At 38.8% G+C, this 57,671-nt stretch carries 53 protein-coding genes, 2 tRNA genes, 1 other RNA gene and 2 other annotated features (1 of these 58 running past the window's edge); of the genes, 17 read left to right on the top strand and 39 right to left on the bottom strand.

Translation table 11 applies throughout. The features are described 5' to 3' along the window. The 7 genes from MKY45_RS00280 to tnpB all read right to left on the bottom strand — a co-directional run. Positions 1-150, bottom strand: partial view of a YaaR family protein gene (locus tag MKY45_RS00280; RefSeq protein ID WP_193063797.1) — the beginning only. Its footprint begins 282 nt before the window's first position; 150 of the gene's 432 nt are visible here — the first part of the coding sequence; it begins with the start codon at positions 148-150; its stop codon lies off the left edge, out of view. Positions 151-209: 59 nt separating this feature from the next. Then, entirely contained in the window at positions 210-539 is a 330-nt protein-coding gene (locus tag MKY45_RS00275; RefSeq protein ID WP_040977662.1) for a cyclic-di-AMP receptor, read from the bottom strand. 25 nt (positions 540-564) lie between these two features. Then, positions 565-1,197, bottom strand: coding sequence for a dTMP kinase (gene tmk / locus MKY45_RS00270; RefSeq protein ID WP_256705458.1), 633 nt, complete (start codon positions 1,195-1,197; stop codon positions 565-567). Then, positions 1,197-2,618, bottom strand: coding sequence for an aminotransferase class I/II-fold pyridoxal phosphate-dependent enzyme (locus tag MKY45_RS00265; protein WP_341172366.1), 1,422 nt, complete (start codon positions 2,616-2,618; stop codon positions 1,197-1,199). Before MKY45_RS00265 ends, tmk begins: the two co-directional genes overlap by 1 nt. Positions 2,619-3,604: 986 nt before the next feature. Continuing rightward, positions 3,605-3,802 carry a sigma factor G inhibitor Gin gene (locus MKY45_RS00260; protein WP_042528592.1) on the bottom strand — a complete coding sequence of 66 codons (198 nt, stop codon included), beginning with the start codon at positions 3,800-3,802 and terminating at the stop codon, positions 3,605-3,607. A gap of 103 nt (positions 3,803-3,905) precedes the next feature. Further along, positions 3,906-4,169: a pro-sigmaK processing inhibitor BofA family protein gene (locus tag MKY45_RS00255; RefSeq protein ID WP_193063794.1), complete on the bottom strand. Its 264-nt coding sequence runs from the start codon at positions 4,167-4,169 to the stop codon at positions 3,906-3,908. Between the two features lie 228 nt (positions 4,170-4,397). Continuing rightward, positions 4,398-5,570, bottom strand: coding sequence for an IS200/IS605 family element RNA-guided endonuclease TnpB (gene tnpB / locus MKY45_RS00250; protein ID WP_341172365.1), 1,173 nt, complete (start codon positions 5,568-5,570; stop codon positions 4,398-4,400). A gap of 1,122 nt (positions 5,571-6,692) precedes the next feature. Between tnpB and MKY45_RS00245 the strand changes: the two genes are divergently transcribed. The 6 genes from MKY45_RS00245 (at position 6,693) to MKY45_RS00220 (ending at position 12,085) form a co-directional block, all read left to right on the top strand. Beyond that, a complete protein-coding gene (locus MKY45_RS00245) occupies positions 6,693-6,887 on the top strand; it encodes a hypothetical protein (RefSeq protein WP_341172364.1) in 195 nt (64 codons plus the stop codon). A gap of 282 nt (positions 6,888-7,169) precedes the next feature. Beyond that, a complete protein-coding gene (locus MKY45_RS00240; RefSeq protein WP_341172363.1) occupies positions 7,170-7,853 on the top strand; it encodes a response regulator transcription factor in 684 nt (227 codons plus the stop codon). An 11-nt stretch (positions 7,854-7,864) separates the two neighbouring features. Continuing rightward, positions 7,865-8,914 (top strand): sensor histidine kinase, encoded by a 1,050-nt coding sequence (locus MKY45_RS00235; protein WP_341172362.1) that lies wholly within the window; start codon positions 7,865-7,867, stop codon positions 8,912-8,914. 139 nt (positions 8,915-9,053) lie between these two features. Beyond that, complete coding sequence (locus MKY45_RS00230; protein WP_341172361.1) at positions 9,054-9,830, top strand: ABC transporter ATP-binding protein; 777 nt, start codon at positions 9,054-9,056, stop codon at positions 9,828-9,830. A 2-nt stretch (positions 9,831-9,832) separates the two neighbouring features. Next, entirely contained in the window at positions 9,833-11,755 is a 1,923-nt protein-coding gene (locus MKY45_RS00225) for an FtsX-like permease family protein (protein ID WP_341172360.1), read from the top strand. Between the two features lie 15 nt (positions 11,756-11,770). Continuing rightward, the gene (locus MKY45_RS00220; protein WP_341172359.1) at positions 11,771-12,085 is read left to right on the top strand and encodes a YxeA family protein; all 315 of its coding nucleotides are present in this window, start codon (positions 11,771-11,773) and stop codon (positions 12,083-12,085) included. Between the two features lie 551 nt (positions 12,086-12,636). Here the strand turns inward: MKY45_RS00220 and MKY45_RS00215 are convergent. The 5 genes from MKY45_RS00215 to MKY45_RS00195 form a co-directional block, all read right to left on the bottom strand. Next, complete coding sequence (locus MKY45_RS00215) at positions 12,637-13,740, bottom strand: serine hydrolase domain-containing protein (RefSeq protein WP_341172358.1); 1,104 nt, start codon at positions 13,738-13,740, stop codon at positions 12,637-12,639. A 212-nt stretch (positions 13,741-13,952) separates the two neighbouring features. Then, the gene (locus MKY45_RS00210; RefSeq protein ID WP_341172357.1) at positions 13,953-14,321 is read right to left on the bottom strand and encodes a response regulator; all 369 of its coding nucleotides are present in this window, start codon (positions 14,319-14,321) and stop codon (positions 13,953-13,955) included. A gap of 79 nt (positions 14,322-14,400) precedes the next feature. Next, positions 14,401-15,561: a sensor histidine kinase gene (locus MKY45_RS00205; protein ID WP_341172356.1), complete on the bottom strand. Its 1,161-nt coding sequence runs from the start codon at positions 15,559-15,561 to the stop codon at positions 14,401-14,403. A gap of 162 nt (positions 15,562-15,723) precedes the next feature. Beyond that, complete coding sequence (locus tag MKY45_RS00200) at positions 15,724-16,410, bottom strand: response regulator transcription factor (RefSeq protein WP_341172355.1); 687 nt, start codon at positions 16,408-16,410, stop codon at positions 15,724-15,726. Between the two features lie 359 nt (positions 16,411-16,769). Then, positions 16,770-16,961 (bottom strand): hypothetical protein, encoded by a 192-nt coding sequence (locus MKY45_RS00195; RefSeq protein WP_341172354.1) that lies wholly within the window; start codon positions 16,959-16,961, stop codon positions 16,770-16,772. Positions 16,962-17,810: 849 nt separating this feature from the next. Here MKY45_RS00195 and MKY45_RS00190 point away from each other — a divergent pair. Further along, complete coding sequence (locus MKY45_RS00190; protein WP_341172353.1) at positions 17,811-17,981, top strand: hypothetical protein; 171 nt, start codon at positions 17,811-17,813, stop codon at positions 17,979-17,981. A gap of 93 nt (positions 17,982-18,074) precedes the next feature. After that, entirely contained in the window at positions 18,075-19,910 is a 1,836-nt protein-coding gene (locus MKY45_RS00185; protein WP_341172352.1) for a recombinase family protein, read from the top strand. Positions 19,911-19,973: 63 nt separating this feature from the next. On the opposite strand, the gene MKY45_RS00180 is transcribed toward MKY45_RS00185, so the two are convergent. The 5 genes from MKY45_RS00180 to dnaX form a co-directional block, all read right to left on the bottom strand. Then, positions 19,974-20,276, bottom strand: a complete 303-nt coding sequence (locus MKY45_RS00180; RefSeq protein ID WP_341172351.1) for a DUF1648 domain-containing protein — start codon at positions 20,274-20,276, stop codon at positions 19,974-19,976. A 127-nt stretch (positions 20,277-20,403) separates the two neighbouring features. After that, complete coding sequence (locus MKY45_RS00175) at positions 20,404-20,616, bottom strand: YaaL family protein (protein WP_042528597.1); 213 nt, start codon at positions 20,614-20,616, stop codon at positions 20,404-20,406. 81 nt (positions 20,617-20,697) lie between these two features. Continuing rightward, entirely contained in the window at positions 20,698-21,294 is a 597-nt protein-coding gene (gene recR / locus MKY45_RS00170; protein WP_341172350.1) for a recombination mediator RecR, read from the bottom strand. A gap of 107 nt (positions 21,295-21,401) precedes the next feature. Further along, positions 21,402-21,716, bottom strand: coding sequence for a YbaB/EbfC family nucleoid-associated protein (locus tag MKY45_RS00165; RefSeq protein WP_042528599.1), 315 nt, complete (start codon positions 21,714-21,716; stop codon positions 21,402-21,404). A gap of 27 nt (positions 21,717-21,743) precedes the next feature. Then, positions 21,744-23,453 (bottom strand): DNA polymerase III subunit gamma/tau, encoded by a 1,710-nt coding sequence (gene dnaX, locus MKY45_RS00160; protein WP_256705456.1) that lies wholly within the window; start codon positions 23,451-23,453, stop codon positions 21,744-21,746. 257 nt (positions 23,454-23,710) lie between these two features. Here dnaX and MKY45_RS00155 point away from each other — a divergent pair, with 257 nt between their 5' ends. After that, positions 23,711-23,800, top strand: a complete 90-nt coding sequence (locus tag MKY45_RS00155; RefSeq protein WP_226894862.1) for a putative holin-like toxin — start codon at positions 23,711-23,713, stop codon at positions 23,798-23,800. Positions 23,801-24,043: 243 nt separating this feature from the next. On the opposite strand, the gene MKY45_RS00150 is transcribed toward MKY45_RS00155, so the two are convergent. The 3 genes from MKY45_RS00150 to tadA form a co-directional block, all read right to left on the bottom strand. After that, positions 24,044-25,069, bottom strand: coding sequence for an NADH:flavin oxidoreductase/NADH oxidase (locus MKY45_RS00150; protein ID WP_042528601.1), 1,026 nt, complete (start codon positions 25,067-25,069; stop codon positions 24,044-24,046). A 137-nt stretch (positions 25,070-25,206) separates the two neighbouring features. Continuing rightward, positions 25,207-25,472, bottom strand: an RNA gene (gene ffs / locus MKY45_RS00145) — signal recognition particle sRNA large type. A gap of 65 nt (positions 25,473-25,537) precedes the next feature. Further along, a complete protein-coding gene (gene tadA, locus MKY45_RS00140; protein WP_042528602.1) occupies positions 25,538-26,041 on the bottom strand; it encodes a tRNA adenosine(34) deaminase TadA in 504 nt (167 codons plus the stop codon). A gap of 91 nt (positions 26,042-26,132) precedes the next feature. On the opposite strand from tadA, the gene MKY45_RS00135 reads away from it, so the two are divergent. Both MKY45_RS00135 and MKY45_RS00130 read left to right on the top strand, forming a co-directional pair. Further along, on the top strand, positions 26,133-26,660 hold the full coding sequence (locus MKY45_RS00135) for an isochorismatase family cysteine hydrolase (RefSeq protein WP_042535603.1): 528 nt from the start codon (positions 26,133-26,135) through the stop codon (positions 26,658-26,660). Between the two features lie 60 nt (positions 26,661-26,720). Next, positions 26,721-28,013: a glycoside hydrolase family 18 protein gene (locus MKY45_RS00130; RefSeq protein ID WP_042528603.1), complete on the top strand. Its 1,293-nt coding sequence runs from the start codon at positions 26,721-26,723 to the stop codon at positions 28,011-28,013. An 80-nt stretch (positions 28,014-28,093) separates the two neighbouring features. On the opposite strand, the gene MKY45_RS00125 is transcribed toward MKY45_RS00130, so the two are convergent. The 4 genes from MKY45_RS00125 to MKY45_RS00110 all read right to left on the bottom strand — a co-directional run bounded on the left by MKY45_RS00125 (position 28,094) and on the right by MKY45_RS00110 (position 32,954). After that, positions 28,094-28,609, bottom strand: coding sequence for a type 1 glutamine amidotransferase domain-containing protein (locus MKY45_RS00125; RefSeq protein ID WP_341172349.1), 516 nt, complete (start codon positions 28,607-28,609; stop codon positions 28,094-28,096). A 257-nt stretch (positions 28,610-28,866) separates the two neighbouring features. Then, positions 28,867-30,582, bottom strand: a complete 1,716-nt coding sequence (acsA, locus tag MKY45_RS00120; RefSeq protein WP_332093961.1) for an acetate--CoA ligase — start codon at positions 30,580-30,582, stop codon at positions 28,867-28,869. A gap of 357 nt (positions 30,583-30,939) precedes the next feature. Then, complete coding sequence (locus MKY45_RS00115) at positions 30,940-32,178, bottom strand: dicarboxylate/amino acid:cation symporter (protein WP_341172348.1); 1,239 nt, start codon at positions 32,176-32,178, stop codon at positions 30,940-30,942. Positions 32,179-32,720: 542 nt separating this feature from the next. Beyond that, positions 32,721-32,954, bottom strand: coding sequence for a helix-turn-helix domain-containing protein (locus MKY45_RS00110; RefSeq protein WP_042528610.1), 234 nt, complete (start codon positions 32,952-32,954; stop codon positions 32,721-32,723). A 155-nt stretch (positions 32,955-33,109) separates the two neighbouring features. On the opposite strand from MKY45_RS00110, the gene MKY45_RS00105 reads away from it, so the two are divergent. Next, complete coding sequence (locus tag MKY45_RS00105) at positions 33,110-33,484, top strand: helix-turn-helix domain-containing protein (protein WP_042528612.1); 375 nt, start codon at positions 33,110-33,112, stop codon at positions 33,482-33,484. A 106-nt stretch (positions 33,485-33,590) separates the two neighbouring features. Further along, complete coding sequence (locus MKY45_RS00100; RefSeq protein WP_341172347.1) at positions 33,591-34,058, top strand: ImmA/IrrE family metallo-endopeptidase; 468 nt, start codon at positions 33,591-33,593, stop codon at positions 34,056-34,058. 101 nt (positions 34,059-34,159) lie between these two features. Here MKY45_RS00100 and MKY45_RS00095 read toward each other — a convergent pair whose 3' ends face one another. Further along, on the bottom strand, positions 34,160-35,077 hold the full coding sequence (locus MKY45_RS00095; RefSeq protein ID WP_332093964.1) for a DMT family transporter: 918 nt from the start codon (positions 35,075-35,077) through the stop codon (positions 34,160-34,162). Positions 35,078-35,723: 646 nt separating this feature from the next. Between MKY45_RS00095 and pflB the strand changes: the two genes are divergently transcribed. Then, the gene (gene pflB, locus MKY45_RS00090) at positions 35,724-37,979 is read left to right on the top strand and encodes a formate C-acetyltransferase (protein WP_341172346.1); all 2,256 of its coding nucleotides are present in this window, start codon (positions 35,724-35,726) and stop codon (positions 37,977-37,979) included. Between the two features lie 98 nt (positions 37,980-38,077). Further along, complete coding sequence (gene pflA / locus MKY45_RS00085; protein ID WP_042528620.1) at positions 38,078-38,818, top strand: pyruvate formate-lyase-activating protein; 741 nt, start codon at positions 38,078-38,080, stop codon at positions 38,816-38,818. A 333-nt stretch (positions 38,819-39,151) separates the two neighbouring features. Here pflA and MKY45_RS00080 read toward each other — a convergent pair. From MKY45_RS00080 to proC, 3 genes are all read right to left on the bottom strand, one after another. Next, a tRNA-Arg gene (locus MKY45_RS00080) sits at positions 39,152-39,224 on the bottom strand. 119 nt (positions 39,225-39,343) lie between these two features. After that, positions 39,344-39,631, bottom strand: a complete 288-nt coding sequence (locus MKY45_RS00075; RefSeq protein ID WP_042528622.1) for a TIGR04104 family putative zinc finger protein — start codon at positions 39,629-39,631, stop codon at positions 39,344-39,346. A gap of 40 nt (positions 39,632-39,671) precedes the next feature. Then, complete coding sequence (proC, locus tag MKY45_RS00070; protein WP_256705451.1) at positions 39,672-40,490, bottom strand: pyrroline-5-carboxylate reductase; 819 nt, start codon at positions 40,488-40,490, stop codon at positions 39,672-39,674. A 90-nt stretch (positions 40,491-40,580) separates the two neighbouring features. After that, positions 40,581-40,787: a binding site (T-box leader), on the bottom strand. A gap of 148 nt (positions 40,788-40,935) precedes the next feature. On the opposite strand from proC, the gene MKY45_RS00065 reads away from it, so the two are divergent. Continuing rightward, complete coding sequence (locus MKY45_RS00065; protein WP_332093966.1) at positions 40,936-41,682, top strand: GTP pyrophosphokinase; 747 nt, start codon at positions 40,936-40,938, stop codon at positions 41,680-41,682. Positions 41,683-41,758: 76 nt separating this feature from the next. On the opposite strand, the gene MKY45_RS00060 is transcribed toward MKY45_RS00065, so the two are convergent. The 4 genes from MKY45_RS00060 to guaB form a co-directional block, all read right to left on the bottom strand. Continuing rightward, a tRNA-Ser gene (locus MKY45_RS00060) sits at positions 41,759-41,851 on the bottom strand. A gap of 129 nt (positions 41,852-41,980) precedes the next feature. After that, on the bottom strand, positions 41,981-43,258 hold the full coding sequence (gene serS / locus MKY45_RS00055) for a serine--tRNA ligase (RefSeq protein ID WP_042528632.1): 1,278 nt from the start codon (positions 43,256-43,258) through the stop codon (positions 41,981-41,983). Positions 43,259-43,321: 63 nt separating this feature from the next. Continuing rightward, positions 43,322-43,557 (bottom strand) — a binding site (T-box leader). 67 nt (positions 43,558-43,624) lie between these two features. Next, complete coding sequence (locus tag MKY45_RS00050; protein WP_332093967.1) at positions 43,625-44,965, bottom strand: D-alanyl-D-alanine carboxypeptidase family protein; 1,341 nt, start codon at positions 44,963-44,965, stop codon at positions 43,625-43,627. Positions 44,966-45,149: 184 nt separating this feature from the next. After that, positions 45,150-46,622 (bottom strand): IMP dehydrogenase, encoded by a 1,473-nt coding sequence (gene guaB / locus MKY45_RS00045; protein WP_332093968.1) that lies wholly within the window; start codon positions 46,620-46,622, stop codon positions 45,150-45,152. 250 nt (positions 46,623-46,872) lie between these two features. On the opposite strand from guaB, the gene MKY45_RS00040 reads away from it, so the two are divergent. After that, a complete protein-coding gene (locus MKY45_RS00040; RefSeq protein ID WP_332093969.1) occupies positions 46,873-47,817 on the top strand; it encodes a YaaC family protein in 945 nt (314 codons plus the stop codon). 94 nt (positions 47,818-47,911) lie between these two features. On the opposite strand, the gene gyrA is transcribed toward MKY45_RS00040, so the two are convergent. The 7 genes from gyrA to dnaA all read right to left on the bottom strand — a co-directional run. Next, a complete protein-coding gene (gyrA, locus tag MKY45_RS00035; RefSeq protein WP_256705450.1) occupies positions 47,912-50,425 on the bottom strand; it encodes a DNA gyrase subunit A in 2,514 nt (837 codons plus the stop codon). Between the two features lie 211 nt (positions 50,426-50,636). Next, positions 50,637-52,562, bottom strand: coding sequence for a DNA topoisomerase (ATP-hydrolyzing) subunit B (gyrB, locus tag MKY45_RS00030; protein WP_193063774.1), 1,926 nt, complete (start codon positions 52,560-52,562; stop codon positions 50,637-50,639). A gap of 110 nt (positions 52,563-52,672) precedes the next feature. After that, positions 52,673-52,945, bottom strand: a complete 273-nt coding sequence (gene remB, locus MKY45_RS00025) for an extracellular matrix regulator RemB (protein ID WP_341172345.1) — start codon at positions 52,943-52,945, stop codon at positions 52,673-52,675. A 143-nt stretch (positions 52,946-53,088) separates the two neighbouring features. Next, a complete protein-coding gene (gene recF / locus MKY45_RS00020) occupies positions 53,089-54,210 on the bottom strand; it encodes a DNA replication/repair protein RecF (protein WP_341172344.1) in 1,122 nt (373 codons plus the stop codon). Between the two features lie 3 nt (positions 54,211-54,213). Next, complete coding sequence (gene yaaA / locus MKY45_RS00015) at positions 54,214-54,435, bottom strand: S4 domain-containing protein YaaA (protein WP_042535606.1); 222 nt, start codon at positions 54,433-54,435, stop codon at positions 54,214-54,216. A 385-nt stretch (positions 54,436-54,820) separates the two neighbouring features. Then, a complete protein-coding gene (gene dnaN / locus MKY45_RS00010; RefSeq protein WP_193063772.1) occupies positions 54,821-55,957 on the bottom strand; it encodes a DNA polymerase III subunit beta in 1,137 nt (378 codons plus the stop codon). A 370-nt stretch (positions 55,958-56,327) separates the two neighbouring features. Continuing rightward, the coding region (gene dnaA, locus MKY45_RS00005; protein ID WP_445667617.1) for a chromosomal replication initiator protein DnaA at positions 56,328-57,671 on the bottom strand (1,344 nt) is incomplete at its 5' end.

Here is a 57,671-nt window from a genome sequence, read left to right as displayed (position 1 = left end):
CGTAATCTGCTTCACCATTTGAGTAAATTCCTGGGTCTTCAGCTGTTCCGATTGGGATTGAACAAGGTTTTGAAAAGAGGCATTATTTGTCTGCGCCGGACGCTTTAAATTGCCATCTCTCGGTGTTACGATATCACTGGAAATCTTCATTGTTCTCCCCCTTCGGTTTAATCATATTACATAGCTTGTTTTTAAAACAGAATTCCTGTTTAGAATTGATAAAAGGACTCGATAGGCAAGATGAATACCGTAGCACCGCCGACTTCTACCTTCACTGGCTTTGGAATATACGAATCGGCATTTCCTCCCATCGGAGAAATTGGCGCCACCATCTGTTCACGATGCGAGCAATTATCACGAATAATTTCAAGCGCATCATTCACATACTCATCCTCACAGCCAATCATTAACGTGGTATTGCCTTCCTTTAAAAATCCGCCTGTTGTCGCTAATTTTGTTGTCTGGAATTTATTTTCACCTAATGCGTTTACTAAACGATTGGAATCTTTATCTTGAATGACCGTTATAATTAATTTCATGATTGACCAGCCCCTTTTGGCATATTTATTTATTAAATAAAGCTGTAATTCTTTCTAATACATCTTGATAGACCGCTTCAAGCGAACGATCAGCATCCACAGTTTGAAATCGCTCCGGAAAACGAGACCGGATCAGCTGATATCCTTCATAGACTTTCTCATGAAATTCAAGGGTTTCTAAATCCAAGCGATTTTTCTCTCTGTCTGCATTTGCTGATATACGCTCCAGTCCTTTTTTTGGAGAAATATCAAAGTAGAACGTTGTATCCGGCATACAATCCTCAATCACAAATTGATTAATCGCATATACCTCATCTACACCAATGCCTCTTGCATAGCCTTGATAAACCAGACTGCTGTCTACAAAACGATCGCATAATACAATTTTCCCTTGTTCTAATGCAGGAAAAACCTTTTCTACAAGATGCTGTCTTCTTGCTGCTGCATATAATAACGCTTCTGTTCTTTCTTCCATTTCCAGATGGAGAGGGTCATGGATAATTTCTCGAATCTTCTCGGAGATACGGATACCGCCTGGCTCTCTTGTCTTGATAACCTCTATCCCCCGAGCTGTCAGCTCTTCATAAACCTGATTTAGGATAGTGGTTTTGCCAGCTCCTTCGCCACCTTCAAATGTTATAAACAAACCAGTTGTCATCATCTTTCCCCTTTGTTCCTATATATGCGTATTCCTTCGTCCCTATGCTGTATTCGAACACCCTGCTCCACTAATTTTTCCAAATGTGCGATATGCATCTCTTGGATTCGTTCTCCTTTTAAGAGAAGCGGAATACCAGGCGGATAGGGAATCACTGCCTCAGCAGCTATCTCTCCTATGCTTTCCCTCATCGAGACCAGATACGTTGGATAATTATTCATTTCTTGATAAGACAAATCTAATTCTTGGACCTTTTCGGGAAAAAGATTTGTCCTCTCTATTGTAGCACGATTTACTGATTTTTTTAATGGATGCCCTATGGTTTTCAACCTTTTTTCCAGTGTATCTATTTCTTCCATCGGAGCAAGCCCGTGGACAAATAAAATTTGCTCATCCGTCGCAAGCTCCGGAAAAATTCCTGCTTTTTCGAGTAAGTTTACAACGGACTTTGTCGAAAAAGAATGTTTCACGTGGAACGTTAGCTTTAATGAATCGTCGGAAGGCATGAATTCCCAAAATGAAAAAGCGGAAAACAACTGCTTTACCTGTTCCACACTTTTTATCGTTTTGATTCGATCTTCTTTTGAAAAGTGTGCTAAAAAATGCCTTGCTATATCTAAAGAAGCCATAAGTATATAAGATGGACTGCTCGATTGGAAAATTTGTAAATAATGCGCAATTTGAGACGGATTGATACGGGAAGTCCCCAGATGTAAATACGAAGCCATCGTCATTGCGGGAGCCATTTTATGCGCAGAATGCACCACAGCATCTGCCCCCAGCTCTATCGCTGAAGCTGGAAAAGGGTCTCCTAAAGCAAAATGAACACCATGCGCTTCGTCTACTAGTACAGGGATATCAAATTCATGTGCCTTATCAATCATTGCTTTCAACGGATAAGTTTGACCAAAATAATCCGGGTAGGTAAGAACAATTGCTTTAGCATCGGGATGCTGCTCTATGGCGGATGCTATTGTTTCATAGCTTGGATTCGTAAATCGGCTAACCTGCTCCTCCCATTCCGGAGCTAAAAAAACAGGCTGTGCTCCTGCTAACTCTACGCCATTCATCACCGACTTATGACAATTACGCTGAATAAGAATCTTATCTTCCTGCTTACACGCTGCGAGAATCATCGCCAGATTGCCAGCTGTCGATCCGCCAACCAGAAAAAATGTATGCTGGGTCTGAAAAAAAGCTGCTGCTAAGCTTTCCGCTTCTGCAATAATGCCTGCAGGCGCATGCAAATCATCCATTCCGGTAATTTCGGTCACATCCCAGCGGAGCATCTGCTGAAAATTGTTATGATATGCAGGTGTAAAAACTTCTCCGTGCTTATGACCCGGTACATGGAAAGAGATTGGATTCCTTTTTGCAAATGCTTGTAAATGCTCTGCTAATGGCATACGCTGCTGCTCCATTTGTCTGCCTCATTTCTTTTTATATGTAAATAAACAAACCAATTCATTGAAATTGATTTGCTCATTATGGTGTTCTTCTTATTATACCAAGCAAGTGAAAGGGATGAAAAACATGGATACAAAAATGTACTATTATTCCGCTTTTTTCCCTTAACAGAAAAAAGCAATTTTCTATAATGAAACACTCAACTTTCGCACCTAAGAATAAGCATATATATCTTGCTATTTCAGGGTGAACATGTTCCCCCTTATCATGCTTGCATTTTGGTGGAATATCCGGCCTTGTTGGAATTGGTGATGGTGCATAGCTCCGCTCCAGCGAATGAAAGAAATAACATTCTAATGAGCTGGACGAAATAGCAGCTTTCGCCTGAATAACCAATTATGACAGCATGGATATGAAATACAGAGAATCGCTTCGATGCACAGAAAGTAATCTTGGCGGAACATGTTTCCATGCAGCATGAAAATATGTTCTATCGGATCAAATTTCTGTTTGGTAAGTTGTTTTTCACATATAGAACATCCTGCTAGCGAAGGCGGACCGTTTTGACTCCTGAGGGATCAGCACCATCTGAAGATCCACTTTTGCCAAGTGCTCTTCTTGGCAAAAGTTAGCTGAAGAGCGTGCCCCTAGGCAGACTAAGACCGCAACGTCCTGGGACTGCGATTACTCGCCCCATCGAAAACATTTGTACGTCGGAAAGCAAAATGGTCCGCCGCAGCCGTGCTTTACACTTCACCTTTTATTCTTTGTCAAGGGTGTTATCGAAGGAACGATCAACTCCTGTATCTATAGAAGCGAAATTACTTTTTAATGTGCGAAAGTTGAGTGAAACACTTTAACGAGCGTAGTGTATTTCCGCAGCCGGTCGCTAGGAGATAGAATCTTTCATTTAACTTATATAGTACGTACCTTTCTTCTATATCTATGCTAACAAAACAAAAAAGCCTTTGCATGCAAAGACTTGTAAAAGGGGATTATATTAAGAATGTAATGTTGATTGGTTGATATTTTTTAACTTTGAGAGATAGTATTGATATTTTTCTTCCCGCGGCTCCGTATGAATCATATTATGCTCACATTCCGAACATAAAAACATGGAATACAAATGAATACCGTTTTCCTTTGGTTCCTCACAAATTCCGCAATACTCATACTCTTGAACTTTTTGCTGCTTCATTTCTCCACCTCCGTTAAAACTAGTATCTCCTAATCTAACGGATGCTATACATAGATATTATTTTTTTAGATTTTTATTCAATCTTGAAAAAATAAACAGCGTCTCAAAGAATAAATAAATGGATCGCTGCAAGGGAACCGACTCCGAATATACCAAGAAATCCAGATACTAATACCGTAAATAGATTAATTGGAATATGCAGACCTACCGCCCCTCCAAATACATTTAAGAAAAAAAGCAGCAATGCACCTATCCCCAGCTTCATCGTTGCTTTCCCAATATGTTTCATTGGCTTTACCGGCGCACCTACAATAAATAAAAGAATAATTAATCCGACAATCGTTCCAATAAATAGTGTTGAATTCATTCCTCTCCCCACTTTCCTTCCATCGCTTTAACTTATTTCTATGATTTACCGGAAGCGATTAGAACAGGTTTTAAAAGCAGCAGGATAATTGACAACTTTCTAAGATTCATTAGCAGCTTCCTTCTTTAGACGAGAAGAACGTACATTGAACTACCCCCGCTTATCAACCTTCAAGGTTGATTGAAGTGGGGGATTCCTAAGAACACCAACCTATCGGTCAGTTATGGATTAGGCTAGCCCCGCAGTCCCTGCGGTTAATCGCAATGCTTCTTTACGAAGATTCCTGCTTGCGTTCTTATCTCTTTGGTGATGGCATTGACAGATATCACACGTCCATGCACGCAAAGCAAGTTTTTTAACGTCTTGGTTTTGGTGTCCACAATTGGAACACAGCTGACTGGATGGATAGTTTTTAGCGACCTTAACAATCTGCTTTCCATACCAGGCCGCTTTATATTCCAGCATTGTTCGGAACGTTGACCAGGATACTTCGCTAATCGCTTTCGCAAGATTTTGATTTTTTAACATGTTTTTCACAGATAAATCTTCTATTCCGATGATATCGTGGTTTTTGACTATCTCGGTGGAGATTTTATCTAACATGTCTTTTCTTTTATTAGTAATTTTCTCGTGAAGCCGGGCTACTTTTCTTTTTTGTTTCTGCCAATTTGCTGAGCCTACCTGCCTCCTAGACAGAATCACCTGCGCTTTTGCCAATTTTTCTTCTAATATCCGGAAAAACCTTGGATTTTCATACACCGTCCCATCGGAAAGGGTTGCAAAATCGGTTATTCCAACATCGATGCCTACAGAAGAACCTGTTTTTTCATAGTGCTTAACTTCCGTTTCAACCACAATCGAAACAAAGTACTTGCCTGAAGGATTGCGCCGGATCGTTGCATTGATAATACGTCCTTCCACTTCCCGACTTTTGGCAAAACGAACCAATCCGAGCTTAGGCAGTTTGATATGTTTATCCAATACAGCAATGTTTCTATTGACATGTTTCGTGGTATACGATTGAACAGGATTCTTTTTTGATTTAAAACGAGGTGCCTTATTCTGCTTCTTATAATAGCGCGTATAGGAATCATTCACATTTTCCACCGCTTTTTGAAGGGCAATGCTATCGACTTCTTTGAGGAAGGGATAGTTTTTCTTCAATTCTGGAACCGCTTTGATTGCCTTATTTTTATTGAAAAATTCGCCCTTCCAATTATTTTGAAGAAGCTGTCCGTTTTGTATCATTTCATTCACCGTATGCCAATAGTGGTCTTTTTCTTTTTGTTTTCCTGTAAAATAGTTGTAGACAAAGCGGAAGCAGCCGATTGTCTTATGGATGAAGGTGATTTGTTTTTTGTTCGGATAGATACGAAAACGAAATGCTTTTTTTACTTTCATAGCTTCTTACCTCCTCTTGTCTATTATATCAGAAGAAGGATGATTTTGGAACGTTTGTTCGACTCGGTGTTGGATAGTCGAGACGCCCTAAAGTAATCTTTTGTGCATAGGAGATTCATCTCCCCCTCACCTCTACGCGCTTGAAGAGGGATTTCTCTCATTTTTTTGATAAAGAAAGCAATCGTCCCTGCAAATAGAAGAATAATGAATACCAAAGACCACGTATTTATATAAGATGGAAGCCCTCTCGCAACACGAATATCATTCCATATAATAAAAGGGAAGAGAACAACATGTTGACATAAGAAAACAAGAAAAAAACTTATAAAATAAACATTCTAAGGCAGGATTCAAGTGAGAATTGTACAAAATATTAATTTTATAAAGGATGTCATTAAAATGTATATTTAATATTAGACAAAGAAACACGTAATAATTACATCAAAGCTACTTTTATGCTCGCACATGGCAGTGGGTTAAGCAAAGGTTCATTAAAGGCCGCCCAAGGCAGCGGTGTGCGAAGCGGAAACCGCTGTTTTGGGCGAAGCCTGCGTGGCTTTAGCCACGCTTTAACCCCCCGTATCTAACAGGGGGGTAGAAAAACATTAAAAAACAGAAAAAAAGAGCTTAAAACCCAATAGGAACAACGGTTTGGAGCAAATTATGAAAATGTCAACTTTCCCCCGTTAGTTGACATCCTTTTGATTTAGGTATTTTCACCCAAATTTTAGCAATTTAGAACAGAAGTGCATTTATACGTACCAAAACAATTTGTAAATATAACTATGATTCTTAATAAGACCTTCCCAGATAAACAGCAAAAAAACAACTAAATAATGAAACTGGTTGGACTAGATCGTTTATATCTAATTTGTCGGATATTCACAGCTATCAAAATAAAGTTTTTTTAAAAAAGTAGTATAGTAAAACAGTGATACGCTTTTCTTCTGGCAATGTACGCATCGCCCTGGCAAGTAATTTCGGAGTGATTTTCTTTCCAGCCACTTGAAAACTTTGTACTTCTTCTCCTTCATATTGCTTATCTAAGGTAAATAGTTGATTTTCTTCTTGTGGGGTGACATCAGAAAATGTCAGCTCTTGCGGGAACTGAAGCAGGAAGTCATGATGAAAAATGCAGCAAGAGAGGGACTTAGACAGAGAATTGAAGAAATGACAAAGTTTTTAAAGGAGCAACCGCAGCAACTTGAAACATATGATGATTTGCTTGCTAGGAGATTGATTGAAAAAATAACGATTCATGAAAGACAATTAACAATTGAATTTAAGTCAGGGATTGAGATCGCAAAGGGAATTTAATATTTATAATTGAAGAGTATATGTCGATAAAGGTGTGGGAAGTTGCTCCTTTAGAATTGACCAAAAATTTTAGTAGCTATAGTATATAAGTAAATGAAAGTAGATGCAAGTGTAGGTTTTCATAAACAGTCCACTCCCGCTTTTTGTTTACTTCATTAAAAGAATTCATTTTTTTACTTAAATAGTTTTTGTATATCATGTATACTAATATTGAAGTTTATAATTTATAATGTCTTCAATATGAATATAAGGTACTTTTGTGAATAGGAAGGAGATATCCAAATGAATATGAACATCTTTATTATTGAAGATGATCCTCTTCTATTAGAAGCTTTAAATGAGGGGTTAAGCCAATGGGCATATGAGGTAAGTTTTCCAAGTGATTTTTCTAATGTACTGGAAGACTTTGTAGCGCACAGGCCCCATCTAGTCATTATTGATATACAACTTCCTAAGTTTGATGGCTTTCACTGGTGTAGAGAGATACGTAAAGTGTCTAAAGTTCCTATTATTTTTCTTTCTTCAAGAGATCATGCCATGGATATGGTCATGGCCATGAATTTAGGAGCAGATGATTACATTCAGAAGCCATTTAATATGGATGTTCTTCTGGCAAAAGTACAGGCGCTTCTTCGCCGAACCTATACCTATGAAGAAGCATCCTTCGATATAATTGAATGGAATGAAGCAATTATTGATTTAAGGAGTGGAGGAATTCGTAAGGATGATAAAACTGTCGAACTTACAAAAAATGAATTTTTAATTCTCTCGGTGTTAGTCAAATCAAATAATAACATTATCTCCCGTCATGAATTGATGAAAATACTCTGGGACGATGATCAATTTATTAATGATAATACCCTAACAGCTAATATCACAAGACTACGACAAAAGCTTTTTGCACTTAATTTAGAAGAAGGAATTGTGACAAAAAAGGGACAAGGGTATATGGCCGTTACACTCTAGGAGGGTGCAAATTGTTTATCACTTATCTTATTTATAAAAAAAGTTGGATTGCTCTAATTATGCTGTTTCTTATACTTACTAATGTTTTAATTATATTTGATGGGGGGATTAATGTGGAGCCCTCTTCACTTATTTATTTAAATGGGTTGTATCTAATAATTTTTGCTGTTTTTTTTATTTGGAGATACCAAAAAGAGACCTCCTATTATAAATCCCTGCTTAGACTTTTTAGAGATTTGGACGATGATTGGTTTGAAAGTATTTCTCCTCCTCATGTCCATTTTCCAGACAGTATTGTATATACACTTTTACAAACAATCCATGAGTTTGAGCAAAACAAACGTCTCGAGGATCACTACTCTCAACAAATGGACCATAACGATCTTTCATCATGGGTTCATGAAATGAAAACTCCCCTTACAGCCATGAAGATTACCATTAATGCCCATCCTTCCAATGAATTAGCTCAAAGACTTGATTCAAATTGGTTAAAATTACACTTATTACTAGATAGACAGCTTTACATTTCACGATTAGATACCCTAGAAGCAGACCTATTGCCACAAAAACTAGAAGTCAACGCTCTGATAAGACAAGAGATTCGTGAGCTATCAACCTGGTGTATGGAAAAAAATATAGCCATTGATTTACTAGGTGATACCAGGTATACGTATACTGATAACAAGTGGTGTGGGTTTGTTATAAGACAGCTTTTAACCAATGCAATTAAGTACAGTCCAATAGATGGAAATATATTCATTAACATTGGCCTCTATGAAAATGAACTTGTTGCGGTAAAAATTAAAGATGAAGGGCCTGGTATTCAAGCACATGACCTGCCGCGTATATTTGATAAAGGCTTTACTGGAGAACAGGGAAGAATCCAACGCTCATCTACTGGAATGGGGCTTTACCTTGCAAAGGAAGTTAGCAAGAAGTTGAATATTCAACTTGAGGTTGATTCAGTTGTTGGTGAAGGCACATCTATTTCAATGATATTTACTAGTGAGAATCCATTTGAACGTATTAGGCGATCATATAAATCAGACATACTGAAGTAGTTAGGTTATTGAAAACCTAACTACTATTTATTTTATTAGGTGACAGAAATATCACATTCGCTTTCGTTTTATCACCTAAAGCTTACGACATAGATCCACAAACATACTACAATATACATATAACTTTATTGGAGTGGATATGATGAAAAAGCAAAATACATTGCAGACCGTTTTACTAGCTGAGGATGTACGTAAATCTTATGGCACAAAGGGAAATGCTCAAGAGGTCTTAAAAGGAATAAATCTTCGTGTTATAGAAGGTGAGTTTGTTGGTGTCATGGGTCCTTCGGGGTCTGGTAAGACAACACTACTCAACACCTTAGCCACAATTGATCGTGCCACAGCAGGAAATATTTTTATAAATGATCAAGAGATTTCAAAAATGAAAGATATCCAACTATCAAATATTAGGCGAAAGCATCTAGGCTTTATTTTTCAGGATTACAATTTGCTTGATACATTAACGGTAAAAGAAAACATATTGTTACCTGTTTCTCTAACAAAAATAAGTAAAGATGAGGCCGAAAAAGAGTTTAATGCTATTTCGGGGATGTTAGGAATCAAGCAGTTGGCCAATAAATACCCTTTCGAAATTTCAGGAGGTGAAAAGCAACGAACTTCTGCAGCGCGAGCGTTAATTCACTCACCTGCAATTGTTTTTGCTGATGAACCTACTGGAGCCCTTGACTCAAAAGCAGCTTCCAATTTATTAGAAAAGTTATGTGAGATTAATAAAAAACGCCAAGTCACTATAGTTATGGTTACTCATGACCCGTTGGCATCGAGCTATTGTAATCGGGTAATCTTTCTAAAGGATGGAAGAGTTTTCTCTGAATTGTATCAGGGAGAGAAAACGAGAGAATACTTCTTTAAGGATATTCTCGATATGCAAGCTGTTCTTGGAGGGGGTAGCTAGAAATGACTATAAAGAAATTAGTGACTCGCAGCATGCGAAAGAACATCAAAATGTATTATCTCTATTTTTTCTCGATGATTTTCAGTATAAGTTTGTATTTTATCTTTGCTACCCTGCAGAATGACCGAACTATTATGAATATGGCCAATGATAGTACCCTCTTCTCTACGGCCTTTCAAGTGGCTGGATTATTACTTATTTTCATTACCATTGTTTTTACGATGTACGCTACGAGCATCTTTATTAGAAGGCGTAGTCAAGAAATTGGATTGTATCAGTTAATTGGCTTGTCTAAGGCTTGGGTAGCTCGGGTACTAATCTTGGAACACACTATTCTTGGTTTAGGAGCTTTACTTATTGGAATGATCGTTGGAGCTTTGCTCTCGCGACTCTTTCTTTTACTGTTTATGAACCTGATAGGTCTTGAAGCTATGGCTGGCTTAACCTTATCCAGCCAAGCAGTCATCCAAACAATTGCAATTTTTACTTGCTTAATTGCTGTCACATCATTACAAATTATATTGACGGTTTATCGCAGAACACTAATACAATTGTTTAAAGCAAATAATCAAAATGATTACTTTGTCAAGCGTCCAACTATCCTTTCAAGCATTTTAGGGATAGCAGGATTAAGTTTAATAGGGTTTGGCTATTATGTGTCTACCTTGATTGTAGAGCATGCAGATTTGCTGATGTTTCTTATGTTAGTAGTCCTAGCTAGTACCATACTGGGAACCTATTTAGTCTTCCATACGACAATAAGCTGGATATTAAATGTTTTTCGAAAAAAGAAAAATGGGAATCTGGGCTTGTATAATAGCCTGTCGGTGGCCCCATTAATGCACAGAATGAAAGGTCACGCCAATTCCTTAACCTTAATCACTGTATTGTCTGCTGCAACCATTACGATGATTTCACTTTCATATTCCTTATACTATTCAACGGAAAAAGATGTGAGATTGGCTATGCCTTTTGACTTTGCAGTGGAAAATATGCAGGAGGAAGCCGCTATTATATCAAGTAGGTTAGAGGAGGAGCAAATTAGATTCGAACATTATCAAATAGAAGCCATGCGATTTAATGGCACATGGTTAGAGCAGGATTCAAGTGTAGATAATCGCCATAGAAGGTTTATGCTTTTTTCAGCAGAGCAAATGGACCAGGCTGGATTAGATGTTCAGATTCCCCAAGATGGTGAAGCAATCTACTATAATACACGAGCCATTATAGAGGGAATGGATACCTCACTTCCAAAAAAAGTGCAGTTTGCATCAAAACATCAAGCAAATTCACTAACAGTCTCCAAGTTTAGGCTTGAAAATGTGATGAATTACAGATTCTATGGCGAGCAATTACTTGTTTCTAATGAAACCTTCGAGAAAATGAGGGAAAGCATCCTAGAAGACGAGCACAAAGAACTGTTGATATTTGATGTGTTTCACTTACTAGATACTGAGAAATCAGATATGGCTTCTAACATCTTTCTAAGGAATGTGGATAGTGACTTATATATCACTGACTTCTATTCCACATACGAGGGATCCCGTCAAACCTTTGGTATACTTATTTTCATCGCCGGTATTTTAGGCTTTGTATTTATCCTTTCAACAGGAAGTATTTTGTACTTTAAACAAATGACAGAGGCTGAACAAGAAAAGAACCATTATCGAACCCTAAGGCAACTAGGATTTCGAGTAAATGATATTATGAAAGGGATCATTCGTAAACAGCTCTTTGTTTATTTAATTCCTCTGGGAATTGGGTTAATTCATGCTGCTTTTGCTCTTAACGTAGGTTCTGTTCTCATGGCTGCAAGCATGGTCATCCCAATCATTATTAGTATGGCAGCATATATTGTCATCTATCTGATGTTTGCCGTGTTTACCATTCAATATTATAAAAGCATTGTCACAAATGCTCTATAGAAAGGAAGAAAAGTTATGAAAAAGGTCTTAATATCCTGTATTGTTGTAGTCGTTGTTTTTGGTAGCCTATATTTCTTCTTTCGCGAGCCATTCGATCGTTTTAATCCATTGCTTGAACAAGAATATGTCTATATTGAGATCCAAAATGAACCTGCAGATGATAACGGAAGATATAAATATAAGGAGGAGGGTGTCACTGAAAAAGGAGAGACTAAACAAGTGGTATTTACGACCAGTACTAGACTTGAGGAAGGTACACTCTTGAAAGTACTCGCCAAAGGTGCATACACACAAGAATATAAATTTATAAAGGAGATTGAAATGCCATAAAACCCAAGTTAATAGTCTTCGTAAATGGTACAAATGGTGGATATGTTCCCGCATACGACCATTTCACTAAAAATCGCAATTACATCAATTCTATCAACTCGTCCCATGTGGAGTTAGTGACGTTGCTGTCTAGGGTGGAATAAAAATAGCTAAAGCATTGATATAATAAGGTTTTTCAGTGATTTAAGAAGTTCTGAATCCTAGAAACACCTTATTTTTATTTGGTTGGAAATGAAGCGGAATTTTAGCTAGAAGTAGGGTTGAGTTGATAGAATGGCTTTTGGGTGGGGGAGTTGACAGAAAGAATGATATCTATTCATTTTTATTCACCACATATGATTAAGGATGTGCTTGTGAAGCAAGAGTAAAAGGAAAACAACCGAAGGGTCTAAGACTCTTCGGTTGTATCTTAAATTAGTATTTGTTGCTCCACAATCGCGTCCGATTGTTTAAGACTGCCGCCATAATATTTAATAACTCCTATGGCTGATAACTGTGTTGAAACAGTATGATGGGGTTATGCGGTACATCGCTATCGGCAGAAAACAAAATTATTCTTTCACAATATAATCTATGACACTTTCTGATAGTTTTTGTACAGGAAATTGATCGCTGTTAGCAAAAATAACTATCCCGAATCCCTCGCTTGGATTAAGTGAGGCATAAGATGCCATTCCTGGATAACCGCCAGCATGTTCAATAACCTTAGAATCATTAACTTTCCTAATCTTCCATCCTAATCCATAACTCAAATTCTCTTCCCTATCAGCAATCATCGCTTGCATTGTAGCTAAACTATCTGTATGTAATAAAGGACTTTGATCACTTTTCATATGAGCAATGAAATATTTCGATACATCATTTACGTTGGAATATATAAATCCCGCCGGTGCACAAATCTGATTAATCGGAGTAGCTAGTTCCATTACAGATGAAATATGTTTCATATAATAATGCGTTACGTCGCTTTCATTATTCATTCGATTTGGATCAGTGAAAGTCTTTTTTAGGTCTAGTCTTTTGAAAATGTTTTCTTGAATGTACTCCTCCCAAGATTGACTTGTAATTTTCTCCAAAATATCTGCTGCAATTACATATGTATCCGTACAATAACTCCATCCCTGACCTGGTTCAAATAATAAATTTGCATTAGAAAAATAACGGGTCACATCTTCACGGTTCTTTATTTTGTTTAATGTTTCTTCAGGAAATTGTTGTACAATCAGCTCATATTCAGGTGCTTGTTTTATTAAAGAAAGCAAATTGCGGTCCTGCAAAGATGCAATCCAAAAATCACCAGGAAAACCAGCAGTATGACTCAATAATTGTTTAATTGTTATTTGTTCGGTCACAGCGTCATCGTGTGTATGAAAGTATGGCAGGTGCAGAGATATTGGATCATCTAACGCTAGTAATCCTTCTTGTACGAGTTGCATGATGGCAGTAGCAGTAAAACTTTTTGTGATACTCATAATCGGGAATATGGTTTCTGCTGTTATTGGTTTGTCCACGTTGTCCATCTCAGCGTACCCAAAACTTTTTGAATAGGCTACCTCTCCATTACTAATTAGATTAACAACTACACCAGGAGCAAAATATTGTTCTCTAGCCTCATCTATAAGTCCCTCAAAAAATTTAAAGTTTTTTATTTTCATCAAACTTCTCCTTTCCCATTTACTATTTTTTTCTAAGCCTTTGTACTTATTCTCTTGTGTTCAACAAAATGGTCCGTTTATTGAATAATCTAATTTCATTATATCTGAAATCCCAATTACAACAATTATCAAAAAATTACAGAGGGGTTTAACCACTATTTTTATGAAAAAGAGCTAGTTGATTCATTCCTTTCTGGCGATCTATTCAATTATTATTTATAGAGAGGAGACAAGACATTTTTTACCAAAGTAATTAATTTTTTCGCATGAAATGGTTTTTGTATAAAATCGTTTGCACCAAAATTAAAAGCTTGATTTCTGTCACGTTCAGAACAACTCGCAGTCAATAAAATAATCGGCATCTCGTATTTCATACGTATTTTTTTGCAAACTTCAATGCCATTAAGAACTGGGAGCATCAGATCAAGTAGGACTATATCTGGCTTCGTTTCTTCCACAAGTCTAAACCCTTCTTGCCCGTCATAAGCACATTTTGTAAGGAATCCTTCCATTTGAAAATGGAATTGTAATATATCTGCAATTGGTTTTTCGTCATCTATTACAACAATCTTTTTTCTCATAACACTTTAACCTCGATTCGTTTTCATCTACTATCAATCCATCCATTCAATTTATAAGTTTATAAAATATTCTTCTTCTTTAGTAATCCAATTTGATTGTAAAAGTTGTGTATTGTCCCATAATACTTTGAACAGTAATTTTCCCATTTAGTTTATCTAATAATAGTTTTGCAATCGATAAGCCTAAACCATAATTCCCATTTGTATGTTGTCTTGATGGGTTAACTTGATAAAACCGCTCAAATACATAAGGTAATTCAGATTTAGGAATACCCTGCCCACTATTTGTTATCGATAGTTTTATATGCTTTTTAAATTGTTCTAATGAAACGACAATTTTACCTGTGTGGTCTACATGTTGTACCGCATTTTCCAATAAAATCATAATTATACGTTGAAGACTTTCAGAATGGCTGTTGATTAAAACATTTGGTTCTATTTCGGTCTTACAGTCCAGTTCTTTTTCTTCAATATAAGCTTGTAAAGTAACTAAGTTTTCTTCAATCATGTTACTTATATTTACTTCCTCTTTCGGTAATTCTATGTTAGTATCTTCCAGTTTAGCTAATGTTAACAACTGATTAATGAGTGTTTTCATTCGTTCTGTACCAATTTGCATATATTGCAACCATTTTAATTGACTACCAATCGTTTTATCTTGATTAGCCATGAGTACATCGTAGTTTGCGTTGATAATTGAAATTGGTGTTTTTAATTCATGAGAAGCGTTAGCTACAAACTGTTTTTGTTTTTCCCATGCTTCCAAAACAGGCTGAATTGAATGTTTTGCGAAAACAAGGCTGATAAAGAATAGGACAGCCAGCAGGGCTAAGCCAACAAAAGTAAAAGTGTAAGCTAAATTTCTTAACGTATCCATACTGTCGGTAATATCTAGAAAGGAAATACGATTTGTTCCATCTTGAGAACTAAAAATCGTCGCCTTACCGTTATTAGTGATAAGACCTGTTTCAGTGTCAGGCATGATAGAATATTGCCATATTTTATTGTTTAGTTCTATTCTTCCGTCCTTCTCTTTATTTTTCCATACCGTTTTTGCTGCTTGGTCGTATAGGTTTTCGGGCATATCTATTAAGGAGTCTATTTTTTGTATATTTCCATCTTGATCTACCTTGATACTAAAGGACATTAAGAAATCTGCCGAGAGCCGCTCATCCACTATCTCAACTGCAAGAGCTTCGTCATTTGTTTCCTCATATGTTGTTTCTGATCCTACAAACAAAAATGGTTCTCCTGATACAATGGTTTCTAGCTTTCTCATATTTTCCGAGTGGATCTGATTACTCATAATCAGATAGATAGCGACAAATGCAACAACGATTACGATAGATATCAGCAACATATTAATGAGCAGTATTTTATTTCGGAGCCGTTTGAACATTATTTACTCTCCACCTTTCCCATCTTGCAGGAGATAGCCTGCACCTCGAATGGTGCGTATGACAAGGTTGGACTTTAGTTGACTAATCTTTTTACGCAAGAGCGACACATGGATTTCAACATGATTATCTTCGGCTTCAGAATCATAACCCCATAACTTTTCAATAATTTGCTCTTTGGAAACGACAGTATTTTTTCTGTAAATAAGCAATTCCAGAAGCTGTGCCTCTTTTATAGGCAAAATCACTTCATTCGTTCCGCATACAAGCAACAGTGTATGTGGATTAAATTGGACATCGCCGAATGATTGTATGCCTTGATGATTTAATTCGAGCGGTCTCCGACTTAAAGCACGTAACCGTGCCAAAAGCTCATCTGTATGGAAAGGTTTTGGTAAATAATCATCTGCACCACAGTCAAGACCATATACCTTTTCTTCTGTCTGGTCCCTTGCTGTAAGCAATATGACTGGCGTTTTAATCCCATCTTGCCGAAGTTCTTTTAATACGGTTATCCCCTCTTTCTTAGGTAGCATAATGTCAAGGACAATCATGTCATAAATATTAGAAAGAGCACAATCAAGACCATATTCACCATCTTGTGCCAAATCAACCGTATAATAGTTTTGTTTCAAAACCTGTGCTATGGCTTCTGCTATATATTTTTCATCTTCAACTATCAATATCCTCATGATTAATCCCTCATTAAAAGAACATCTATGGCAATGGAATAGCTTACAATCCTTTGCCATAGATGTTAGCAGTTCATTTATTCAGTGTCTACTGTAACACCGTCAGGAACATTTTCACTCCATGTTTGTCCATCATCTGTGGAGTAAAGAATTTTACCTTCATCTTCAATTTTCACATCAATGCTTTCGTGCTCCATGTCTGCACCAATCACCGTACCAGAAACAGCTTCATTGACAGCATTTGTTGCGTCTTGTATATCATCGATGGCACCCTCTGGTGGTGTTCCAGTAATAACGATCTCCTCTCCGTCTTCACCAACAGAAACCTCAGTACCATCAGGTACTTCACTGCTCCATGTTTATCCTTCATCTGTGGAATATTTAGTACCATCGTCATCGGTAGTAACTAGTACACTCTCTTGCAGACTCTCCCAGTTGCTTGCACCAAACGCCGTCAATGTGCCAAAAGACAGCACAAGCCCTGTGGCAAGTACAATAGCGATTCCTTTCTTTTTACCTGTATCAAGGCTGATTGCGAATTTTTCTTTCATTGAGATTACCTCCTTATTTATCTGTAGGTAGCTACCTTACATTCTTATCATAACCTTTAAACCTTTAGTGACAAAATCCTTTTTAAGAAATATTTACAAGTTCCGAAAATGTATAGTCTTTTTCTATTGACGATAAGACGTTACATCTTACATTATAAGCAAGTTTTTATGCATCGCACAGATCAAACGCAAAGAATGTTTCCAAAAAACTTCGTACTTCTTTGAAAAGGGTCAAAGGAGTTTTTAAATTAGTTATCAACTTCATATATCAATTAATTTATTTTTTTAATATTTACAATTATTTTTTAAAAGATGCAACAAACCGCCTATTAGAATCGGGACTTAATACAAAGGGACGAACTAAACAAAACTTCGTAGCTCAACAAGGTATACATTTAACAATTGTTTTAATTAGCTCTTCTTTCATCCTATATTTCTAAAAATTTTAAAAAAAACGCAACAAATCTCTCTTTTCAATGGGGACTTACTATAAGAGGGCGGATTTGTTTTTTCATTACTTATTAAAAACAAAAAACGTAAAATGTTGGCATTTAATAAAAATCATTTGTTGAAGGTTATGAAGGAAATACTTTATTTTTAAACAAACGCATTCTCCTGTCCACGTTTCTCGGCAATATACGCTTTGTAAATGTTCTTGTCTTACAAACGAAACGCATGCATAAGTGATGCTCGATTTTACCTTGCAAAGAAAGCACGAAAGATAACGTTTTGCAGGATAAACGAAAATTAGAGTAGGGATGGAATCCCCTTGCGAATACCCGTGGAGCTGTACCAACAAACAGCCGTCTGATTGTGAAGTAGAATGGTTTGATGGAAGGATGGATGATCATGAATACCCAAAAACAAAAGACACCATTTCCTATTGTTCGAAAGTATCTTATCGGCGATAGTACGTATATCGTTCAAGCAACTGTAAAGAAACATGCAACCGAAGATGCTGTATGCAAGGTTCGTCGCTTAATTTTGAATGACCTAAAGAAAGAACGGATAAAACAGTAACGGTTCTTATGAAATGGCAGTCGACAAGCGATGTCTATGGTATAATAGATAGGTACAATTCCACTTGTTTGACTGCTGGAATAGGAGGCAGATATGAGTAAACAAGCAAGTGATCACAAAGAAACGGTTGATTCCTTGAACCTTGACAATCAAACGCAACCAAAAGATGCTGCGCTGTCTTTTCAGAAGATAAACACGACTACGTCTCTCGGTGACGACGTGTTGCACGCTGTTCAAAAAAACGTGATGGAGTTTCAAGTGAAACATACATCTAAAAACACAGATAAAGAGGGAATCACAGCTCTTTATGTTCGTCTTTCTCAAGAGGATACATTAAACGGTGAAAGCAATAGTATCTCTAATCAAAAGAAAATTTTAGATCATTACTGTCGAGAACAGAATTACACGCTCACGCGTCATTATGTAGATGATGGATACAGTGGCACAACTTTTGATCGTCCAGCCTTTCAAGAAATGTTAGCACATATAAAGACAGGAAAAATAAATCGTGTCATTGTCAAAGATATGTCCCGCTTTGGACGTGATTATTTACAAGTAGGCATGTTCACCGACATTCTATTTCCTAACTTTGATGTTCACTTTATTGCGATTAACGATGGAGTGGATAGCACAAAAGAGGACAATGAATTTACGGCCATTCGCAATATCTTTAATGAAATGCATGCTAGAGATACGAGCAAGAAAATTCGTGCGACATGGCAATCGAAAGGGCGTTCAGGTGAGAAACTCAGCACGAATGCCCCGTATGGTTATCTGAAAGATCCAACCAATAAAAAGAATTGGATCGTAGATGAAGATGCGGCAGCCGTTGTCCAAAAAATATTTTCGCTCTGTATGGACGGACTTGGTCCTACTCAAATTGCTAGATGGCTCAGAGAACGGACCATCCTTTGTCCCTCTGCCTACTTCCGTGCTAAAGGGATCAAGTATCCTGCGACTCCACCTGCCAATCCCTATCAATGGAGTACAGAGACAGTATCTACGATGTTGGAAAGGGTAGAATATCTCGGACATACGGTTAACTTTAAAACGAGAAAAACGTCTTATAAAACGAAGCGCTTTATCTATACTGATCCAAGCGAATGGAAGATATTCGAGCATACTCACCCAGCCATTATAGAGGAACCCGTTTTTTTAATTGTCCAGAATATTCGTCGTTCACGACGTCGACCGAATCGTTATGGAGACATGGGGTTGTTCTCTGGCTTATTATTTTGTGCAGACTGTGGCGGAAAAATGTATCTATGTAGAGCAAGTGGGTTTAAGAAAGGACAGGAATATTCGATTTGTTCCACGTATCGAAAAGATCGCTCTTTATGTGGAAAAACACACAGTATTCGAACCGTTGTGTTAGAGGAACTTGTCTTAAACAACTTAAGAGAAGCTCTTCATTATGTGTCTGCGTATGAAAATGGCTTTATTCAAGAAGTATCTAACATTCGTCTGTCGGAGAAAGAAAAAGAGTTGTCCAAGATGAGGGATACGCTCTTACAAACGGAAAAACGTATCGTTGAATTAGATTTGATTTTCAAACGCTTATACGAGGATCACATTTCTGGGAAACTCAGTGAACAGCGATTTATTCACTTATCCGGTGAGTATGAGAAAGAACAAGAAACATTAAAAGCGTCATGTCATACCTTACACAAAGAGTTAAAAGAACACGAGAAAAAGAAAACAAACGTCGGCAAATTTGTGAAAATTGCTAGAAAGTATACGAAACTGGAAAAGTTGGATACAGCCATTTTAAGAGAATTTATCGATAAAATATTAGTGTCAGCAAAAGATCATCAAACCAAGACACAAGAAATTACCATCGTGTATAATTTTATTGGTGCGTTTGATTTTAATCGAGCCATTCATCAAACAAAAAACGAAAATAAACATACAAAAGTTGACGTCGTTTAACACTCCGCCAACTTTGTATCCATGCATTCTTAATTCAGCGCACCAAATAGCTATCTCATTTTTTTAAACGTTCACCAGCATTCTGGAATTGATATATTGCCCTTTCACATTTGCTTCTGTTAGATTCCGATAATTATATACATGTGGAAATCGTTCCATAACAGTCATCCCAAACCATAAAAGTAACCCGATGCCTAAGAGGATGAACAGTTCTTCCCTTCCTCCCCATCTTGTTACTTCCCCTGCTTCATTATATTGTCCGGGAATCTGATTTGGAATAGCATCCCATGTAAAAATAATATACACAATAACACCAGAGAAACTCAGTATTCCCAGAACATTCAACAGCTTTTCAATTGCAGTCATTTTTAAGTTTAGATTCGGCGGATTGGTTTCCCTAATAAGTGTCCCCTCTTTTTTTCTTAGAAAAATAAAAAAGAATCAGGCAGCTTGAAACATACTTGATTCTTTTGGATAAATATATTCTTTAATTTTAAAATCGTGTCGCTTTAACCTTGCGAATACGAGCTTCTTTCAACAGCATCAAATATTTGGATCTCGCTAATAGCTCCTCTTTCATCCCATTACGTGACGGGTCAATACTTTTTCGCACAAAATCCTGAAGCTGCCTCCACTCGCCCTCTACTTGATATAAAGCATTCAGAAGCTCCTGGTCCATATCTTTTTTCTTTAATTTCTTTGCCATATTTCCCACCAAACCTCGTTATAAAATGAAATTTCATCCCATGAAAGCTTTATTCTCCTCATGAATGATCAGCGATACAATTTAGACATTTCTTCGTCCCTCTAATGCTTTTGATAATGTAACCTCATCCGCATATTCCAAATCACCGCCGACTGGCAATCCATGTGCAATACGTGTGGTACGAATACCAGAAGGCTTTACCAACCGGGAAATATACATTGCCGTGGCTTCCCCTTCAATATTCGGATTGGTTGCTAAAATAAGCTCTTCTACTTCTTCGTCTTTCAATCGATTAATCAAATCCGGCACATTAATATCCTCTGGACCAATTCCGTCCATCGGTGAAATGGCACCATGGAGAACATGGTATTTGCCGCGAAATTCTTTCATTTTTTCCATCGCAATCACGTCTTTCGGATCTTGGACAACACAAATAATCGATCCATCCCGGCTGGTATCCTGACAAATAGCACACGGGTCTTGGTCTGTAATATGTCCGCAAACAGAACAATGGGTAAGCTCCCGTTTCGCATTCACTAATGCATTAGCAAAATTCATCACATCGTCATCCTTCATATTTAAAACAAAGAAGGCCAGACGTGCTGCTGTCTTTGGACCAATTCCCGGTAATTTGGAGAAGCTATCCATCAGCTTGGTTATCGGCTCTGGATAATACATACTTTCTTACCCCCTTATCAAAAAAAGTCAATTAAAAACTCTATCTTTTGCGAAAATAAGACGCCTTGGCAGTGAAGCCAGACGTCTTATCTTTAATTAGAAAGGAATTAGAACATTCCTGGCATATTCATTCCTTTTGTAAATTGTCCCATGGTATCATTTGTTTTGTCATCGATTTGTGTTAACACGTCATTAGTCGCTGCTAAAATAAGATCCTGCAGCATTTCAATATCATCCGGGTCAACAACCTCTTCTTTGATTTCTACATCTGTAATTTCTTTTTTGCCATTCGCCCGGACAGTTACCATGCCGCCGCCAGCTGAAGCTTCAAAGGACATTTCATGTAATTCATCCTGTGCCTTCATCATTTTCTTCTGCATTTTCTGCATTTGCTTCATCATGTTATTCATATTTCCCTTCATGGAAAATACCTCCTTTAAATGTATATGTTAATCATAAATTTCTAAAAGATCATCACCAAAAAGCTTTCGCGCTTCATCTACGAGCGGGTCTCCTTCTGGTTTCTTGGGTTCATCCGGCTTTTCCTGCTTTTGAATATACTCACTGCGCAGGTCATTCCACTCTTTCTCCGGAATAGGAATAATCGTGCGGTGTTTATCCAAATTCCCTAATATCGATTCTACCATTTCCCGATGATCCAGGAATAAAGAACAATGAATTTCATATTTAAACGCAACAATCAGGGTATCAGCTGATGCCGCAGCAGGCTTGCTGTCCTGAATCGTCGCATGAGCCGGGGCATTTGTTGTTTTCAACTGATTTAAGAAGTTTGCCCAATGTGCATGAACATCTTTCAGTTCTTTTTTCTCTGCCTTTCCTAGTGTATCACGAATTCGATCAAATGGAATCTTATAAGTGTTTCGTGAATTTCTCGAGCTGGGACGGCGTCTTTCCTGTGCAGGGGCGGTACCGCCAGCATCTTGCTGCTGGGGCGGGGCTTCTTTTAATTTTGCAATATCACGCTCCATCGCCTGCAGTTTCTGCTGAAGCTGCCCGACAACAGCTGATTGCTCCACAGCTTCCGGCTGAAGCTGTCCGGATCCTTGCGTCTTTCCAAATTGATCTGTAATGGACAACAGTGCAACTTCAATAAAGATTTTCGGACTGTTGGACCATTTCATTTCCTGCTGGCATTGATTCAGTTCAATAATTGCATGCTGAATCCAGCTGTTCTCCACTTGCTCCGATAATGCTTCAAAAGCTTCATTGGCTACTGCCCGTTCTAATAAATCAGCTAAACCTGACGAGCTTTTATATAAAAGTAAATCACGCATAAAGTAGATTAAATCCTGTACAAACTTTCCGGGATCTTTTCCGGTCTGAATCATCTGGTCCAATCCTTGAAGCACCGTCTGCACATCCTGCTGAATCATTGCACGGACGATATTGGTGAGCACCTCCTGAGATACTCCGCCAGTTACAGCAAGCACATCTTCTAACTCTACCTGCTCCTCACTATAGGAAATTGCCTGGTCCAGGATACTCAGTGCATCACGCATTCCGCCTTCTGCTGCTAATGCCACAGACTCTAAGGCTTCCTCTGTAACAGAAATAGTTTCTGCCTGCATGATTTTTTGCATTCTTTCCACAATTGCCTGATTAGAAATCGGTTTGAAATCAAAGCGCTGGCAACGGGATATAATCGTTAATGGTATTTTATGCGGTTCGGTAGTTGCCAGAATAAATACAACATGTTTTGGCGGCTCTTCCAGCGTTTTCAAAAGCGCATTAAATGCATTGACAGATATCATATGCACTTCATCAATAATATACACTTTATAAGGAACAGCACTCGGTGCATACTTTACTTTATCACGAATATCACGAATATCATCGACGCTAGTATTTGATGCCGCATCAATTTCAATGACATCCGAAATAGAGCCATCTTGAATCCCTTTACATGCCGCACATTCATTACATGGTTCTTTGACAGGCGCATGCTCACAATTAATCGTTTGTGCAAAAATCTTTGCAGCACTCGTTTTCCCTGTCCCTCTTGGGCCAGAGAATAAATAAGCATGTGAGAATTTATCCTGGGTAATAGCATTTTGTAATGTTCTCGTGATATGCTGCTGTCCTACGACATCTTCAAATGTTCTTGGTCGCCAGACGCGGTATAAAGCTTGATAACTCATGATTTCGATTCCCCTTATTTGTCTCCTTCTTATTATACCCGATTAAAGGCTTGGATGAAAACCTTAGAAATGATTATCTGGAAGTAATTTATGTTTGCAAAAATTAGCTTAGAATTTAATTTTTTTATGTTGAATAAAAAGGTTCGTCTAAATTTATAGAACTAATGTTCCTATTATGGTATAATACACTAAGATACTCACAGTAAGAAGTTAAACGGTGGAAGGTACCATCTCCTATATGAAAGGAGGTGATGCCTATGGCTACTTTTGATGCCTTATCTTTAATGATCAGCTTTGGCTTGCTTATTATAGCCATTCTTTCATTTCATGATAAAGACCAAAAGTAAAAAAACCACCCTTCGCTTGCCGGCAAACAGGGTGGCTTCATTGTCACTTAAAACAGCCTTCCCTCTCTGATGGAGAGAAATCACTGTGTGTATTTTCCGGGCAGCATGTGGTTGCATGCTGCCCTTTTTTATATCGTATGCTTTGCTATAGAAATTATATCATATCCCTGGTTTCTAGTACAATTTTACCTGTAAAAAGAAACTCGTACGGGGAATCATCCTTCTATTCGTCTGCATTCATCACTACTTCTTCGGATAAGCACGCTTATATTGTCTTGCCGGTTCCATCGTATCTCCCAACTGTTCGCTTGCCCGAATGGCCCAATAAGGATCTTTCAGCATACCGCGGCCAATCGCAACCAGGTCCGCATCGCCATTGCCAATAACAGACTCTGCCAACGCAGGGTCTTCTAAAAGGCCGACAGCAATCACCGGCATATCCAGCTCTTCTTTAAACCTGCGTGCAAATGGAAGCTGATAGCCTGGATTGGTGGCTGGTTTTTGCTTTCCTGGAGGTGCTTCTCCGCCGCTGGAAATATGGAACATATCAACACCAGCCGCTTTATATTTTTTGGCAATTTCTAATGCGTGGTCTATATCATAGCCGCCATCCATGTATTCTACAGCTGAAATGCGCATCAGAAGCGGCATATCTGCAGGAATCACATCTTTCACAGCACGGATAATTTGTACCCCAAAGAAGGACAGCTCCTGATATTCATCCTCTCTCTGATTAATTAACGGAGAATGAAATTGATGAATCAAATAACCGTGTGCTCCATGCAATTCAATCGTATCAAAACCAGCTTCGACTGCTCGTTTTGCTGCATCCTGGAACTGTTGAATCGTTTCCCGGACTTCATCTGTCGTTAAAGCACGAGGCATTTTATCATCCTCTGTAACAGGAATTGCCGATGGAGCAACTGGCGGGTTCGCATCCTCAGCCTTTCTGCCGGCATGCGCAATCTGAATACCAATTTTAGCGCCCTGCTTATGAACGGCATCAACTATTTTTTTATAAGCTGGAATTTGCTCGTCTGACCAGAGACCAAGGTCATTATCTGTAATCCGCCCATCCGGATCGACATCTGTCATTTCCACTAAGATTAATCCGGCGCCGCCCACTGCACGGGAGGTATAATGAACAAAATGCCAATCGTTTGGAATCCCGTCCTTAGCATCTACTGAATACTGGCACATTGGAGCCATGACAACTTTATTTTTCAAGGTTAAATTTTTTAATGTAAAAGGTTGTGTTAATTGAGCCATTTTTACACCTCGCTTGTAAATTTTAAGTAATTCATAGCATATGCTTTCTTATGATTCAGTGCAAATAATCTGTTTATCCCGCTATATTTTTGCATAAAAAAAAGAACTGCATTCACAGTCCTTTTCTTTCATATGTAACGTGCACCTGCTTTCGATGGAGTGACCATATGCGCTACGTAAGTTCATGGCTCAGCCCAGGTTTCCCTGCGGCACACAAGAATGACCACTTACTGCTGCTTCCTTCCGGACCTGACAGGGTTCATGGGTTCCTGTTGCGCAGGACCCGGACGTCAACACCAATTCCTTACGTCTGACCACACAGTCATCCCACCTCGAGCAGGAATTCGGCCTCGCTATAGCGGATTGCGAGTACAGGGCACCGCTACCTCCCCGCTTAGCACGTATTTATTATTATAGCTTCCTCGTCCTAAAAATGCAATGAAAAAAGTATCTTTTCCAGTGCCGGCTCTATTCTCCCGCCTCAGCATCCTTTTCATTCTTCTTCTGACGCAGCTCTTTAAAAAAATTCTTTAAAACCGTACTGCATTGTGGTTCAAGCACACCAGATTTCACCTCGACCTGATGGTTAAACCGCGGTTCTTCCAATAAATTCATTAAGGTTCCCGCACAGCCTGCTTTTGGGTCACTTGCTCCATAGACTACACGCTTCACTCTTGATTGAACAATTGCTCCGGCGCACATAGGGCATGGCTCTAATGTAACATATAAGGTGCAATCCTCTAATCTCCAGCTGCCGACTTTTTGATTGGCATCCTGAATAGCAAGAAGCTCTGCATGAGTTAAGGTAGTCTGCATGGATTCACGCAAATTAAAGCCTCTGCCGATAATTTCTCCTTCCTTCACGACCACTGCACCAATGGGAACTTCGTTTAACATCCAAGCTCTGCGTGCCTCCTGCAGAGCAGCTGCCATATACTTTTCATCTTGGCTTACAGATATTTCTTCTGTCATTTTTATCACATCACTTTATTCTCGTTTTAATAATTGTTTAGCGGGAATACTATATTAACTGATTTCTTTAAAAAAGGAGAAGCTCATGAATATAACACCAGAGAACACAGCACTCGTTTTTATCGACTTAATCAATGATTTTAAATTTGACGGCGGTGACAACCTTCTTGCAAACACAGAAGAGATTCTCCCAAATTTAATTAATTTGCGTCACTTCGCCAAAGAAAAGTCGATACCTATTATCTACGTTAACGATCATTATGGCTTATGGCAAGCAGATTTCCGGGAGATTATCAAATATTGTAAAAATGAAAAGAGTGAGAACATCATTGAAAAAATCAAACCGGATGATGACGATTATTTCCTAATTAAACCACAACACTCCGCCTTTTTTCAAGCACCCTTACACGCTCTTTTAACAGATTTAAAACGAACACATCTTATTTTGGCAGGGATCGCCGGCGATATTTGTATTCTGTTTACGGCAAAGGATGCCTATATGTATAAATTCAGCCTTTCCATTCCTAAAAACTGCCTCGCCTCCGAGGGAGTGGATAATAATAACTATGCGCTTTATCTAATGGAATCGGTCATGGATGCAGATATTACAGCAATTTAGCATATTACTTTCTCCCCCTTCATATAGTGAGTAAGAAGCACTCTGAAGGGGGTTATTAGTTTGCAAATATACGTCGTTGAACAAGGAAATACGCTGGAGCAAATTGCAGATACATACGGTTCCTCCGTTCAAGATATTGTCAATGCGAATGAACTAAATGCACCTGACCAATTAGTTATCGGGCAAGCACTTGTCATTCCCATTGTCGGAGAGTTTTATTTTGTGCAGTCTGGTGATACACTTTCTTCCGTGGCGGCTCAATTTAACATCCCTGTGGAGGAATTAGCAACGATTAACGGATTAAATGCAAATCAGATTATTTATCCTGGACTTCGCCTATACATCCCGCCTGCTCCAAAAGAACCGATTACTTCCAATGCCTATGTCGAACCAATGGGAGAGGAGGTTTCCCAGACATTAGAAACAGCAGCAAGCACGTATTCGCCTTTTTTAACGTATCTCACCTTATTTAGCTACCGCGCTAATCGGGATGGTACACTGACAGCTCCGCCAACAGGGAATCTTATCACCTCCGCACGAGCAAACGGCGCTTCCATTGCGATGGCCATTACTAATTTAGAAGAAGGAGCATTCAGCTCGGAGGTCGGGCATATTATCTTAACGGTGCAGGCTGTTCAAAACCGGTTATTAGATGAGATTATTAATATCGCAACAGAACAAGGCTTTCGTGATGTACATTTTGATTTTGAATTTCTTCCATCAGATGATAGGGAGGCTTATAATACCTTTTTGCGTACCGCGAAGGATCGCCTTTCCCAAGCTGGACTGCTGATTTCAACAGCACTTGCGCCAAAAACGAGCGCAGAACAGGCAGGGCAATGGTATGAAGCGCATGATTACCGCACCCACGGAGAGATTGTTGATTTTGTTGTGTTGATGACTTATGAATGGGGCTACAGCTACGGGCCACCGATGGCTATTTCACCTCTCAACTCCGTCCGCGACGTGGTGGAATATGCTGTTTCTGAAATTCCATCAGAGAAAATTTTACTCGGTCAGAATTTATATGGATATGATTGGACACTTCCTTTTGTAGAAGGAGGGGAAGCGGCACGGGCTATCAGTCCGCAGCAGGCCGTTCAAATCGCCTGGGAGAATAATGTTGCGATTCAATATGATACCACAGCCCAAGCGCCCTATTTTATGTATGCAGATGCCTCCGGACAGGAGCACGAGGTTTGGTTTGAGGATGCCCGTTCAATCCAGGCTAAATTTGATTTAATCCGCGAATTTCAACTTTTAGGCATTTCTTATTGGAAATTAGGGCTGTCCTTCCCGCAGAACTGGCTGCTTTTAAATAATGAATTTGATATTCAAAAATTAGAGGAATAAGCAGAATATGTACATGAAAAAGAGTGCTTTGAAACCATATTTTCAAAGCACTCTTCTTTATTTCTAATTATACTTTTTAATTAACCAAGCACTTTCACAGACTCACGATTAAACGCTGGAATATCATCTGGTGTACGGCTTGTTACTAATTGATTTTGACAAACGACAACTTCTTTATCCTGGAATTTCGCACCTGCATTTTCTAAATCAACCTGGATTGATTTAAAGCCTGTTGCTCCACGTCCATTCAGTGTTTTTGCAGTGATAAGAAGCTGCGGTCCATGACAAATGGCCATCACTGGTTTCTTCTCATCCATAAAATGTTTTGCAAATGCAACGAAGCGGTCATCTGAACGAAGCATGTCTGGAGAGAAACCGCCAGGAATAAATAATGCATCAAAGTCTTCTGGTTTTACGTCATCAATACCTTTATCGATAGTTACTTTTGTATCTTCTGATTTGCCTGTTACGGTATTGCCTTGTTCTTTTTCAATCGTAACCAGCTCATGACCAGCTTCTTCCAATGCTTTTTTAGGGTCTGTATATTCTACGTCTTCAAATAAGTCTGTGATAACTGTTGCAATTTTTTTACCCATGAATTATTCACTCCTTTAATATTGGTTACATCCTATATCTTCCCAAATAGAATTTATTTAAAACATACGAATTGATATTCTTTGTAAAGGGCGTTATCGAAGGAACGATTAACTCCTGTTTCTGTGAAAAAAAAGTTATTTTTTAATGTACGAAAGTTTGAGTACGTAAAAATAGTGGCTTCTCATTTTTATCGTTAAATGAGAAGCCACTATGTTCATTTTATAAAGTATTTCCTGCTTTTTTTACAATAGACGGATTACTCCTCTAACGTCGAAGTATCTCCTGTCGGCAGCCCTAATTCCCATGATTTTAATAAACGGCGCATGATTTTACCGCTCCGTGTTTTAGGAATAGAGTCTTTTACTTCAATTTCTCTTGGTGCAGCGTGTGCACTTAATTCTTTTTTAATAAATTGACGAATTTCTTCCAACAGCTCATCACTTTTTTCATGACCCGGATTTAAGGTGATAAATGCTTTAATAATTTCTCCACGCTCCGGATCCGGCTTACCGATAACTCCCGCCTCTGCAACAGCCGGATGTTCAATCAGCTTGCTCTCGACCTCAAATGGTCCGACCCGTTCTCCAGATGTATTGATAACATCATCCAGACGGCCCTGGAACCAGAAATATCCATCTTCATCGCGATATGCACTATCTCCAGAGACATACCAGCCGTTAATAAAATAACTTTCATATTTTCCTTTATTGTTCCAAACCTCGCGCATCATGGACGGCCATCCCGCTTTGATGGCTAAATTACCCATTTGATTTGGAGGGATTTCATTGCCTTCATTATCGACAATGGACGCCTCTACCCCAGGGATTGGTTTCCCCATGGAACCAGGTCTGATTTCCAGTGACGGGATGTTTACAATCACCTGCGCCCCTGTCTCTGTCATCCACCAGGTATCATGAATTCGTAAATCGAAAGCTTTTAATCCCCATGTAATTACTTCCGGATTTAATGGCTCTCCTACGCTCAAAATATGACGCAGCGCAGACAGGTCATATTCTCTGACCTTCTCTTCGCCGTGACTTACAAGCATCCGTAATGCTGTCGGTGCAGTATACCATACGGTAACATGATTATCCTGTAACGTTTTATACCAATCATCTGGAGAAAAACGTCCGCCGCGAATCACATTTGTCACTCCGTGCAGCCAAGGCGCAAAAATACCATAGCTTGTTCCTGTAACCCAGCCAGGGTCAGCTGTACACCAATAGATGTCATCGTCCTCTAAATCTAACACCCATTCTCCAGTTGCGTAATGCTGTATCATAGCGTTATGGACATGCAGGATGCCTTTTGGCTTCCCTGTGGAACCAGATGTATAATGAAGCAGCATGCCATCTTCTCTATCCACCCAAACAATATCAAAATCCGTGGATGCCTCTTTCATTTCGGAATCGAAACCAATATACTGGTCTCCTTCTTCCTCATGCGCACCTACTAACACGATTTTCTCTAAATGAGGCAGTCTGTCCTGCGGGATACGGTAGAGTAAATCAGGAGTTGTTATTAATACACGCGCCTCACTATTCTCTAATCGATCGCCGACTGCCTGCTCCATAAATGCCTCAAACAGCGGTCCTGCAATCGCCCCTATTTTTAGAATACCAAAAAATGCTTGATAGAACTCCGGACTTCTCGGCATAAAAAGAAAAACACGATCTCCTTTTTGCACATCGTATTTCTTCAATACATTCGCAAATTGATTACTTTGTAAACGAAGTTCATCAAAGCTGACCTTTTCTTCTCGATTGGGATCTGAATATAGTAATGCGATTTTATCCTTCTTATCCGGATTATCAGCATGTCTATCAATTGCTTCATAGGCCATATTCACTTTTCCTGTTTCATGCCAGGAAAAGTTCTTCTCCACACTTTCCCAAGAAAATGTTTTTCGAAAATCCTCGTAGTTTTTTAAATTATGATTGCCTTCACGTGCCGGAATTGCTTGCATATCCATCTAATCACCTCATTCATCTTAATTGGAAACGATTACAAATAGAATTAAAAAAAGGATTAAAATATTTTGTTAACTATTTCTATTTTAGAACATTCTGTGACATTTTTAAAGAGTTTGTTTCTAATTTTACAAAATAAAGGAGATATTACTGGGATGAATACCCGTTAACCCATGATTTACAGCAGTTTATCAGGAACAAATAAATTAAGCAGAAAGCGTGCTGCAGGTTATCTCTTAATCAACTTCCAGCTAAATAGAATAAAAACAACGTACGAAACAAAGAAATCCGGACCCATTTTGAACATTCTCTCGTTAGAATGCAAATGCGTTCGGATTTCATTGAATTAAATATTGATTTTATGCATTTTGTGTCTTTTTCTCATTCCGTTTTCCCCGTTCAGATATAATATATGCACAAGTAGCATCGCCGGCAATATTTAGAGATGTCCTTAACATATCGAGAAGACGGTCAATACCAATTATTAAAGCAATGCCTTCTACCGGCAGCCCAACTTGGCCAAGTACCATTGCCAGCATCACCAGTCCGACGCCAGGGACGCCTGCTGTACCAACACTTGCCAACGTAGCGATAAGAACGACCATTAATAAATCCATAAAAGTCAGCGGGATATCATACACTTGGGAAATAAATACGGTTGCTACAGCCTGCATAATTGCTGTCCCGTCCATATTAATGGTTGCACCGAGCGGCTGAACAAAGCTGCTGACAGCTTTTTTTACACCCAGTTTTTCTTGAGCTGTCTTCATCGCCACAGGAAGTGCAGCATTAGAGCTGGAAGTACTAAAGCCAACCACCATTGCCGGGAAAAATACTTTAAAAAATGTAATTGGGTTCCCGCGTCCGATTAGCCAAATAGCAAGCGAATAGATAATGAGTGCGTGCAGCAGCAAACCTGCAATCACCGTTAACATATAGCTCAACATGGAACCGAGTGCATTCAGTCCAGCATCACCAATTGCTGAGGCAATCAAAGCAAATGCCCCATACGGAGCAAATCGCATAATCACTGTAATTAACCAATTCAAAATTTCGTTTGCCTGTTCAAATAGATTATATATTCCTTTTGTTTTATCACTTAAAAATGCCAATGCAACCCCAATAAAGATAGCAAATGCAATAATCTGAAGCATTTCTCCAGATGCCAATGCTTCTATAGGATTCTCAGGAACAATATTAATCAACGTCTCCATAATTGGCGGTGCTTCATCTGCGCTGTATTCTGCATTTGACGTATCAAAGATCCCTGTCGACCCCGGCTGGATCAAATAACCCAAACCTAGACCTAAACTGATTGCAATTGCCGTTGTTGTTAAGAAAAAGGCAACCGCGGAAACACCAATCTTTCCTAATTTTTTCGGGTCTCCCAGGCCTGCTGTTCCTAATACAATGGATACAAATACAAGCGGAACTACTAACATCATTATAAGATTAATAAATATTTGACCAATCGGGGCTAATACATATTTATCGAGAGGTTCAAAAAAACTTTCCGGGGCAAATGTCAGTGCTATACCAGCAGCTGCACCAGCAACCAGAGCAATTAATATTCTTCTCGTTAATTTTTTAGAATCCATATACCTTCTTCCTTTCACTATGTTTTCGGGTACAAAAATATCCAACTGAAACAAAGTTTTTTTATTTACTGCTAGTTACCTTTTCTTTAATCAGTCATTCTTCACTCTTGATAAACACTTTATTTTCATTGGATATAAAACATAGATTTATTGGATTTTTCATTGTAGTTGAGGCGACTACATTTTACAGGGTTTATTCTAATTGTAGAGTAAGATAAATTCTACCATAAATGTAAGGTACTTGAATAGTATGTTTTTAAATATTACATTATATTCCATATTACATAAATATGTTTAAAATCTTTACCCAGTTTTTTATTGAGTAAAACACAAGCTTCATTTATCCAATAAAAAACTACCTCCCTATGAACGAGGAGATAGAACCCGAATTACGTATTATAACAGGATAAAATATATTGTGGTTGAGAGATTTTTCTTTGAGGGGATAGCTATGTGGCGCTTAATGATAGTTATATCATTCCAGCTCTTCGAGGTATCGTTTTGATCTAGGGTGTATAAAATCTCTTCCTTTTTATTTTCGTTTATAAAAGCTCTTTGCATTTATTTAATGCATCATTCAACTCCTTATCAAATAACATTTTCACATCAATTTCTAATGCATCTGCTATTCTTTCCAGGGTATCTACATCTATCTTTGTTTTTCCCTTGGAAATATTGGTGTACCAGGCAGGAGTTTTAGAGCATTTTTTTGCAATTTGTGTCTTCGTTATCTGCTTTTGCTGTCTGATAAATTCGATTTTCTCATGTATTTCCACTAAATCACCCCATCCATCTTTTGGTTTTTATACTTTAAATTATAATTAAGCGCTTTGCATAAGTCAATATACGAAAACAATAAAATTTGCATTTCGCTTAAAAATATTATTGTTTTTATTAAAAATGGTATTATCTCTATATTGAGGTGGATACTATGAAAATTCTTTCCCAAAGATTAAGAGAAGCACGAGAAAAAGCTGGATTAAAACAAATTGAAGCTTCGAAACTTTTAGGTATTTCAAATGGTACTTTATCTGGTTATGAAAGAGAATATCGTGATCCGGACACAGACACGTTACATAAAATGGCTAATTTATATGGTGTTTCCGTAGATTGGCTTTTAGGTAAATCTATGTCTCCCTCAACAAAGGATACTTCCCGGCCGGAGCCGATGTCGGAGCAAGATACATTGATGTTCCGTAATTGGAAACGAATGACAGAAGATGAGAAAGAAGAAGCTTTAAATGTGATACAATATATTTTATACAGAAAGAAAACAAATAATGGTAACGCCAATCAAAATGACTAATGCTGATTTATACTTCCATAAGCAATATAAAAACAGGTGTACTTGCTGCACCTTATTTTTAGCACTTCAAACCGAACGTATATTCTTATTGAAGGTGGGAAATCAAATGTACTATTCAGATGTAGAAAAATTTGTCGAAGTATTATACAAGCAGCTGAATATCCAGACTCCGGCAGAGCTCTCCATTTCTGCTATTGCACAAGCTTTAAATATTGAAATTATTTATGCAGCATCTGTCAGTATGCGGATAGATAATTATATCGTACTTCCAAATACTTCCCAGCAAAATATATGGCAATGTTTTGGGCATGAATTATGCCATTATTTTTTCCATGAAGGAGATCAGCGTTTTATGCATTCCCTTTTTGTCGACCTGCAAGAAAATCAAGCCAACCATTTTGCATATCATTTTTGTATCCCGACATTTATGCTGGACCAGCTTCATATCGAAAATGTTTATGATATTCTGCAGCATTTTCCGGTGGAATTTTCCTTTGCGCTGCACAGGCTGGAGATGTACCATAATAACCATTTTTCTCTGTATGAAAAAACCCCTTCCTATCTCACAGGGTAAAAATTAGACCTTGTTTCCTTTCCAACAGGCAAGAAACAAGGTCTGCGAACTTAAAATACATGTACAAAAAGGACAGTGAAAAAGAATTTTTAAATATCCTCTTAAAAGATATTGAGTACGATTATTCCACTGATAATCATAATAACAGCGATAACCCTTCTTTGATCAATTAAATACTTCGGAAGGTTAAACAGCCCAAAATGATCAATTAACAGTCCCATGATAATCTGCCCTAAAATAGCAGCCATCATCGTTAATGTAACACCCAGATAAGGCATTAAACTGATATTTGATGCGATATATGCTGCGCCGAGTGCACCACCGGCAAAATGCCAGGGCTTTAATTTAAAATCTCCAGAAATACGTGTTAACTTTACTCCTTTATTCACTATCATCGACAGAATAAATAACACAGCGGTTCCTACAATAAATGAAATAAAAGCAGCATAAATAAAGGAGTCTACTTCATAACGCAAGGCGCTATTGATTGCTGTCTGCAGCGGCGGCATCATTCCTGTACATATCCCGAACAATACCCACAGACGGGAATGACTCTGCGAAACGCCGGGATTTTTTTTCGCATTCATATAGACAATTCCGGTAATTAAAAGAAGAACACCAACGATATGCATAAAATGCAACGGTTTTACCTCTGCACTAAACCAGCCAAAGGTATCAATCAAAATACCAATCACCATCTGTCCTGTTACGGTAACAATAACCGTTAATGCTGCACCAATTTTGGGCAGTAAAATAATATTCCCTGTAAGAAAAATTACTCCAAGCACACCACCAGTAAACCAGATATAGGAAAAGGATTGATCTGCAAAGAATGATACTGTAAATTTGTCAGGATCTATCATAAGATTAATGAAAAATAAAATAATACTTCCAGATAAAAAGGAATAAAAGGATGTCGGCAACACCGCTTTCGTAAACACAGTCAGCCGATTATTTACTGCTGTCTGCAGCGGAATCATCATTCCTGCAATGATCCCCAGAACAATTATTACATACAATAAAGAAACCTTCCTTCTAAAAACCGTAATGTATTTATTTTAAGCAAATATATAGCAGAAAACAATACACTTGCTCCGTTCCCCTATCCAAAACCCGGTATTTATTAAGAGAAACCAAGAAAATCACTTGGTCTTTAAAATACTAATATTCTTGCCGAGCAGATGTCCGCTTCGGGAAGTCGCTTTCCGCGGGCAACGGTTTTGACGGGGCGAGTAACCGCAGCAGTCCTAGTGGGAAGACTCCGCAGGAAAAAAGTGTTCTTCTATTTTCTACCATAGGCATAAGCGCGACTATGCTTCTGTCTGCGCCTGTCGGCTTGCCAATCAGCAAGTCTTCTTTAAAGGAGATGAGCTCGGGGCCCATGGAAAGCGTAGTGTATTTCTGGGGCCTAAGATTACTCCCCCCATGAAACCCGTTGGAGCGGCTATCCTCAACATTTTATACTTTCTTACTCTTTAAAAAAGGCTTGGAACGAATGTTACTATTTTATAAAATCCTCTTATTTCTCAAGCTTTAAATTTGAACATTTTAAGAACTTTCTTCATTTGTGAAGTATTTCACTTGTTTTATTTTCCGAAACCGTTATAATAAAAATAGAGGTTATTGTGAATTTATTCACAATTAATTAAGAGGAGGGTTTTTGTTATGAAAGTAGCAGATGAAATGGTAAAAAGAGTCCCTTGGGATGGTTTCGTTGAAGGCAACTGGCAGCAAGAAATTGATGTTCGTGATTTTATTTTACAGAATTATCATTTATATGAAGGAAATGAATCCTTCTTAACTGATGCAACTCAAGCCACCAAAGACCTGTGGGAGCAAGTCATGCAATTAACCAGAGAAGAACGGGAAAATGGCGGTGTATATGATTTAGATACAAAAATCGTATCTACTATTACCTCTCACGGTGCTGGTTATTTAAATAAGCCCTTGGAAAAAATCGTCGGCGTGCAAACAGATGCGCCTTTCAAACGTGCTCTAATGCCTTTTGGAGGTATCCGTATGGCTGTAGCTGCCGCAGAATCCTATGGCTACAAAGTTGATGATGACGTTGTCCATACCTTTACAGAACACCGGAAAACGCATAACCAAGGCGTCTTTGATGCCTATACACCCGAAATCTTAAAAGCAAGAAAAGCAGGAATCATCACCGGGCTTCCAGATGCATACGGCCGCGGACGTATTATCGGTGATTACCGCCGTGTTGCCCTGTATGGAGTAGACCGTTTAATTGAAGAAAAGAAAAAAGACCTGCAGCTGATTGGTAACGGAACAATGACGGACGATGTGATTCGCGACCGTGAAGAAACCTCGGAGCAGATTCGTTCCTTAATGGATTTGAAAAAGCTCGGAGAAAAATATGAATTTGACCTTTCCAAGCCTGCAACAACTGCACAGGAAGCATTCCAATGGCTCTATTTAGCCTATTTAGCTGCCATTAAAGAGCAAAACGGGGCTGCCATGAGTCTTGGCCGTGTTTCTACATTCTTAGATATTTATATAGAGAGAGATATTGAAAATGGGGTTATGACAGAGCAAGAAGCGCAAGAACTTGTCGATCATTTTGTGATGAAGCTGCGTCTCGTAAAATTCGCAAGAACACCAGATTATAACGAATTATTTAGCGGAGACCCGACTTGGGTAACAGAATCATTGGCAGGAATAGCAGAAGATGGACGCCCACTTGTAACAAAGAGCTCCTATCGTTTTCTGCACACATTAGATAACTTAGGACCGGCGCCAGAGCCAAACTTAACCGTACTTTGGTCTGCTAAACTGCCGGAAAACTATAAAAAATATTGTGCAAAAATGTCTATTAAATCAAGCTCGATTCAATATGAAAACGATGATATCATGCGCCCGATCTATGGAGATGACTATGGAATTGCCTGCTGTGTATCTGCAATGCGCATCGGGAAACAAATGCAGTTCTTCGGTGCACGGGCAAACTTGGCAAAAGCACTTCTGTATGCGATCAATGGCGGTGTAGATGAAAATCTAAAAATGCAGGTAGCTCCAAACTATGCACCAATCACATCAGAGTATCTTGATTACGACGAAGTGATGGAGAAATATGATAACCTCCTAGACTGGTTATCTGGTTTATATGTCAACGCATTAAACATTATCCATTATATGCATGATAAATACAGCTACGAGCGACTGGAAATGGCGTTGCATGACCGGGAAGTATTACGGACCATGGCTTGTGGTGTAGCAGGACTATCCGTCATTGTCGATTCCCTAAGCGCCATTAAATATGCGAAGGTAAGAACCATTCGTGATGAAGACGGACTTGTTGTTGATTATGAAATAGAAGGAGACTATCCAAAATACGGCAATAACGATGATCGCGCAGATGAAATTGCTGTGAATCTCGTAAAAGACTTTATGAATAAAATTAAGAAACACCATATGTATCGCGATGCTACACCAACACAGTCTATCCTGACGATTACTTCCAATGTGGTTTACGGGAAGAAAACGGGAAATACACCAGATGGACGAAAAGCAGGAGAACCTTTTGCTCCAGGAGCAAACCCATTACACGGACGTGATAAAAATGGCTCATTAGCTTCTTTAAGCTCCGTTGCAAAATTGCCATATAAATACGCACTGGATGGTATCTCTAACACCTTCTCCATCGTGCCAAAAGCGTTAGGTAAAGATGAAGAAACAAGAAAAACAAACTTAGCCGGTATCCTCGATGGCTATGCAGCAAAAAAAGGACATCATCTAAACATCAATGTCTTTGATCGGAAAACTTTATTAGATGCGATGGAGCATCCGGAAGAATACCCGCAGCTTACCATCCGCGTCTCTGGATATGCAGTAAACTTTATTAAGCTGACAAGAGAACAGCAAATCGATGTCATTAACCGGACCTTCCATGAAAGCTTGTAAGGCCATTCTGTAAGAAGTCAATATCAAGCGCTCATTAAATAACTTGAGCGCTTGATGCTGAATTATTTTCAGCATATGAAGTGAGGGGGAAAAGTATCATGAAAGAAGGAAGAATTCATTCAATCGAAACGTGTGGAACCGTAGACGGGCCTGGATTACGCTATGTTATCTTTACTCAAGGCTGTTTATTACGCTGTCAATTTTGTCATAATCCGGATACATGGAACATGGGAGCAGGAAAGAAAATGTCTGTACAAGAGCTGGTGAAGGATATTAAGGGCTATCTCCCATTCTTCCAATCTACCAATGGAGGAGTGACTGTCAGCGGCGGAGAGCCTTTACTTCAGGTTGAATTTTTACTCGAATTGTTCACCGAACTGAAAAAATTAGGAGTACACACAACCATTGATACTTCTGCCGGATGCTTTAACCGCTCCCCTCACTTTATAAAAAATTTAGATAAAGTACTGGAATTAACTGATTTGGTTTTACTTGATTTAAAGCATATCAACGCTGCAGCGCATAAAGAGCTCACTGGTCTGTCCAATGAACATATTCTCGACATGGCCCGCTATTTAGACGAGAAGAAAGTGCCTGTCTGGGTCCGTCATGTACTTGTTCCCGGTGGCAGCGATAACGATGCACATTTACAGCAGCTCTCCGATTTTATTGCGACATTAAATAATGTCGAAAAAATAGAAGTGCTGCCGTATCATAAATTAGGTGTCTATAAATGGGAAAATCTTGGTTTGGACTATCCGCTGGAAGGTGTAGAGCCACCGACAGAGGAACGGGTGAAAAACGCCGAAGATATTTTGAATCGGGTGAAAGTGATATAGCGATAGGGAATCGGAATCCATTGCTGTATCCTGCCCTTTATATAGATGAGAAGAATGGAGCCGCTTCTTTTTAGGAGCGGCTCTATTCATTATTACCGTCTATAAAACAAAAAACATCAATGGTGTTTCTCATTTTGCTTTTTCACGAAAAATAAGCAGAACAATAATTGTCTTCTCTATATAAAAAAAAGCCACCTTTCAGAAATCTTGTCATAAAACAAACAAGAAAACGAAAAATGACGTCTGTCGGTTTATGTAATTTTCAAGTATAAACCGTGGCCTCCGATAATATAACTGAAAGACACAAATCTCTGTATAACAAGACTTTTTTTACGCCCCCGGCAGGATTCGAACCTGCGGCACATGGTTTAGGAAACCAATGCTCTATCCCCTGAGCTACGGGGGCTTTGCACATAATCAGCAGTGGAAACCGCTCAATTATGCTTCATTATCCGTCCATTGAAAAATAAACGAACAATCGTATTATACTAAACCTTATCTATTTTGGGAAGCATCGTGTTTCATTTATTTGCCGGCTCTCTGCAATCTCGTCCGATAAGGAATCGACAGGACGTGAAGAATCATCAGCAAACAGCCCATGAGAATAATTTCTACAGAAGACAGCCTTAGCAGAAAGGCCAGCCCTAACAGAATAGGAATGGCTAATAAAGGGAGCCAGCCGCCTTTTTTACTTGCATTATAATAATTTTCTTTGCCGCAGTGCGGACAAATCATTTTAATCTTAAATACCTGCTTAAAGGTCTGTCCATAACTCCATCTTTTCCCGCAATAACTGCAATCCGGTGTATGCATCTGCTTTCCCTCTTCTCTTTTTTAAAGTACGTGTAAAAAATTAGTTCTGAGCATTCGTAATCTCGATAGACCGATTTCGTGCGCCATCGACACATGCTTTAATTATCTTATCAAATTCATTCGCCATTAACTGGTTTAAACCAGCCTCTGTGGTTCCTGCCGGGCTGGTAATATTAACACGGAGCTGTTCCGGGTCTGCGCCAGATGTCTCCAGCATTTTTCCTGCGCCGATCACCGTCTGGGTCAGCAGCTCTAATGCCGTATCCCGGTCCAATCCTGCTTCAATTGCTGCTTTTTCCATTGCTTCCACCATGTAGTAGAAAAATGCCGGTCCGCTTCCTGCAATCGCCGTAATCGTATGCATCTGCTCCTCATCAACAATTTTTGTTGTACCCACTGTCTGGAATAGTTCCTCAGCAAAGTAAAGCTGACCGAGTTCGACATTGGTTCCCTTTGAAATAGCAGTAGCTGATTGGCCGATCAATGCAGACGTATTCGGCATGGTTCGAATAACAGGAATACCTTCTCCCAGCGTTTTTTCCATCTGTTCGATAGATAACCCTGCAATCACCGAAATAACCATGTGATGCGGTTTTATATAATTTTTTAGCCAGTCTAAATAATCCTTCGCATCCTTAGGCTTCATCGCTAAAATAATAATATCTGCTTTCTCGATCATTTCTTCTTTATCCAGGTCGCAAGTCACTCCATACTTTTCAGCAATCAGATCTAACCTTGCTTTATCACTGCGATTCGTCACCAGCACCTGTTCTTTTGTAACAACATTAGTCCTTGTAATGCCTGCAATAATCGCCTCTGCTAAATTTCCTGCTCCAAAAAATGCAATTGTTTTTTCCATGTAGTTTCCTCCTGTGTGTTTCTTCTTTCCTTTAATATTTTATTTCACCGATACCTCAGAGCAATAAAAAAAACTGATTATACATCCCTTGTAAAGGACGAAATCAGTATTATTCCGCGGTACCACCTTTGTTGATAAAAGTTATCCACTCACATTGATAATGCAGTTTACTGCAGTCAGCATACACTAACCTACTCCCGGATAGGTTCATCAAGGCATTTACAGAAATCTTACAGCCGCCGGATTTCCTCTCTTTGGTAAATACACATCGATTACTGGCCCGTTCACCGTATTTCTTTATTGAATTGTACTATAAGGCCTTGCCATACTTTTGTCAAGACTGCACCCATCAGAATGGATTGCAGCGTCTTTTTATCTGCTATTCAAAACAAATTTTGCTATACTTATATTGTACATGAATGTAAGCCAGAAAGGAATTTTATCAATGGATGAATCAAAACAGATACACCAGTTAACCGCTGTACGAAAAGAACTGACACGTTTCATGCTCAGCTATAAATTTGGACTGGATGAAATCAATACCAAGCTGAACATCCTTCAAGAAGAATTTGAGCATATTCATGATTATAATCCGATTGAACATTTAAAATCACGTATAAAAACACCTGAAAGTATTTTACGAAAATGCCAGCGAAAAAACATTTCGATTACGCAAAAATCTATCAAGAATCATATCAAGGATATTGCAGGAATCCGGATTGTCTGCTCCTTTATATCCGATATTTATAAAATCAGCAAAATGATCCAAGGTCAGCAGGATATCAAAGTCATTGAAACGAAAGACTATATTAAGCATCCAAAACCAAACGGATATAAAAGTCTGCATCTGATTTTATCCATTCCTGTCTTTTTCTCTGACCGCCAGGAAGAGGTATTTATCGAAATTCAAATCCGTACCGTTGCGATGGATTTCTGGGCGAGCTTAGAGCATAAAATTTATTATAAATATGATGGGGAAGTACCGGCACATCTGGTAGAAGAATTAACAACCAGTGCAAATATCGCAAATCAACTGGATGAAAAGATGGAGTTTCTTCATACGGAAATCAATGAAGCAAAAGAGGATAAACATGCAGAGAGCAAGCTTAACTTTCTGCCGCTTGATAACAAACGCTTCCCGCTGCCAAAGCAGTTATTAGAATCGTTGTTGGAGCGAAGAGATAGAGAGTAAACATATATATGTATTAGAAAACCCGCAGCACGAAAGCTGCGGGTTTTTATCTCCAATTTTTTACGGTTGTTTTAAATGGAGGAGGTAGAGGGATTCGAACCCCCGCGCGGTTTAACCCGCCTCTCGGTTTTCAAGACCGACCCCTTCAGCCAGACTTGGGTATACCTCCATGAAATAACGCTAATTTGCTCACTTCCTAGCGAACAAAATATACTATATCATCCTCAAAGATGACTTGTCAATATTTTTTATCAAAAAATAAGAGGCCCCCAAAGATGGAGAGCCTCTTACTTAATCATTACTTGCCAATCACTTCAATGCCGCCCATATACGGACGCAATACTTCAGGAATTACTACACTTCCATCTTCCTGCTGGCAATTCTCTAAAATAGCCGCTACAGTACGTCCTAACGCAAGACCAGAACCGTTTAACGTATGGACAAATTCTGGTTTTCCATTTGCTTCGCGGCGGAAGCGAATTCCGGCACGGCGCGCTTGGAAATCCTCAAAATTAGAACAAGAAGAAATTTCACGGTACGTATGCTGGCTTGGAATCCATACTTCAATATCGTATTTTTTCGCTGCTGTAAAGCCTAAATCACCTGTACACATACTCATCACACGATAAGGGAGTTCTAACAGCTGCAATACTTTTTCCGCTTCCCCTGTCAGTCTTTCTAATGTGTCATAAGAATCTTCCGGTTTCACGAAATTCACAAGCTCCACTTTGTTAAATTGATGCTGGCGAATCAAGCCGCGTGTATCTCTTCCGGCAGAACCTGCTTCAGAACGGAAGCTGGCGCTGAATGCAACATATTTTTTCGGCAACGCCTCTCCTGATAAAATCTCATCACGGTGATAATTGGTTACAGGGACTTCTGCAGTCGGCACCAGAAAATAATCCCAGTCTTCCAGTTTAAACGCATCCTCTTCAAATTTCGGAAGCTGTCCTGTTCCTGTCATACTCAGGCGATTCACAATGTATGGAGGAAGCATTTCCTGATAGCCATGCTTATCCGCATGCAGATCCATCATGAAGTTTAATAATGCACGTTCCAGTCTTGCTCCTAATCCTTTATAAAAAACAAAACGGCTTCCTGTTACCTTTGCTGCACGTTCAAAGTCCAAAATATCTAAATTTGTCGCAACATCCCAGTGCGGCTGTGCTTCAAATGAAAATTCCGGCACCTCTCCCCATTTACGTGCTTCTACATTATCATCCTCATCTTCACCAACAGGCACACTCTCATGCGGCAGATTAGGAATAGAAAGCATGATATGTTCCAGGGTTTCCTCAATGTCTTTTAATTCTTTATCATATTTAGAAATTTGATCTCCAACTTCACGCATAGAAGCTATGGCTTCCTCCGCATCCTTCTTCTCGCGCTTTAAAACAGAAATTTCCTTAGACACTTCATTACGTTTTGCCTTTAGTTTTTCTGTCTCTGCAATCAATTCCCGTCTTCTTACATCAAGCTCGCCAAATTTGTCTAAATCGCCAAGGTCTTCTCCGCGGTGTGCTAATCTTTGCTTCACTTCATCAAAGTTATTTCGTACATATTTCATATCTAACATACTGATTACCTCCTATATTTTTAATGTCTTTAAAACCATAAAAAAACTCCCATCCCTTATGTAGAAAGGGACGAGAGTATATTTCCCGCGTTGCCACCCTAGTTAAAGAATCTATACAGACAGATTCTTCCGGCTTTATATACGAATAACGTCGTATCTCCGTGCTTACTTACGTGACTGAACCACTTCAATAAGCATGCTCCAGGATGGATTCACTGCATTCTAACGCTAATTTGCACCAGATATTAGCTCTCTATAGATAGAATCAAACAGCTACTGCTTCCTATCAACGCTTTATTATTTCAATGAATGATTGTATATCATCATAATCTATTTCCAATCAGGTTGCAAGACTTCCTGCAAAAATTAGCTGAAAAGTCCCTTCACCCAATTAAATGCACCTTGGAACATGTTTACAAAGAAATCACCAATAGATTGTAACGTAAGCATAAACCAATTTGCTTTTTCAACGGAGTCCATTGCAACTAAATCATAACTTTCCTGACTCGCTTCATCGGAAATATATCCAAAATCTTCTTCTTCTCCATCATAGACAACGGTAACTGTTCCGATAACTTCATCTGCTTCCACTGGAGCTTCTAACTCTCCATTATCATTCAATTTGTCTTCATCAATTTTATATTCTAAATGATACAGATCTTCCTCACCAGTTTTGATTGGAACATGAATCCCTTCATTGATGCCAATATTTACTTCTTTTTCTTTTCCTCTTGCAACCGGAGCTGTTTCATTGCCTTCTTCTTGATATCCTGCCGGGAATAATTCTTGTGTTTCAAATTGATCAAATCCATAATCAAACAGTTTTGCAGTCTCATTAAAACGGGCATCTTCACTGTCTGTTTTCATAACCACACTGATAAGACGTCGTCCATCCCGTTCTGCTGTTCCTGTAAAAGCATAACCGGCAACCGTTGTAAAACCAGTTTTTAAACCATCTACACCTTCATAGTAATGCTGCTGTAAATAATCTGCATCATGATCCAGCATGTAATTCCAGTTACGGATCTCCTGATCATCAAATTCCGTACTCGGCACGCTGGAAATTTCTAATGCTTCCGGATAATCATTCACTAATGCAGACCCTAAAATTGCTGCTGAACGGGCTGATAATAAGTTTGTATCGTTAGGACTTGTTCCTTCTGGATAATTATCCCCCAGACTCTCATTATCTAATCCGCTGGAATTAACAAATTTATATTCCGGCATTCCCAGTTCTTCTGCCTTTGCATTCATCATTTCGACAAATTCACTTTCTGAACCTGCAATTAACTCTGCAAGTGCAATCGTTGTCGCATTATCTGAGTTGATTGCCATTGCTTTATATAAATCTTCTACTGTGTAATCTTGCTGCTGTCTTAATCCAACCCCTGAAAAATCATCATTGCTGGATATTTCATATGCATAATCACTAATTTGTGTTGTTGTATCCCAGGAAATATCTCCGTTTTCAACTGCTTCCCAAACGAGATATTCTGTCATTATTTTCGTCATGCTAGCAGGAGGCAATGCCACATCCGGGTCCTTTGCAAATAATACTTTCCCCGTTTCTGCATCCACTAAAATAGCCGATTCCGCTTCTATATCTAATCCATCTGCATACACAGACATGGATGGTGTAACAAAAGATGTTAAAACAAGCGCTGCTGCAACCACCAAAAGAAACAATTTTTTCATAGACTTTCTCACATTTCCGTACCTCCGTTTAATAATATAGCCATCAACATACGTTCTATGTATTCTGCTGAGCACGCTTCACATTTTACCATAAAAATTCATAAAAAAATAGATGGAGCAACATCCTCCATCTATTTTTTTTACGACCGTATGACACAAATTTGTCATCAACTAAATTGCTTAATTATTCTCTTTTTTACTGCATAAAATAGTTCGGTGCTTCTTTCGTAATCTGAACATCATGCGGATGGCTTTCCTTCAACCCAGCCCCGGTAATCCGGATAAATCGGGAATCGTTTCTTAAGCTCTCCAGATTTTTCGTTCCACAATATCCCATGCCGGAGCGTAAACCGCCTGCCAGCTGATGGAAGGTATCTCCCAGCGAGCCTTTATACGCAATACGTCCTTCAATGCCTTCTGGAACAAGCTTTTTATTCTCTGATTCACTTTGGAAATAACGGTCTTTGGAGCCTGCTTGCATTGCTCCAACAGAGCCCATACCGCGATATACTTTATATTGACGTCCTTGGAAAATTTCTGTTTCTCCAGGGCTTTCCTTTGTTCCGGCAAAAATACTTCCCAGCATTACAGCATGTGCACCTGATGCCAAAGCCTTCACAATATCGCCGGAGTATTTGATTCCGCCGTCTGCAATAACGGGTACACTGTATTCTTTTGCTGCTCTTGCGCAGTCATAAACTGCTGTAATTTGTGGTACACCGACCCCTGCTACTACTCTTGTGGTACAGATAGACCCCGGTCCAATACCTACTTTGACAACGGAAGCTCCTGCTTCAATCAAAGCTTTTGTCCCATCCTCTGTAGCAACATTTCCTGCAATAATTGTCAAATCAGGATACGTTTCGCGAATGTGTTTTAATTGATCGAGAACACCTTTAGAATGACCATGTGCTGTATCGATTACAATGGCATCTACACCGACATCCACTAATTTTTCAATCCGCTTCATCGCGTCGCCTGTCACGCCGACTGCAGCTGCTGCAATCAACCGTCCTTGTGCATCCTTTGCTGCATTTGGAAATTCAATGACCTTTTCAATATCTTTAATCGTAATTAACCCTTTTAGAATTCCCTGATCATCAACAAGAGGCAGTTTTTCAATTTTATATTTCTGCAGAAGCTTCTCTGCTTCATCCAGTGTTGTTCCCACTGGCGCTGTCACTAATTCCTCTGTGGTCATCACTTCCGAAATCAGAATCGAATAATCTTCAATAAAACGTAAGTCACGATTGGTTAAAATACCGACGAGCTTTTGTTCCTCAATATTATTTACAATGGGAACTCCTGAAATGCGGTATTTTCCCATTAAATGTTCCGCATCATAAACCTGATGCTCCGGAGTTAAGAAGAACGGGTTCGTGATTACGCCGCTTTCTGAGCGTTTCACACGGTCTACTTCCTCTGCCTGTTGTTCAATAGACATATTCTTATGAATAACTCCAAACCCGCCTTGACGTGCCATCGCAATTGCCATTTCTGCTTCTGTTACTGTATCCATTCCAGCACTGATAAATGGGGATTTCAATTTTAAATTTGATGTTAAATCAACACTCAGATCCACCTGGTTTGGTAAAACATCTGATTCTGCCGGAACAAGCAATACATCATCAAATGTCAAACCTTCTTTTGCAAATTTGTCTTCTCTCATTGCTAGCTCATCCTCCAATCATTGAATTCGCAACCTCAATTCACTTCACTTACGGGTATTATACAGTTTTCAAGGTATATCCTTATCGAATATCGGAGAAACTGCTAAAAAAATACCAATCCTGTGAAAGCAGCAGCAAATATCTATTTTTACTTACATTACGCTTTTTTTCATGCTTTTTCAAGCACCCTACATATAGAAAAAATAGAGGATAGATTCAAAATATTTAAATAGTTATGGAGCTGTAGAAATGTTGCATGTTGAAGATTTATATCCATTTTTAACCACTCAGGAAAATGCACAAAATTACCTGAAGAAAAGTTACTCATTTCTTCGTGAAGCTCAGGCAAAAAGCTATCAAAACAGCTCTGCTTTTATCCATTATATTCATAATGGAACATGCTTTATGGAATCAAGCAGGCAAAGCAGTGTGCTGGTTCAGCCTGTTCTGTCTTTTTATGGAATGACACATCTTTTAAAAGGCTGGTTGCTGTCAAAGCGCCCTGATTATCCGGAAACAACAGCTGTTCTTGCGCATGGTCTGACTGCCCGGAAAAGAAAACGCAAGGATTATCGATTTATCGAGGATGAGGTCAAATTACAGCAAAAGGGGTTATTTCCATATGTAAGCCGCCATTTATTTTCTCTCTATCCCTTTCCATTAGAACGTGTTTCAATGCGTCTGTTATTAGCTTCTATTCCAGAATTAAGCAATATTTGGCAGCTTTATCGGGAGGAGTCGATGATTATTATTGGGAATAAAAACAGTAAACTGCTTCGTTTTCCCAATCGGATTTTAGATGGATTTTATTTAAAAGAAGATACCTTTGTCGAGCGTATTCGGGCTTTTTTGCCTCCAATTGAGGATATACAACAAAAAAAGGAGGAATTACAGCTTTATCTGACCGGGCCCGTCAAAGATTGGGACGGCCCCTTTCGTTATGATTTGCATAATGAAGCAATTTATTTTCCAGCGAATCGGGCAAACTATTTTCCTTATTCCGAAATCCTGGTACATTATCTGCTGCTATTTAATTTGAGTATGATTTGCCGTTATGAAACAGAATGGTGGGGTGAGCTGATGCAAATGAAAGCAGACCGGGAATATCCGCTTATCCAACGATTTTTAACCGTCACCCAGCAAAAAACACCAGCGCTTATCGGCCATCATTTACTACAGAATTTTAAAGAATAAAGCTGTTCCAGCAGATACAAAAACAACGGACGGGCTATGAATCACTTCGCCTGTCCGCTGTTTTATATCATCTTTCAATATCTCATCGTTTTACCTATTCCTCGTTGTTATCGTCTGCACCTTCATTAACTTCTTTATTTTCCTCAGATGCTTCGATTTCCTCTGCCGCTTCCTCTTCTTCTTTCTCAATTCGTGCTACTGTTGCAACTTCTTCGTCATCCTGCAGACGTATCAAGTGTACCCCTTTGGTATTTCTTCCAGTTTGTGAAATATCGGATACTTGCATTCGGATCAGAACGCCGCCGGCAGTAATAACCATTAAGTCTTCATCACCCTGAATGGCTTTTACATCAACTACATGTCCTGTTTTTTCATCCAGCTTACACGTAAATACACCTTTACCGCCACGATTGATACGGCGATATTCATCTTCTGGTGTCTGCTTTCCAAATCCTTTGCTGGTTACATGGAGAATTTTAGAACCTTCATCCATAATTTCCATGGAAACAACTTCATCATCCTCACGCAGGGAAATACCTTTTACTCCTGCTGCGGTTCTACCCATTGGACGCATTTGTTCTTCTTCAAAACGAATCAGATAGCCATTTTTCGTAGCAATCATAATTTCTTTTTCGCCATCTGTCATGCGGACAGAAATCAGCTCATCCTCTTCCCGAAGATTTACAGCAATCAGGCCGCCTTTACGGATGTTTTTGAATTTTTCAAGGGATGTACGTTTTGCAACCCCAAGCTTCGTTGTAAAGAATAAGAAGTGATCCTCATCAAACTCAGTTACAGAGATAACGGCGTTCACCCATTCTCCTTTTTCTACTTGAAGCAGGTTAATAATTGGAATCCCTTTAGCTGTCCGGCTGAACTCCGGTACTTCATAACCCTTTGTTTTATATACCTTCCCTTTATTCGTAAAGAAAAGAACTGTATCATGTGTTGATGTGGATACAAGGTGTTCTACAAAGTCATCCTCATTGGTTCCCATGCCCTGGATACCTCGTCCGCCACGGCGCTGCGTACGGTAAGTAGAAGCAGGCAAGCGTTTAATATAGCCCTGGTGGGTCAATGTAATAACGATATTCTCTTCCGGAATTAAATCTTCATCTTCAAAGAAGCCCGCTCCACCGGCAACAATTTCTGTACGGCGTTCATCACGGAACTTCTCTTTGATTTCCGTCAGCTCTTCACGAATGATTTCCAATACTTTCTCTTCATCCGCTAAAATAGCTTTTAATTCAGCAATCAATGCCTGCAGCTCTTTGTATTCTTCTTCAATTTTTTCGCGTTCTAATCCTGTTAAACGCTGTAGACGCATATCAAGAATAGCTTGGGCTTGTTTCTCGGATAACTGGTAACGTTCCATTAACCCTTCTCTTGCAATATCTGCTGTTTTTGAATTACGGATTAAAGAAATAACCTCATCCAAATGATCGAGTGCAACACGCAAGCCTTCTAAAATATGAGCGCGTGCTTCGGCTTTATTTAATTCAAAGGCTGTACGACGCTTGATAATTACTTTCTGGTGATCTAAATAATGCATCAGGCATTGTTTGACAGTTAATACCTGCGGACGTCCGTCCACAAGCGCAAGCATATTGATACCAAATGTCGTTTGCAAGGAAGTATGCTTATATAAATTATTCAAAACCACATTCGCATTTGCATCTCTTCTAAGCTCCATAACAACCCGCATGCCATTACGGTCTGATTCGTCACGAAGATCGGTAATGCCGTCAATTTTCTTATCGCGGACAAGCTCCGCTATTTTTTCAATGAGCTTGGCTTTGTTCACTTGATAAGGAAGCTCTGTCACAATAATGGTTTCTTTGTCATTTTTGCCTTGCTCAATATTGATTTTAGCCCGGATGGTAATGGAGCCTTTTCCTGTTTCGTATGCTTTACGGATACCGCTTCTGCCTAAGATTTGTCCTGCAGTAGGGAAATCTGGACCAGGAAGATAATTTTCCATGATTTCATCCACAGTTAAATCCGGATTTTTACTGATTGCCAGAACAGCATCAATCGTCTCTCCCAGATGATGCGGCGGAATATTAGTCGCCATACCGACTGCGATTCCAGAAGTTCCATTGACAAGTAAATTCGGGAAACGTGCCGGAAATACAATTGGCTCGCGTTCTGCTCCGTCATAGTTATCCTGATAATCAATCGTGTCTTTATTAATATCACGAAGCAGTTCCATGGAAATCTTAGACATACGTGCTTCTGTATAACGCATCGCTGCTGCTGAATCGCCATCGACCGAACCAAAGTTACCATGTCCATCCACTAGCATATACCGGTAACTGAAATCCTGTGCCATTCTTACCATTGTCTCATAAACAGCTGAGTCACCGTGCGGATGGTACTTACCTATAACCTCTCCGACGATACGTGCTGATTTTTTAAATGCTTTGTCAGAGTGCATTCCTAAATCATTCATTGCGTAAAGAATACGGCGATGTACGGGCTTCATTCCATCTCGAACGTCTGGCAATGCTCTTGCCACAATGACGCTCATTGCATAATCCAAGAAGGATGTGCGCATCTCTTTACTTATATTTATTTCCTGGACACTCGGACGATTTTCCTCTGCCATAGTCTAATAACCTCCCAATCACCATTATGTTAGTGATTCCTCGAATCTTTCATTTGGATAAGCTGGATTGCATTATTTAAACAATTTGAATATGTTTGAAAAACAAAAATAACAATACAACTTATACAGCTATTATATTTTTAATATCTGACAAGAAAGGGATAGAAGTACTTCTATCCGCTTTGTTGTCCTTATTAAAAGGATGTAATACTTAAATATCTAAGTTTTGTACGTATTGGGCGTTTTCTTCGATAAAGTTGCGTCGCGGTTCTACTTTATCGCCCATCAGCATATCAAAAACCTGGTCTGCGTCGATTGCGTCACTGAGTTCAACCTGCAGCAGTGTGCGGGATTCTGGGTTCATTGTGGTATCCCATAGCTGATCTGCATTCATTTCTCCTAACCCCTTATAACGCTGAATACCTGGTTTTGGTGCTTTTGGAATCTCTTCCAGAAGCGCATCCAATCCTTTATCCGAATAAACATAGTGAACAGATTTTCCTTGTTTGATTTGATAAAGCGGCGGCTGGGCAATATAAATATACCCGTGCTCAATCAACGGACGCATATATCGATAGAAAAAGGTCAATAATAACGTTCGAATATGAGCGCCATCTACATCGGCATCTGTCATAATGACTACTTTGTGATAGCGTGCCTTTGTAATATCAAATTCTTCGCCGATGCCGGTTCCTAATGCCGTAATCATAGCTCGTACTTCATTATTTGATAAAATTCGATCTAAGCGCGCTTTTTCGACATTCAGAATTTTTCCGCGCAATGGCAGGATAGCCTGATAATGACGGTCTCTTCCTGATTTTGCGGAACCGCCGGCAGAATCACCCTCTACGATATACAGTTCACTCAAAGAGGCATCTTTGGAAGAACAGTCAGCAAGCTTGCCAGGCAGACTTGTTACATCCAATGCACTTTTACGGCGGGTCAGCTCTCTTGCTTTTTTCGCTGCCAGACGTGCTCTGGATGCCATAAGTCCTTTATCAACAACGATTTTAGCAATTGTCGGGTTTTCATAGAGAAATTTAGAAAAGGACTCTGAAAATACACCATCTGTAATGGCCCGTACTTCGCTATTACCAAGTTTTGTTTTTGTCTGTCCTTCAAATTGCGGGTCTGGATGCTTTACAGAAACAATCGCTGTCAGTCCTTCGCGGACATCCTCTCCGGACAGGTTGGCGTCACTATCTTTCAATAGGCTGTTCTTTTTCGCATAATCGTTGATAGCACGTGTCAAACCGGAACGGAAACCAACTTCATGTGTACCGCCCTCGTACGTATGGATATTATTTGCAAAAGAATATAAGCTCGTTGCAAACCCATCGTTATACTGGATAGCAATTTCCACGGCTATTCCCTGATCTTCGCCTTCAGCATAGAAAGGCTCGTGCAAGACTTCTTTATTTTTATTAATAAATTCAACATAAGAACTGATTCCGCCCTCATAATAATACGTTGCCGGATCTTTATCAGTGCGCTTATCCTCGATGGAGATACGCAATCCTTTGTTTAAGAAGGCAAGCTCTCTCAGGCGCTGCTCTAATGTTTCATAGTTATATTCAGTAGTTTCTGTAAAAATTTCTTCATCCGGTATAAAATGGGTGACTGTCCCTGTAATATCTGTTTCGCCAATTACGGTAATTTCACCCTGAGGTACACCTTTTTTAAACGAGAGGTAATGAATTTTTCCATCCCGGTGGACAGATACCTCCAATTTACTAGAAAGAGCATTTACAACAGATGCACCTACACCATGAAGTCCGCCGGAAACCTTATATCCGCCGCCGCCGAATTTACCGCCGGCATGAAGAACCGTCATAATGACTTCCAAAGCTGGACGGCCTGTTTTCTTTTGAATATCAACAGGAATCCCCCGGCCATTATCTATTACAGTAATACTGTTATCTTCTTCAATAATGACTTCAATATGATCACAATAACCTGCCAGTGCTTCATCGATACTGTTATCCACTATCTCCCAGACAAGGTGATGTAATCCTTTTTCACTGGTGGAGCCAATATACATTCCCGGTCTTTTCCGAACTGCCTCAAGACCTTCAAGTACTTGTATCTGATCAGCATCATAGGCTTGGTTTTCTGTAATTTTGTCTTCCATCGACATCTTCTCACACTCATTTCTATATGAATTACAATCCATCCATTTGTATATATTAAAAAGAGAAGGCTCTGCATTTTCCTCAGCAGAAATCTCTTGATTTTGTTATCTCAGGCTTATTCTTCATAATAATCCTCTAGATTACTGATTGTAGTTAAAATACCTGACCGTTTTCTTAAAGTAGTTACAGATAAAGAACTGAAAAAAATATGATCTGCAGTAACCATAATGGATTTGGCCTTTTTTTCAGGACCGGAAACTTTGTTTTGCTGCTTCCATTCCTGTATCATTTGATACATTCCTGACGCATTGGTATATAAATCGTAATCAATAATCGCAACGATTTCCCGAGACCGGATAACATTGTCATTGCCAATGTGAATGAACACGATCAATCGCTTCCTTTCTTCATTAAACCAGACTTTTTTCCATCCTCAGGGGGATATTTTGTATAAAGAATAAACGCTCTTAGGTGCCAAAAAAATACAATACCCTGGAAACTTTTTGTACATCCTCTTTTTACAGCTGGAAATTATGACTCTTCTTTATTGGTCGCAACTCCCTGAACATAAAATAACTCAGCATTTTTTAGCGTTTCATGATGAATCCCGTCTACATTCGTGGTGGACACAAATGTCTGCACCTTTCCCTGAATGGTATTTAATAAATGCGACTGGCGATAATCATCCAGTTCACTTAACACGTCATCCAGTAAAAGAATCGGATATTCGCCTACTTCCTGATAAATCAATTCAATCTCAGCCAGTTTAATCGACAATGCGGTTGTCCGCTGCTGTCCCTGAGAACCATATGTTTGTACATCTTTGCCATTTACTAAGAAGATAAGGTCATCCCGGTGCGGACCAATCAGCGTGGTGCCGCGCTCTATTTCTTTTTCACGGACATCCTTGAAGGAATCTTGGTAGATAGTAGCTATTTTCTCCTTATCTGCCTCTTCTGATACCTTTATTGTCGCGTCATATTGAATTTCTAAGTTTTCTAGATTGCGGCTGATGCCTTCATGAATCGGTCCTGCCCACTTTCTTAACAAATCAAGATAGACAAATCTTCTCTCCAACAAAAAAGAAGCATGCTCAACCAGTTGGTCTGTTAATACATCCAACATCGTTTCATCAGCAGAGCTCCTGCGCTGCAGCTGCTTTAATAAATGGTTTCTTTGCTTTAGTATTTTTTGATATTGAGATAAATGGTATATATAAGTTGGCTGGATTTGGCCTAACTCCATATCCATAAAACGCCGGCGAATCTGCGGAGCACCTTTTACAATGGTTAAATCCTCCGGTGCAAACATAACCACATTAACCGCACCAATATAGTCACTTAACCGGTGCTGCTCCAAATGATTTACTTTTGCTTTTTTTCCTTTGGATGAAATGGAGATTTGCAGGGGAATCGATTGATTTCTTTTTGTAATCCTGCCCTCTATTGTAGCATAATCTGAATCCCAGCGTATGAGCTCTTTTTCCCGCATGGTCCGGTGAGAACGGGTAAAAGAGAGTACATAAATAGCTTCCATCAGATTGGTTTTCCCTTGAGCATTCTCACCGATGATGACATTTATTTTATCATCAAATGTAATATCCAATGTTTCATAGTTGCGGTAATTGGTTAATTTTAACTGTTCAATATGCATGCTTTAATCCTCTTTAAGAATGATAAATGATCCTATCTCATCAATTTCAAGGACATCTTCGGGATATAATTTTCTTCCGCGGCGATGTTCACGTTCCCCATTTACCACAGCACCTATATCTTGAAGATATGCTTTGACCATTCCGCCAGAATCTAAAAAGTTAATCAGCTTGATGCATTGCCCAAGCGTAATGTATTCCGTATCTATTTTTATCTGTTCATGCATGGATATCACCAAATACTTTCTATTTGTTTTATCTGCCTTTATTTTGACCAAAGACAAATGCGATTATTTTTTCCTCTATTGTCTATTTTACTAAAGATTGATTAAAAAAGGAAGAATAGGGCTCAAATAATTACAAAAAGATGCGTTACAGAGCTTTTAAGATATTTTTAATGGGGGAATTCTTATTTCCCTAATCTCTTCTTAGAGCGCGTTTTCTGTTGTTTTTTTAAAGGGGTTGTCAAAAAAATGCGGTTTTCTTTCTCATTATCGGTTCTAATCCAAAAGAAAAAGCTCTTTCTTCCACAAAAGAGCTTTTAAATGATCAGGTATAACTTTTACTTATCATCCAGCTGGAATACTTTTTTTAACGCGTAATGCGTAAAAATTAATAGGTTCTTACCGGTAAAATAAGCTGCAGGATGGAATCATTTTCTACCGGGCAAATGATAAATGGACGCATTGCTCCAGTGAATTCTATCACTACTTCATCATATTCAATCGCTTTTAGCGCATCGATCATATATTTTGAACTGAAGGATATCTTTAAATTCTCTCCGTTAATCTCATCAGCTGTGACTTCTTCTTCAACATTTCCGATTTCTGGAGAGTTACTTGAAATCTGGATAACCCCATCATCATTGCTGGTAAATTTAACAACATTATTTCTTTCTTCTTTTGCTAATAAAGAAGCACGTTCGATTGATCTTAATAGCGGTGTTGTTTTTATTTGGATTGTTGTTTTACTATGATCCGGAATCAATCTCGATGTTTCTGGATAATTCCCGTCCAGTAATCGGGATAAGAAATTTAAATGCTTCGTACGGAAAAGAATTTGGTTATTCGTTACACTGATTTCTACTGTTTCCTCTGAATCATTTAAAATTTTATAGAGTTCATTGAGACTTTTTCCAGGAACAACAACCTGTTCTATCGATACATTCGTTCCTGTTACTGGAACCTCTCTTTTGGCCAGTCGATGGCTGTCAGTTGCTGTAAATACAAGCTTTTGATCTTCCAGCTTGATATTTACTCCGGTTAAAATTGGTCTGGTTTCCATCGTAGACACAGCAAAAACAGTTTGTTTAATCATACTTTTTAATAAGTCAATTGGCATTTCAAAGCTATTTTCTGTTTCTACTTGTGGAAGATGCGGATATTCATCGGCGCTCTGTCCATTTAAATTAAATTCTGATTTTCCGGAAGTAATTTTTACATTAAACTGCTCATCAACAACTATATCTACTTGTGCTTCCGGGAGCTTGCGGACAATTTCAGGAAAATATTTAGCCTGCAATACAATAGTTCCATCTTCTATATTTTCAACATATACTTTATCTTCATCTTCTGCAGGAATATAAGATTCAATAGAAATATCTGAATCACTCCCGGTTAATGTCACTCCGTGTTGTCTCACTTCTATCTTCATTCCAGTCAATATCGGAATAACTGTTCTGGAAGAGATTGCTTTCATAACATCCTGTACACTGGCAATCAGTTTATCTCTTTGTATAGTAAAACGCATGTTTATATCCTCCTCAGGTTTTAAGAAAAGTTTTACAGCAACTATTTCTTAAATTCTTTTCAAAATCAATAAAAAAGGGTTCTATATATTTATTAATTATAATATAAAACCAGTAATAACAGTAATAAGTGTTGTGATTACTGTGGATAAGTAAGTTTAGCATGAAAACATCAAAGTTTTCCACATGTGTATAACCTGTTCATAAGTGATTCACTTTTTTCACAGCATACACAGCTGCTTCCTTCTGCATAATTAAAAAGCAGGAGGACAACAAAGGCAATCCTGTTTCTATTTAGGTTTGCCTTTGTTGTGTTTTCTCTATAGGTGGATGCTCAAAAACTCCAATAAAAACGCATTTTTTGAACATGTATTATAAGGATTTAAGTTTTTCTTTTAATTCTTCAATATCCCGATCGAGCTCTGTATCTGTTTCAAGCAGCTTCGAAATTTTTTCATGGGCGTGAATGACGGTCGTATGATCTCTTCCGCCAAATTCCTGGCCAATTTTAGGCAGGGATGAGTCCGTAAGCTCCCGTGACAAATACATTGCAATCTGTCTTGGAAAGGCAATCGATTTGGTACGTTTTTTAGCAGGAAAATCTTCCAGACGGATATGATACCGGTCTGCGACAACCTCTTGAATCGCAGGAATGGTAATTTCTTTTGGTTTATTACTTGGAATGATATCCTTTAATGCATTTGCTGCCAACGATGCGTCAATGTCTTGATTGACTAAAGAAGAATAGGCAACAACACGTATCAGCGCGCCCTCCAGCTCCCGGATGTTTGTATTGATTTGATTAGCAATATAGAGCATAACCTCATTCGGAATATCTAAACCTTCTGCTTTTGCCTTTTTATTTAAAATGGCAATTCTTGTTTCTAAGTCAGGAGGTGTGATATCGGTAATCAGACCCCATTCAAAGCGTGAACGCAAACGATCCTCTAATGTAGGAATTTCTTTTGGCGGCCGGTCACTGGAAATAATAATTTGCTTGCTTTCTTCATGCAGCGCATTAAATGTATGGAAAAATTCTTCCTGTGTGGATTCTTTTCCAGCAATAAATTGAATATCATCAATAAGAAGGACATCAATATTGCGATATTTATTACGGAAATGATTCGATTTATTATCCATAATGGCATTGATAAATTCATTCGTAAATTTTTCAGAAGTCAGGTAAACCACTTTCGCATCTTTATTATGTTCTCTTACATAATGACCAATTGCATGCATTAAATGTGTTTTCCCTAAACCGACGCCGCCGTAGATAAATAAGGGATTGTACGCTTTAGCAGGAGCTTCCGCTACAGCTAGCGATGCTGCGTGTGCAAAGCGATTTCCGGCGCCGATAACAAATGTATCAAATGTATATTTATCATTAAGCATTGACTTGGGGGAATCCGTTGTTTTTGCATCGATATTCGGTTTTGGCATGGGTTTTTGATCGGATGGCTCTTCCACAGAATCAGGAATAATAAATTTTGCATTCAGACTTGTCCCAGTAGTTTTTTCCAATGTTTGCGTAATTAAATCTGTATACTGTGTCTCCAGCCAGTCCTTTGTAAATTCATTTGGAGCAGAGATAACCAATGTATTTTTTTCTAAGTGAAGGGCTTTTGTATTCTTCAGCCAGGTGTCAAAGCTCGGCTTACTTAATTTCTCTTTAATAATGTCCAATGTGGCATCCCAAAGTTCTTCAATATTTTCCAA

The organism is Oceanobacillus sp. FSL K6-0251 (assembly GCF_038004725.1).
GTDB lineage: Bacteria > Bacillota > Bacilli > Bacillales > Amphibacillaceae > Oceanobacillus > Oceanobacillus oncorhynchi.
Note: the sequence above shows the minus strand (reverse complement) of the source record. Positions and strands in the feature narration are given on the sequence as shown.

What these genes read in the sequence shown, in the direction of transcription:
- recF (WP_341172344.1), bottom strand. Translation starts at nt 54,210, where the DNA reads ATGCATATTGAACAGTTAAAATTAACCAATTACCGCAACTATGAAACA.
- MKY45_RS00040 (WP_332093969.1), top strand. Translation starts at nt 46,873, where the DNA reads ATGTTGCATGTTGAAGATTTATATCCATTTTTAACCACTCAGGAAAAT.
- gyrB (WP_193063774.1), bottom strand. Translation starts at nt 52,562, where the DNA reads ATGTCGATGGAAGACAAAATTACAGAAAACCAAGCCTATGATGCTGAT.
- MKY45_RS00115 (WP_341172348.1), bottom strand. Translation starts at nt 32,178, where the DNA reads ATGGATTCTAAAAAATTAACGAGAAGAATATTAATTGCTCTGGTTGCT.
- MKY45_RS00220 (WP_341172359.1), top strand. Translation starts at nt 11,771, where the DNA reads ATGAAAAAGGTCTTAATATCCTGTATTGTTGTAGTCGTTGTTTTTGGT.
- MKY45_RS00240 (WP_341172363.1), top strand. Translation starts at nt 7,170, where the DNA reads ATGAATATGAACATCTTTATTATTGAAGATGATCCTCTTCTATTAGAA.
- proC (WP_256705451.1), bottom strand. Translation starts at nt 40,490, where the DNA reads ATGGAAAAAACAATTGCATTTTTTGGAGCAGGAAATTTAGCAGAGGCG.
- MKY45_RS00155 (WP_226894862.1), top strand. Translation starts at nt 23,711, where the DNA reads ATGGCTACTTTTGATGCCTTATCTTTAATGATCAGCTTTGGCTTGCTT.
- tadA (WP_042528602.1), bottom strand. Translation starts at nt 26,041, where the DNA reads ATGACAGAAGAAATATCTGTAAGCCAAGATGAAAAGTATATGGCAGCT.
- MKY45_RS00065 (WP_332093966.1), top strand. Translation starts at nt 40,936, where the DNA reads ATGGATGAATCAAAACAGATACACCAGTTAACCGCTGTACGAAAAGAA.
- tnpB (WP_341172365.1), bottom strand. Translation starts at nt 5,570, where the DNA reads ATGAAAGTAAAAAAAGCATTTCGTTTTCGTATCTATCCGAACAAAAAA.
- pflA (WP_042528620.1), top strand. Translation starts at nt 38,078, where the DNA reads ATGAAAGAAGGAAGAATTCATTCAATCGAAACGTGTGGAACCGTAGAC.
- MKY45_RS00180 (WP_341172351.1), bottom strand. Translation starts at nt 20,276, where the DNA reads ATGACTGCAATTGAAAAGCTGTTGAATGTTCTGGGAATACTGAGTTTC.
- MKY45_RS00275 (WP_040977662.1), bottom strand. Translation starts at nt 539, where the DNA reads ATGAAATTAATTATAACGGTCATTCAAGATAAAGATTCCAATCGTTTA.
- MKY45_RS00210 (WP_341172357.1), bottom strand. Translation starts at nt 14,321, where the DNA reads ATGAGAAAAAAGATTGTTGTAATAGATGACGAAAAACCAATTGCAGAT.
- pflB (WP_341172346.1), top strand. Translation starts at nt 35,724, where the DNA reads ATGAAAGTAGCAGATGAAATGGTAAAAAGAGTCCCTTGGGATGGTTTC.
- guaB (WP_332093968.1), bottom strand. Translation starts at nt 46,622, where the DNA reads ATGAGAGAAGACAAATTTGCAAAAGAAGGTTTGACATTTGATGATGTA.
- dnaX (WP_256705456.1), bottom strand. Translation starts at nt 23,453, where the DNA reads ATGAGTTATCAAGCTTTATACCGCGTCTGGCGACCAAGAACATTTGAA.
- MKY45_RS00165 (WP_042528599.1), bottom strand. Translation starts at nt 21,716, where the DNA reads ATGAAGGGAAATATGAATAACATGATGAAGCAAATGCAGAAAATGCAG.
- MKY45_RS00265 (WP_341172366.1), bottom strand. Translation starts at nt 2,618, where the DNA reads ATGGAGCAGCAGCGTATGCCATTAGCAGAGCATTTACAAGCATTTGCA.
- MKY45_RS00245 (WP_341172364.1), top strand. Translation starts at nt 6,693, where the DNA reads ATGATGAAAAATGCAGCAAGAGAGGGACTTAGACAGAGAATTGAAGAA.
- MKY45_RS00230 (WP_341172361.1), top strand. Translation starts at nt 9,054, where the DNA reads ATGATGAAAAAGCAAAATACATTGCAGACCGTTTTACTAGCTGAGGAT.
- MKY45_RS00225 (WP_341172360.1), top strand. Translation starts at nt 9,833, where the DNA reads ATGACTATAAAGAAATTAGTGACTCGCAGCATGCGAAAGAACATCAAA.
- MKY45_RS00190 (WP_341172353.1), top strand. Translation starts at nt 17,811, where the DNA reads ATGAATACCCAAAAACAAAAGACACCATTTCCTATTGTTCGAAAGTAT.
- MKY45_RS00100 (WP_341172347.1), top strand. Translation starts at nt 33,591, where the DNA reads ATGTACTATTCAGATGTAGAAAAATTTGTCGAAGTATTATACAAGCAG.
- MKY45_RS00150 (WP_042528601.1), bottom strand. Translation starts at nt 25,069, where the DNA reads ATGGCTCAATTAACACAACCTTTTACATTAAAAAATTTAACCTTGAAA.
- gyrA (WP_256705450.1), bottom strand. Translation starts at nt 50,425, where the DNA reads ATGGCAGAGGAAAATCGTCCGAGTGTCCAGGAAATAAATATAAGTAAA.
- MKY45_RS00215 (WP_341172358.1), bottom strand. Translation starts at nt 13,740, where the DNA reads ATGAAAATAAAAAACTTTAAATTTTTTGAGGGACTTATAGATGAGGCT.
- dnaN (WP_193063772.1), bottom strand. Translation starts at nt 55,957, where the DNA reads ATGCGTTTTACTATACAAAGAGATAAACTGATTGCCAGTGTACAGGAT.
- MKY45_RS00075 (WP_042528622.1), bottom strand. Translation starts at nt 39,631, where the DNA reads ATGCATACACCGGATTGCAGTTATTGCGGGAAAAGATGGAGTTATGGA.
- MKY45_RS00125 (WP_341172349.1), bottom strand. Translation starts at nt 28,609, where the DNA reads ATGGGTAAAAAAATTGCAACAGTTATCACAGACTTATTTGAAGACGTA.
- MKY45_RS00200 (WP_341172355.1), bottom strand. Translation starts at nt 16,410, where the DNA reads ATGAGGATATTGATAGTTGAAGATGAAAAATATATAGCAGAAGCCATA.
- MKY45_RS00105 (WP_042528612.1), top strand. Translation starts at nt 33,110, where the DNA reads ATGAAAATTCTTTCCCAAAGATTAAGAGAAGCACGAGAAAAAGCTGGA.
- tmk (WP_256705458.1), bottom strand. Translation starts at nt 1,197, where the DNA reads ATGACAACTGGTTTGTTTATAACATTTGAAGGTGGCGAAGGAGCTGGC.
- recR (WP_341172350.1), bottom strand. Translation starts at nt 21,294, where the DNA reads ATGTATTATCCAGAGCCGATAACCAAGCTGATGGATAGCTTCTCCAAA.
- acsA (WP_332093961.1), bottom strand. Translation starts at nt 30,582, where the DNA reads ATGGATATGCAAGCAATTCCGGCACGTGAAGGCAATCATAATTTAAAA.
- MKY45_RS00195 (WP_341172354.1), bottom strand. Translation starts at nt 16,961, where the DNA reads ATGAAAGAAAAATTCGCAATCAGCCTTGATACAGGTAAAAAGAAAGGA.
- MKY45_RS00260 (WP_042528592.1), bottom strand. Translation starts at nt 3,802, where the DNA reads ATGAAGCAGCAAAAAGTTCAAGAGTATGAGTATTGCGGAATTTGTGAG.
- MKY45_RS00255 (WP_193063794.1), bottom strand. Translation starts at nt 4,169, where the DNA reads ATGAATTCAACACTATTTATTGGAACGATTGTCGGATTAATTATTCTT.
- yaaA (WP_042535606.1), bottom strand. Translation starts at nt 54,435, where the DNA reads ATGCATGAACAGATAAAAATAGATACGGAATACATTACGCTTGGGCAA.
- MKY45_RS00175 (WP_042528597.1), bottom strand. Translation starts at nt 20,616, where the DNA reads ATGGCAAAGAAATTAAAGAAAAAAGATATGGACCAGGAGCTTCTGAAT.
- MKY45_RS00185 (WP_341172352.1), top strand. Translation starts at nt 18,075, where the DNA reads ATGAGTAAACAAGCAAGTGATCACAAAGAAACGGTTGATTCCTTGAAC.
- serS (WP_042528632.1), bottom strand. Translation starts at nt 43,258, where the DNA reads ATGTTAGATATGAAATATGTACGAAATAACTTTGATGAAGTGAAGCAA.